A 57,671-nucleotide genomic window follows, 5' to 3' on the forward strand; every position below is an offset into this window, starting at 1 on the left:
CCCGCGGAGCGGGTCCCATCGCACTGCGCGCGATGCAAGCGAACACCCGCGCTGCGCGCGGGTGTTGCGCTTCCGCTTCGCGGAAGCGGCTGCTGACCGCTGCGCGATCAGCTCACCCGGGTTGCTGCGCAACCCGGGTGACGCTCCGTCCGCTGCGCTCCCGGAGCGAGGTGGCCTGCGCGCCCTCTGAGCCGGCCCCGCTGTGCGGAGCCTGAAACGGGCCTTCGGCCCGGGCGGCTGCAGGATGGGGTGGGTGTGGTCGGTTGGGCTTCTGGTCGTCGACTCGCTCGAAACGGCACCCGATGCTGTTGTCCGGGACCTGAAGGAGGATCAGTCGGCCATCACCCTGCAGCATCGTCAACGGCTCAAAGGTGTTGCCTCTCTTCACCTCGAAATACTGCTTGTCGTTCACGGTCTCCAGCGTCCAACTCCCCTGACCATCCTGTCTGCCGGTGATGCGCGCATCGCTCACGCTGTAGCCCGTCGCCCAGTGTTCCCACCGGGCTGAGCCACCCTTCTCCAGCACGAGAGAGGAGTCGCATGGCTCGCCGGCGTGCCAGTGGCCCACAAGGTCGGAGCGGCTGACGTCCTTCGCTTCCGGTTTTATGGAGCATCCGGTGATGAGGTAGAGAAGGACTGTGGCTGCCAGGCGATGGTTCCTTCCTGCCCCCGCCTTCGTGACTGTGGGCAGACGATATGCCGCGGTCGGGGTGCCTCGTGGAGGGGTGGCTAGGGCTGTGAGAGCTACCGGTAGACCGGTGGCGGCTGGACAGGCGGCGGTGGCGGAGCGGGGTTCGCCGGGGGCCAGAAGGGGTCGTTCCAAGGATCGGACGGCTGCGTTGTGCTTCCATGACTGACGGAGAAGTGGATCTTTGCCACGGCCCACAGAACACCCAGTGTGATCAAGGCGGCCGTCACGATCGCTGCTAAGTGGTAGAAAGCCCGTTTCAACGCTTCCTCACCTGCTCAATCAGGACACGTTCTGCTCTTGTCCACTCTAGGGTTCAGCCTCCGAGCCGTACACGGACTTTCCCTGGCCCGGGCATGCCGTGCGGGTGAGAGCGGGCCGGTGGGCGCGGAGGCGTACGGCTGCGGGTCTCCGTATCTCAACCGAACATTCTGCGCACCGATCGCGAGCAGGAGACGGCCCCCGACCGATCACGAGGCGAGCACCGGTCCGCACGGAAGACGCCTGATCAGCCGGTACCGCTGCCCTGTCCCGCATCGACGCGAGCGCCGGTAGGGCCGTTCCTTGCGTTCGGCATGCGCGGTCGGTCAGGCGTGGGCATGCTTTGGGCCTGGTCGTCCGGCGCGCTACGGCACGGTGCGCGGGGCCAGCCGAGGCCGCCGTCGACGCCTGGAGGCGGTGAAGCCACACGGTGGTGGTGAGCAGCAGGCCGGTGAAAGTGGCCAGGAGGAGGGCGGACACCCACATCTGCCGGGTTCCGGGGCTCTGCCAGCCGGTCCAGGCGGTCGATGCCGCTCAGACCATGACGCCACCAGATAGAAGGTGCGGACGCGGCGCAGTTGCCGCACGGCCCGCAGGGATGCGTTCAGTCATGGATGCCATGCCGGCCCGTGTACCCCCGCGCCTGCTGTTCAGCAGGCCGGGTTCAGTGCTGGATTCGCTCAGTCTTGCTCTTGCTGCTGGGGGCGGTCCTCGAAGTCACGGCGTATCGCGGCACCCTGATCCTCGATCAGGCCTGCACCGTCCGGGAGGTCCAGGGCGGCACCGCAGTGGCTGCACAGTTTCCCGTCTTCGGCCGGTGTGCCGCACGCCTTGCAGAACCGGTTGCCTTCACTGATTCCGGTCTTGTCTGTCATGACTCTCTCTCCTGTCGGGTGGACGGTGATGCATGCGGAGTACCCGAGGTATCCGGGTTGATTCTCTACTCGGTGCATCATTCTGTGTTTGCGATAGACTCTGGAATTGAGCGGCTTCGGTTCTGTGGGTCGTGTGGCCCGTTCGAGGGTGGCCGTCTGCGGGTCTCCATCCAGAGGCGGAGAGCCGTGGTCGGTGAGGGTGCCGTGACTTCTGCCCCAACGACCTTGTGGTGTTGGTTAGTTGGTGGCGGTTCGATTGTGGTAGTTGCCGTCCGGCTCGCTGAGAGAGAGGCATCGAAGTGGCTGTGAAGGAAGTCCGGCCTCATCAGCGGGAAGCCGTGGTCGCGGTACTCCGGGCACTCGAATTGCCTGCAAGATCTTCTATGCCCCAGCGGGGACTGCGGACGCAGGTGGTCATGGCGACCGGATCGGGCAAGACCCTCGTCGCCGTGCGCAGCGCGGAGGAGCTGCGGGCGGGCCGGGTGCTGGTGCTCGTGCCGTCGCTGGACCTGCTGGCGCAGACCGAGGCCGGCTGGCGTGAGGGCGGGCGTACGGGGCCGATGATCGGGGTCTCGTCCCTTCGGGGGTCGGAGGCGTCCTTCCCGAACACCACGGACGTGGACGAGCTGGTTGCCTGGGCGCGGCCGCTGGACAAGGTCACCGTGTTCGCCACGTACGCCTCCCTCGGGCTCGGCACGCTCGAGCGCGCCCACACCGCGGGTCTGCCGGGGTGGGACCTGCTCGTCGTGGACGAGGCGCACCGAACCTCCGGGCGGATCGGGAAGCCGTGGGCGGTGGTCCACGACAACGCCCGCATCCCCGCCCTGCGCCGGCTGTACATGACAGCCACGCCCCGGTTGTGGCAGCTGGACGATGACGTGGAGGCTGCCTCGGGCGTGCCGGGTGAGCTGGTGGCGTCGATGGAGGACGATCCGCAGGGCCCGTTCGGGTCGCGTTGCTACACCCTCACCCTGTCCGAAGCCATCGACCGGGGAATCTGCGCGCCCTACCAGGTGGTGTGCCTGGACATCACCGACACCCACCTCCAGGCCGCCCAGCTCCTGGGCGCCGAGGCCCGCTCGGATCAGGTCCGCGGGGCGCGGCTCGCCGCCCTGCAGACCGCGCTGATCAAGGCCTCCGCCGAGGAAGGCTTTAGCCGGACGCTGGTCTTTCACCACGTCGTCAAGGAGGCTGAGGCGTTCGCAGCCGGCCTCCCCGACGTCGCCGGCCGGCTGCATGCCGCGGATCCGGGGTTGTACCCGCGCGTGGTGTGGGCGGACTGGCTGTGCGGCGAGCACAAGCCACTTCACCGGCGCCGCGTCCTCGACGAGTTCGCCGCTGGCATCGCCACAGACGGCACCGTCGTGGAGAAAGGCTTCCTGGGCTCGGTGAGGGTGCTCGGCGAAGGCGTCGACACCCGGGAGTGCGATTCCGTCTACTTCGCCGACGTCCGCGGCTCCATGCCCGACCTCGTCCAAGCCGTCGGCCGCGCACTCCGCCTACACCCCGGCGACGGCAAAACCGCCTCCCTCGTCGTACCCGTCCTGCTCGGGCCCGGCGAGACCGCCGACAACATGCTCACCTCCCGGGCGTTCGGCGGGTTGGCCAAGCTTTTGGAAGCCCTCCGCGCCCATGACGCCCGTGTCGTGGAAGCACTCGCCGAGCCGCAGGCACGCAGCCGCGTGCGAGGCGTCCAGACCCGCTTGGGAGCCGCAGGCGAGGAAGCCGCAGGCGAGCGAAGCGATCACGTATCAACGCCGGCCCGGGAGCTGCTGAGGTTCTCCACTCCCCGCGATCCGGCGCAGCTGGCCGCGTTCATCAACCTGCGCGTCCTCAACCCCGAACACAAGCACTGGCGACGCGGCATCGAAGCCGCCGCCCTCTACCACCAGCGCCACGGCGACCTGCGCGTCCCCTTCACCTACCGGGTGCCTGGCGGCGAGGACCAGGCGGTGGAGGCCGAGGGGTGGCCGGCCGCACTCGCTGATTTCCCACTAGGGCAATGGATCGCCGACGCTAGGAGGTTCTACGCCCGCGGGGACATGGACGCCGACCGCGCCGCGCAGCTGGAGAGGCTCGGCATGGTCTGGTCACACTACGACGTCGCGTGGGAAGAAGGCCTCGCCGCCGCCCGCGGATGGGCCGCCGAAGCGAGCCACCTCCTGGCCCCCACGGACGCCACCTACAAGGGTTACCGCGTAGGGCTGTTTCTGAAGAACGCGCGGGCGGCCGCCCGCCGAGCGGCCGTGAACGAGCAGCGGCGAGCCGAAGGACTGCCCGTTCAATCCGCGGCCGGCGCACTGCCGGAGGAACGGCGCGAGCAGCTGGACGACATCGACCCCGCCTGGTGCCCCGCCTGGCCCATCGACTGGCAACGCGCCTTCCACCTCACCCGTCAGCACCTCGACGCCGGCGGCACACTGCCCACCGAGCCCGGCACGGTCGTGCGCCAGGGCGAGGACCTCGGACGGTGGGTACGAGCACAGCAGCTCGGCTTCGACAAGCTCACAGGCGCCCAGCAGTGGATGCTGGAGCACGTCCTCGGGATCACACCCGCAGCCGAGGACGAGAAGCCCAAGCCGCGGCGCAGCCAAGCCGACAAATGGGCGCTCAACATCGCCGCCGCCCAGCAGTACTACCAGCGCGAAGGGCACCTGCGCGTACCAAGGAAGCATGTAGAGACGATCGTCGGCGGCGGCAAGGACGGCGAGGACCAGGAGGTCCGAGAGCTCCGGCTAGGGGCATGGATCGGGAACCAACGGTCGCGAGCCGCGACGCTATCTCCGGAGCGGGTCGAGCAGCTCTCCGCCATCGGTATGCGCTGGACATAACTCAAACGTGTTGAGTACCCGCGGTGCCCGCAAAGCGTACGCATGGCGTACATATCGCGCACATGGCCCGCCTCCGTGCGCGGGTCGGGCGACGACAAACAGCACGGTCCGGATCTGCTCCCCTGCGAGGAGAGACGGCCGCATCGCTCATCCGCCGTGTGGATGCAAGCCGAAGGCAATGCGGCCCTGCTGGCTTCCGCCCACGTGAATGATCAATACAGGCCAGGCCCCCCGACTACTGCACTGGGCAAAGGCGCGTGCCGGCCGGCGGGACAGCAGAAGCGATCCGGCAGCGGCATTCCGTAACCGAGCTACGTCCATGGAGGGTTATGCGTACGGACGGACGAGAGAGATCAAGGGCCGGGGGAGGCTGAGCTGTTGGTGCTAAGCGCTGGCGTATGGCGGGTTGCGCCGGTACACGGCGAGATGACGCAGCCGTTCCTGGGCAGGTTGGCAGCCAGGTACGGCATGGAGATCAAAGAGCCGCTGCCGGCAGTAGCCGATGCCGGTGGGCTGTCGAATGTCATGGGTCGAGCACGGCCGGACAGCGAGGTCTACCTCGATCAGGAGGCCCGCGATCGCGTAGCAGTGCTGTGCCGTGTTACGCCCCACCACCTTCACAAGGCACTGCCTGCCTGGGCTCAGGAGGAGCCGCGTCGGCGGTGTGCCACAGGCCCGGCGGCGCAGTTCCATCACACGTCGGAGATGGTCCTGCCGTGGGGGCCGGCGTGCCCCGAATCAGCCCCGCCGCCTGCCACCGCCTCGCCGCCCTGGCCCGCATCCCACTCCCCCGCCTGACCCGTCTCGCCCGCAACGACGACGCTCACCACATCGCTGCCGCCGCACACTGGAAACGGCTCGAGGCCGCACAGCAGCCCGTCCGCGCCTGCACCCTGTGCACCCGCCACCGCAGCCACAATGCCACCGACACCGCCTGGGTCCACGGCCACCACACCGGCTGGTGTGCCCCCGGCATCAGCAAGCCACCCCCGACCCGCGGCTCACCTCCACCGTCCACACCCAAGGCGTGCCCGAACTCGCCGCCGCGCACCACACCCACCAGCGCCTGCGACGACACCCCCGCGCCCTCACTGTCTGGACCGCGGCGCGCGCCATCACCACCTGCTGGTACGACCACCAGCAACACCTCACCCACCGCTGGCACACCCGCCTCAACCAGCTGATCGCGGCCAACCCCCACCTGACTACCGCCGGTAGTGCCTCCCCCGCCCTGCTGACCCGCGACCTGGTCATCTACCCGGAAACCGTCGCCCTCGCCCGCACACTCGCCGCCCTCCACCAGCCACACCGCACTACCGATGACGCCCTCAGCCTCATCGCCCACCGACTCGGACTGCCCCGCCTGGCGAGCAACGCGAACGATCCCCTCCAGGCCTTCCTCACCCACACACGCCACTGACCAGCATCAACCGGAACCCAACCCCCTAGAGGCACCACTACATCGACAGGAAACCCAAGATCATTCCCACACGACTACCGGACCGCAGGCCAAGCACCCGAGCAACCAAACCGAACACACCCAAGGCCACGCCCACATGCCTAAACGCAGCCGCTCCAGCCATCCCGAGTCCCACCCCCAAAGACGGGACACCAGACCCGAAGGACCAAGCCCCTGAAGTCAATGCTCCGCCACACGAGCAGCTCTCCGCCACCGCCATGCGCTGGACCTGACGGCCACCAGAACCGAACCGCCCAGGCGCAGCGGCCGCACCGTGAAGCGTACATATGGCGTACGAAGAGCGTACGGATGCTGCCGGGCTGCTGTCTGTGCTGACGAGCCAGTGCAGGTAGTCCCCGCATTTTGCCGGGAACATCACGGCTCCAGGAACGCAGTGAAGTTCATCGCGCGTTCGATGCGCAAGCAGGGCCTCGCCGGACACGCCGTCGAGGGGATACTCGGATGCGACCAGGTCGAGTCGGACGATCATCCCGTCTCTCTGCAGCTCTCCAGCCACTCCTGACGCGGGAATCCGCCCGCCCAGATGTCCGAACACGATCAGATCCGCCCCGTCCCGGGCGACCTCCATGATCTCGAACCGCCAATGCGGGCTGCACTCCTCCAGGGAAAGTCGTCCGGGCCTGCCCAGAGGGAGGAGGTGGTCCTGTCGCGCACGGATCAACTCTGCCACCGCACAGCACAAGGCCGGAGTGGAGCCGTCCGCAGCGCCGACCCGGTTGAAGCCCTCGAAAGGGGCCGAGTCCAGCATGTTGGACAGCAGGCTCAGCGCTGCGTCACGTGCATGGACGTAATCCCTTTCGACGATCCCCAGCAGAAACGGGGCAGCGGTGACCGCGGCGGGGAAGACGGCTCCCATATGGCCCCAGAGGATCGAACTGCTCGTCAGGTAGGTCGCCGCCTCGGCCACCGCGGGGATGTCGGTGGCCGAGGCGAGGTCTCGAAGTCCCGGAGCCGGGCTGCGAAGATCAAACCACTCGGGGACATCGCGTCCGACCCGCGGCACATGGAGCCGAGGCGTGGGTATCGTAAGCCAGTCCACCGCGTTGATCTCGTCTGCCAGGTGGCGGAAGCGGCGCACGGAGCGCTCCCATCAGACCTAGATCAGCTCAGCCGAGGACAGTGCCGGGGCCAGCGGCGAGCCTTCGGACTGGCCCAGGTGGGTGAGCCCTGCCGCGAGGGGACCAGCCCTGGGAAAGAGCCGACGCGATCGCGGCGGCAACGTCCCTTGGTAGAACCGCGATACTCGGCGCGCCGAACCAAATGCTGGCATGAGGCTGATTCGTGGTGACGACCAGGGTCGTGCCAGGGCTCTCCGCATGCTGCACCGCGTACGTACACGGTCGATCACAGAGTGCCTGGCCGTAAGCGGGGCCCATCCGTCCAGGTTCTGCCCCAGGGGGTCCTGCGTTAGCGGCCAGTAATTCATTCCATCTCAACGTCGCTCACCAACTACGATGCTGAGCGCTCCAGGGCATTTGGAGCTCAGCTTAGCGATCGAGTGGACCTTCCATGAATTGCTCCAAGAACTCGCCAGGGTACGACTGCCGGTAGGCGCCATCAAGAAGGCCCACTGCGCGAGCCTCATCGATTTCGATTAGGCGGATCTCCCCAGTCGCTTTTTCGGCAGCACCAAACTCACCGAGGTCAATACCAGGCCACTGCAAGTCCGGCGCGTGATAGATCTCCGGTTCCGCAGGGAATAGGGACAGTAGGTTCTCGTCGTGGCCAACAACCCTCCAGGCTCCAGTCGCGACAAGCCGATCATCCGTGTAGATAGGGAATTGGTGCACCACCAAACGTTCCCCGCTTGCGGGCCTCGGAACGGCAAATCTCCCACGGACGAATCCAAGTGCAGTACCAAAGCGGTTTCGCGCCACGACCGAAGCCATACGATACCCGCCACCACTAACGGGAATGGCCAGGACGTCGCCGATCCTAGGCCTAATGGGCTTCTTTGCAGTGTCGACAGTCAGCTCCGTAACCTCTTCGCCGGCGACATCCTCCAGGGAGATCCTGGAACCCTTAAGAGTCAGCACCAGGGACGAGGCCAGCTCCGACGTCGACTGAAGCCGACCACTTGCCCCTTTCGCCATGGCGGACAGAAATGAAGCCGCGTCAACAAAGATTGAGTCATTCAGCTCACCTACAAGCGAACGGCCCAGACTTGAGTAACGCTTACCCCCTTTCAACTTCACGTTGAAAGCGAGCGGCGCCGGATAAATTCCATGGGATGCCCATCCGAGGAGTTCCAGAAGTTCTCCAAGGGTCGGCCTCTTGCCGACTTGCTCCTGGAACTCGGTTGCGAGCGCAGCAAGTTTGGGAGCCAAAGCATCGACGTCACCCACTAGCATCCTCCAAGCTTCTTGGCCTCGTAGCCCTTGTACTCCGCCAGCTTGCTTCCAGCAAGCGGATTTTGGCGATTGCCACGGTAGTTGCTACCGTCGCGGCCGATGTACGTACCGTACTGCTCGGAGAGTCGCTGTTCCATGAGGCGCGACTCGCCATACGTCCTCGTACCAGGCATCACTCTCATCGAGTCCCCGTTTGCGGCATTGAACCGATTGTTGTTGTTGCCGTGACGATACTGAACACCCGCCGGCGTATCGCCCGGACCAAACATTCCGGAGTAGTAAACGGTACCGCCGCGATCGACAAGTACGTAATTGCTGTATCCAGGGCGATCAAGGTGCCTGAACCTGGCATCTCCTCCGGAATTGTGGACGAGGACTGGTGTCGCCCCAGCGAGCACATAGTACGTGTGAAGGCCGTCGACGGTGAGGTTGTAGGTACGCGCGTGTTTGGTGAAGGGGCGGTTTCCAGTGACGATGACGGTGCGGCCGGTGTCGGTGCGCAGGGTCATGCCGGCTTCCAGTGAGCCTGCGGGGATCCAGTCGTGCTGAGACGGGGACCAGAATGGGTGCTCGTGTGTGGCGGTGAGTTTTCTTACGCCGTCCTTTGTGGCGATGGACAGTTCGTTGAAGTACTTGTCGCCATCGGTCCTGATGAGGTGGGTGACCGGCCGGGAAGCGGTTGTGCCGGTGTTGGGATCGGTGGCCAGGACCTTGTCACCGATTTCTATGTCCTCGATGTCCTTAGTGGAACCGTCGGCCATGAGGACGTCGGTGCCGGCGAGGAAACACTTGCAGCCGATTTTTATCCCCGAGGCGCTACCGGCTCTGTTTGGCCGGCCAGCGTACGAAGAGACGCTGTTGCTGTTCCCGAGCGATGCGCTGCCCATCAATGCATCGATCACGGCGGTGGGGGTCATCCACAGTGCACCACCGTGGCAGCTCTTGGGGCAGGCCCGTATCTTGACGGTCATACGTGTCTGGGCATTGACGTCGATGCCGTCGCGCGGAGCGGCGCAGTAGTAGTCGAAGCCGTCGCAGAGCTTCCCCATCTCGCTTCGGACTTCTGCTGCAATGGAGTCGATCTGCGGGTGATGGGCGGGCAGGTAAATGTCCGGGTAAAGGGTGAGGTACCACTCGTTTTTGATGCGTACGAGTTGGTTGGAGTCGCCGTGGGCGGCGGCGGGGAGGTCTCCTGTGTATCCAGCCCCGTTGGAGTGCTGAACGCCGACTCCGCCTGCGTGTTGGGGGGCGGTGGTGACGTATTGCTTGTCTCCGCCGTTAGAGCCGGTGCCGCCGATGGGGTATCCGATGCCGCAGATGTCTGCCATGCACAGGCCGGAGGGGTCCGAGTGTGCGACCGGGTTGTTGTCGGAGTAGGCATACCCGTTCATCTGGAGCGGGTCGGCGAGGTCGATGACCGGGTCGGCGGAGAGGAACCGGCCGCTGTTCTGGTCGTATTCGCGGGCGCCGAGATGGGTCAGGCCGGTGGCCGCGTCGTCGATGCCCGAGCCGAGGTAACTGCGCTTGTTAGGCCAGTTGGCTGGTTTGGCTCCGCGTGTCTCGCCGTACGGCTTGAAGGCTCTGCGCGTGATTGCCTGACCGGTCGTGAGGTCGACGGATGTGTTGGCCGTGCCGAGGGGGTCGGTGATCAGAACGTTGAGCTTGTGGCCTGTCGTCGCGCCGTTGGTGGTGGAGCGGACGACGGTGGGCGCGCCTGCTTGGCTGTAGGACCGTGAGGCGTTGGTGATCGTGCCGGATGCGTTGGTGGTCAGTTCGGTTTCGCCCAGGTACAGGGTTGAGCCGGAGGGTGAGTTCTCCAGGATCCGGTTGCCGGCGGCGTCGTAGACGTAAGTCGTCTTCTTACCGTCGTCGGTGATCGTGTCGAGCTTATTCTCGGATGTCCAGACCAGGTCTTGGGTGGTGTTGGGTAGGTCGCGGACGGTGGTGTTGCCGCTTTCGTCGTAGGTGTAGGCGCTGCCCTTGCCGGAGGGGTTGGAGCTGATCCAGGTGGCCGTGTGCGGCTGCGTTTTGTAGGTGGGGGTTGTTCCGTTGCCGGTGACGGTCTTGCCGTACCCGTAGGTGAACGTGACGTTCTTGGACGGGTCGGCCGTGTCGTACTCGGTGTGCGTCGCCCGGTTGCCGATCCAGTCGAAGGTGAAGGACTGGTGGTAGGCGGTGGTGCCGGTGGCGACGGTTGCAGTGTCGGGTGCCGCTGCCGCGAGGGTCGACGTCAGCGAGGTGTTCAGGCTGGTCGCGTCGGCTGCATTGGTGGGGGCTTCGGCTACCGGGCCCGACGAGGCTGCGTATGAGGTGCGGTAACCCCAGGCGGTGCCGTTTGCTGCCTTGCATCCGGTGCCGTTTCCATCCGGCGCGGTCTTCGATGTCCAGGCGTGCACCAACTCGCCCAGGGCGTCGTAGGTGTAGCACTGGTTGTCCCAGGTGCCGTCCGCCGGGTCGCCAAGCTGTCGGGCGTTGGAGGTGATGATGCCGGAGGTGTCGTAGGAGTAGTAGCTGTCGGTGATGCGGTGGGGGCCGGAGGTTTCCCGGTCCGCCACGGTGCGCTGGAGGCGGCCGGTGTGCGGGTCGACGAAGTTGGTCGTCCAGACACGGTTGGGCTGGGATCCGGAGACGGTGCGCAGCGGCTCGCCGTAGGGCGAGTAGGTGGCGTCGGCTGTGTACCAGGTCTTACCGGAGGTGGATTCCGGCAGTCCGTCGCTGGTGTATCGGCTGACGACGCGCTCGCTCGCCAGTCCGCCCGCTGCGGGCAGGGTGACCGACTGCTGCGCGCCGGTGGGGGTGTAGGTGTAGGCGTAGGCGTAGGTGCCGGCCAGTCCGGTGGTCATCGAGTTCGCGGGGATGACCGTCTCGGTGCCGGTGGCGCGGTATTCGGTGTCGTAGCCGGTGACGCGGTTGATGTAGTCGCCGTTGGCGGTGTGCCGGGTCGAGCTCACCGGCAGGCCGATCGCGCCCGGCAGGCTGTCGTAGGTGTACTCCTTGACGGGGACCGCGGTCGCAGAGCCCTGTCTCACCTTGAGGATGCGTCCCAGGACGTCGTATTCGGTGAAGGTGTCCTGCTGGCGTGCGTTGTGAACATGGTTGGGGCGGTCGGCGTCGTCGTACCAGGTGTCTGTGGTGCCGGTGTCGGGGTCAGTCGCATGGGTGACGCGGCCGCGGGCGTCGTATTCGTAGGACCAGACGTTGCCCGCCGGGTCGGTGACCCTGTTCTGATTGCCGCGCGCGTCGTACTCGTACGTCGTGGTGCGCCCAGTGCTCGCCGAAGAGTCGGTCGTGGTGTAGTGCTTGACGGATGTGACGCGTCCGAGTGCGTCGAAGGACGTCAGGGTCGTCGGGGTGGTCGACCCCGGCGGGTTCACCCAGGTGCTGGTGTCGTTGTAGTCGGTGTAGGTGGCGTACTTGAAGTCGGCGTCCTGGTAGACCGATGCGCGGACCTCGCGCTCGAGGCCGTCGTAGCGGTGCTTGGTCCAGCTGGGGATGGACGACTTCGACCTAGGGGTGAACAGATCGGTGGCCGGTTCCCCCTTGGCGAGGTAAGCGCTGGTCACCTCATCGACGAGGCCGTGGTCGTTGTAGGTGGTGTCCGTGATGACCCGGCCGGGGCCGTGGGCCTCGGCTTGGGTCTGGACCGGACGTGTCAGCCCGTCGTAGAGCGTGATCTGGCGCGAGTAGGAGCCGTCGTCCTGGAGCGACTTGACGGTGACCGAGGCCGGACGGTTCTCCTTGGATGTGGCGATCGCCGCCTGGTAGGAGATTTCGACGTTCGGGGACTTTCCGCCGGTGGAACGCGAGGGAGAGAAGCCCTTCACCAGACGTCCCAACGCGTCGTACTCGCGCCGTTCGACCCTGCCGTTGACGTCGGTGGTGGTCAGAGGAAGCCCTCGGCCCGGGTCGTAGGTGGTGACCGTCGCATGGTCCATGGCGTCGATGGACCTCACCGATGTGACAGGGCCTCCGGTGTCGGCGGGGGTGTACTGCTTCTCGGAGGTGCCCAGGCCGGGGGCTGTGACCGTGCGGACCCGGCCCAGCGGGTCGTAGGTCGTGGTCACGGCAGGGTCGTAGCCGGTTCCGGCAGCGTTGTTCTGTGCTGTCGAGGTCACCTGGCCCTTGGTCGGTGTCGCACCGTAGGCGAGATTGTCGTAGGAGGTTCGCTCTGCGCCCTGAAGCCGGGTGGCGGGGTCTGCGGTGTCGTAGCCGGCGCACGATGTGGCCATGGTGCGCTGTTCCTTGGGCAGGCCGATCAACCAGACCGAGGTGTTATGCACATAGGAGGTCTTGGTGCAGGACTGGTCGGAGAGGGTTTCGCCGCTCCCGTTGGGCTTGACGACGGAAGTCTCCACCTCGAGAGGCAGTCCGTAGGTGTCGTCGACGGTCGTCAGCGTGCGCACGCTGCGCCAGCTCGAGTCGACCATCTGAATTTCGTCGGTCCGCTTGATGCCGGTGCGGTAGGCGAGGAGCGGCTCTGCGGCTGTGCCGTCCTCGTTCTCCCGGGAGCGGGAGGCCGTCTGCTGTGACCAAGGGAAGTTCAACCCCTGCTTGAAGATCTTGCCGTCGGAGTCGCGGTAGGTGATGGTCTCCGCGGTCATGCCCGCGTACTGGGGCGCATCGTCAGCGAGCAGTGTGTAGGTTCCGGTGGAGTCCTTGACCGCGCCGCCCGTGCCCTGGAAGTAGCGGGTCACGGTGTACGACTGGGGCTGTCGGACACCCTCCTCGGAACTGATCTTGCTGCCCTTGACAACGGTGACCTGTCGGTAGCCGCGCCAGTCGCTGTAGGTGCGCAGGGCGGGGCGCGTGAACTCGTCGTCGCTCTTGGCCCAGGCCGCGTCCTTGTAGGTGTACTTGGTGAGGACCGGCCTTCCGTGCGAGGTGACCTTGTCGTTCTCGGTGACGGAGTCGACGACGTACTTGTTGAACCAGGCCTTGGCCGGGGTCTTCTCGTCCCCGTCGGGCGACCAGCGCACCGGGTAGCAGGTGCCGTTGGACTTGCCCTTGTCCTCCGCCGGCGTGGTCGCGCAGCCGCCGGTGTACTCGACTTCGATGTCCCCGCCGTTCTCGGTGGAGACCGTGCCGATGCGAGGGCGGGTGAAGCCGGGTCGGGGGTCGCTCTTGCCGTTGAGTACCAGGTTCGGCAGCTGCCTATCCTTCAGCCGGGTGTGCAGAGGGGAGTCGGCGCCGACGGTGTAGGGGGCGAAGCTGATGCCGTCCGCGGACTGCAGCGTGCCGGTGGTGTCACCGGGGGCGTATCCGGTGCGTGTGATCGAGTTGAGCCACAGGCCGGGGGCGGTGTCGTACCAGTCCTCGGGGAAGGACTGCCGCAGCGTGTACTTGTCGACGGGGCCGAGGCCACTCTGCCCGGCGCGTGCCGCCTTGGACGTCACGGTGTCCAGGCGCATCTGGGTCCAGAAGGACGGGAACGGCGCGCACAGCTTGGAGGTGGACTTGCAGTTGAGGTTGCCGGGGGTGTCCCACCAGGGCCGGTAGGCGCCCGGATCGTCGGTCTTGGCGAAGTTCGCAGCGTCGCAAGCCGTCTCGGACTTCAGGCAGCGTTGCTTGGCCCCGAAATCGATGGTGGCTGACGGCTTGGTCAGGTCCGAGCGCATGCCGTACTCGATCGTGGTTGGGTAGGCGTTGCGGTCGTACTGCTCAGGTGACTTGAACTTCTTCTTCACCGCGTAGTAGTTGGTCTCCTGCTTCCAGTTGACCACCATTGTGTTGCCGTGGACGTCGACGACCTTGTCCAGACCCCAGTACCAGGCCTGCTGCTTGCCTGCGCCGCACCGGGAGTCGGCGAAAGTGTCGGCGTGGCAGGGCTCGCCGGGGTGGTTGCCGAAGACGGGGACGGTGGAGACCGAGTGAGTGTCGGCGTGACCGCCGCCGACGCTGTTCTGGCCGTAGAAGTACTGGGTGCCGTCGGTGGTGGTGACGATCCAGTACTCGCCGTTGTTGTCGTCGTTGCTCGCGCCGACCCGGTGCTCCACACGGGTTCCGTCGTCCTGCTGAGGCCGATAGATCTCGGTATCCGTCTCCGGCTTACTGCCGGAGGCGGCGTCCCGGATCAGTTCGGTGGTCCGGCCCGCCAGCGACATTACGGCGTTGTACGACACCCAGCACAGGTCGGACGTCTTGTCCTTCTTCGCCGTGTTGTTGGGAGTTCCGGCGTCGAGGGCTTTGCGGTCGTCCTTGCAGGTGCGGTAGCGACGCTCGATGTGTCCGGGGTCGTAGGACCACCCTTCTCCGATCCACGATGCCTGGGGTGAGGAGACCGCGGTACGGCCGTCGACCGATTGGGAGCTGTATTCGAACGAGATCTTGGGTGCCGGTCCCGCCGGTGCCGGCGGCACTGCCAATGGGTAGGACCAGCTGAAGCCGCCTGATGAGCCTCCGGCCGCCCACTTGCCGTCGGAGGCGAGCGGTGTCGCCGTGAACGATCCGCCCGCACTGCTGCCGGAGTCGACGGCACCAACGACCGCCGTGGTGCCGGCGGCCGCCAGAGTTGCCGGGGAGGACGTCCGGTAGGCCGCCTGTGTCACACCGGAGCTTTTGGAGCTGGCCGATGGTGCAGAGGCCGGAGTTACGGTGTCCTCGGCCGCGGGATCGACGGTGGCCGTCAGGGACGTCGAGCTGGGGTCGTTGGCTGTCTCCAGCTCCTCATAGGTCTGGCACGCCTCGTCGTCCGGCGTGGTCAGGTAGCAGTCGGGGAACTGTACGAACCGCAGGCGCGACGCCCAGTCTGCGCCGTAGAGGCTCTTGAACTTGGAGTAGTCCAGCTTGACGGAGACAGGGACGGAGCCGGTGGCGGGGGCCTGGACGACCAGGACCGTGCCGTCCACCCCCTGGCTGACCGGGGCCGAGCGCTCGGGGATGGTGACCTGCCAGGTACCGCTGGGAGCGGGCTGGTCGGGGGCCTGACCAAGGCTAACGGGCAGGGTACCCACGGGCGACAGGGCGGCCGGGGCAACGGCTACGGCAGCGGTCCGTGCCGAGGCGGGCGACGTTGTGCTGCCGCCGAAGCTGACGGAGCCAGTGACGTTGGAGGGTGGAGTCACCGTTCCCGCAGGTGCGGCGAGCAGATCGTCGGGGACGTCGGCCCGCAACGTGTCGAGATGCCGGCTGAACGCCTTGCCAGGAATGGGCAGATCACGTTCGAGGTCTGCCAGGTCCAGTGTCTCGCGTCCGGTCTCCGCAGCCGCCGGATCCGGCGGCACTGCCAGCGACTGCGCAGGCAGCAGGCCGACTAGCAGCGCGGCGGCCGCAATGGGCACGGCCGTTCGCGCAAGGCGACGCTTACGAATACGTGGAAGTCCACCGAACACGGTGTGGTCCCCCCAAACCGTTGGAGCGGGACCAGTGACGGACCACGCGGATGATGCATCAGACAGCGGAGATTCTGTGATCACGCTGTGAGGAATGCCAGACATGTAAAGGTGATGTGAGCATGATCACGGGCGGTAACAGTGCTGCCACGCACGAACATGATCGAACGTGGAGAACCCGTCGAAAGGACACCTGACGGATGGTCAACGCCCTTAGGGCTTGATGGAGCGTTACCGGGGCAATTCACCGATAGATTGGGATGATTGGTGAGTTACTGTCTGCTTTGCGGGATGGCGATGTAGCAACTTCTCGTCGCCAGAACCGATCCCTGCTGCGCGTACGGAATCCGGATGACGGATCCGCCTGCTTCGCGCGTGAGCCCCGCACAGGATGACGACAGCTCCTTCATAGGTCATCATCGGCAGGCCCGGCAGCGCCCTGTCACGCGCCGGATTCCATTGGGGGAAAGGGAAGCCGTCCGATGACGCGCAACTGGCGCCGCCTACCCGGCCGCCGGACCAGTGCGGCACTGCTCGCCACCGCAGTCGCCACGACCGGCATCATCTACGCAGGGCTCCGGCTGGACATCGATACCCCGGACCGCGGGGCCACCGGAAACAGCCGGACCGCACGAACCGTCACAGAAGCCGAAGCCGCTGGCGAGGCGGCCCGGACTGGGAAGCCGGTCGAGGTCACCTCCGCGCGTACAACGCACTCCACCACCTGGGCCCGCCCCGACGGCCTCATGGCAAAACAGCTCTACTCGTCACCCATCCGTGCCAAGGTGGGTGGCGCATGGAAGAGGATCGACGCGAGCCTGCACCGCACCAAGGCTGGATGGGAACCGGTCGCCACCAACACCCGCATGGTGTTCTCGCCCGGCTCCGCCGCACCCCGCGAGCAGCGCGGGTCCCGTTCGGCCACGCACCGGATCTCGCTCCTCAAGGGCGCAGCCGCAGCCGACACCGGGACCCCGTTGGTCACCCTGCACGTCGGCGACGGCGACGGCACCACCTATGACATCCAGCTCACCTGGCCCGGCACCGTCCCCACCCCCATCATCGACGGCAACCGCGCCCTGTACCCGGACATCTTCCCCGGCGGCGACCTGGTGCTCACCGCCGACGACGACGGCTTCGGCCAGCTCGTCGTCCTGAAGAACCGCCAGGCAGCCTCCGACCCGCATGTCCAGCAGCTCGTCTACGGTCTGCACTCCGCCGAGCTCACCTTCCGCCTGGACCCGACCTCTGGGATCGTCAGCGCCGAGAACCCCTACGGCGAGGAAGTCGCGGTCTCACCCACCCCGCTGATGTGGGACAGCAGCGGAACGCCGGCCAACACCGACGGCGACGTCGGCGCCACCGCCCAGCCCACCGAGCCCGAGTCTCCAGACCCTTCGGACTCCGCCGTGCCCGACCCCAGCGAAACTCCGACCGCCACGGCAGACGAGCCCGTCGAATCCGACGAGCAGAGCGACACCGATATCGAGGACCTGCCCTCCGCGAGCGACGGTCCCGAACCGACTGTGGCGGAGTCCCCACTGCCGTCCGCCCCTCCGGAGCCGACCCCCGCACCGTCACAGACCGGCCCCGCTGCCACGCTGAGCCTGCCCTCCCTCGACGGCCCCTCACCCGACTCTCGCGGCGAACTATTGGAGACCGACCTTTCCGCAGGACAGTGGACGATCACTCCGGGGCAAGACTTCCTCACCGACCCGGACACCACCTACCCGGTGTTCATCGACCCCTCGGTCAAAAAGCACGTCCAGAACTGGACCACGGCCTACGACCGGCACCCCACGGCCACCTTCTACAACGGCAAGGGCTTCAACAGGGGAGGGACGCACGAGGCACGGGTCGGCTTCGAATCCGACACCTGGGGCACCTCCCGCTCGTTCTTCAACATCACCTTCGACAAGGACCTCAAGGGAACCAAGATCACCAGCGCGAAACTGCACCTGCTGGAGACCTACTCCTGGTCCTGCAGTGCCCGCTCAATGAGCGTGCACATCACCGGCGAGATCAACGCCCACACCAACTGGCGGAACGCGCCCAAGCTCCACGACGGCAACAAGCTCGCCACCAAGAGCTTCGCGCACGGCTGGAAGGCCTCCAGCTGCCGCGACGCCTACGAAGCGTTCGACGTGAAGAAGGGCGCCCAGAAGACCGCCGACGACGGCGACGACAACATCACCTTCGGACTGCGCGCCCGCGACGAGCATTCCCAATACGCGTGGAAGAAGTTCCAGGCCAACGGCGACTTCCCCCCGTACCTGGAGCTCGTCTACAACCGCAAGCCCACGATCGTCTCCAACTCCCTGGACCTGGGACCAGACGCCAAGTGCACCACCACCAAGCCCTACGTCCGCATGGGCTCTAGCCCCCTCACCTTCACCGCCAAGGCCACGGACAAGGACAAGAACCTCAACTACCTCGACTTCGACCTGTGGCCCATGGGTGAGTTGAACAGCACCGGTGACCTCCTCAAGACGACCGGCAAGGTATCCGTCGGCGGCGACACCGACACGGCCCTGAAGACCACGAACGGCTTCTCCACCAGCGGGCTGAAGAACGGCACCACGTACTCCTGGCGGGTCCGTGCCGTCGACGACGCCGGAAGCTCGTCGGCCTTCTACCCGAGCAAGACCGCCTGCCGCTTCGTCCTGGACACCGCCGCCCCCCGGCCGCCCGAGGTCACATCCGCCGACTTCCCCGACGCCGACGGCTCAGAGAACGGATTCGGCAGCGGTGCCGAGGACGCCATCTGGAGCACCAAGAAGTTCGGCACACCCGGCTCCTTCACCTTCCGCGCCCTGAACACCGATGTCGTGCGCTACGAATACGGCTTCAACTCCCCCAGCTACACAGGCCAGATCGCACGCACGGCCGGTACCGCCACGAGCGTCAAGGCCACCATCACCGACGCCAAACCGCCGACCGCCGGCCCCAACGTGCTCTACGTCCGCACCCTCGACAGCGCGGGCAACTACTCCGACCCGCAGAAGTACTTCTTCTACGTCACGCCTCGCGACCAGGCCGACGCCCCCGGCGACTTCACCGGCGACAAGCTGCCCGACCTCATGGTGGTCACGGAAGGCGGCAACCTCGCCCTCTACCCGTCGCAAGCCGACAAGGACCTGGTCAAGGGAACGGGCGACCTGGACTACTCCATGGCAGGCGCCTACCGGGCCAACCCCGATAAGGATCCCAACGGCGACGAACTGCCACCGTATGTCGCCGCGCCTTCCGGTCACTTCAAGGGCGCACTCATCGCTCACAACGGCGACATCATCGGCGGTGACGGCCTCCAGGACCTCGTCGTCCGCCTCGACGGCAAACTCTGGGTCTACCCCGGAGACGGCTACGGCGCCGTCGACATCGACAAACGGCGCGAGATCCTCCTGCCCGACGGCGCCCCCAGTCCAGATGCCTTCACCCAGATCGTCAGTGCCGGCGACGCCACTGGAGACGGACGCACTGACTTCTTCGCCACGGTCAAGGGCAGCAGCGACGACGAACTCTGGGCCTTCACCGGCTACCACGGTGCCACCATCGACCAGGCCGTCAAGCTGTCCGCCTCCGCCTGGAAGGACCGAGACCTCGTCACTGTTCAGGACATCACCGGCGACGGCGTCACCGACCTTCTCTACCGCACCGATGTGTCCGCCCGGCTGCTCCTGCGCAAGGGCATCGCGGCAAGCGGCGGCGGCGTCAACCTGAACTCGCTCGCATCCGCGGCGAACAGCTCCGGCGGCGTCGACCTCGAGTACGGTGCGTCCGGCTGGTCCAGCACAAGCCTCCCCTTCGTCATCGGCACTCCCAGCGCCGACGGGGACACCGTCCCCGACATCTGGACCATCCGGTCCGACGGATCCGTACGCTTCTACTCGGGCAGCAAGACCAGTCTGACCGGCTCCGGATCCGAGATCATCACTCCGCACGACTACTGGAAGACCCGTATCACCGTCGGCTGACGAACTCCCGTGATGTTGTTGTGCCCCACGACCCCTAAGCAGTGGGGCACAACAACATAAAGCCTCAACTGGCAGCCGTACGGGCCGGCGCCGTTCACCATGAACGCGGCTCCTCCCACGCCCCCTGTGCTCGCACGGGCCTCGAGGGTGGTCCCGACCCGCAACTCGCGGGCGAACGCAAAGTCGATGCCTGCGGTCCTGGACACAACTAGTGCCTGGATGAGAGTGCGACGGCAGCACCCCATCGCTGCTGAAGAAGTGCGGACCTGTCGATCGAATTGGACCAAGGACGTTCCGTACCGTCACGTCGCTCCCGGCGGGAGACCTACGCACAGCTACTGAAGCAGCGCGAGCATGCGCTGAGCACCGACGAAGCCAGGCAAAGACACGCGTACTGTTCCCAAATGATCAAGAACCCCTAGGGCAGCCATGTTCGCTCGAAGTGCTGTATCTACGGCCCTACTTGCCGTCGCTGTCGCAACCGCCGGATGCAGCAGTGCAGCCGACGGAGAGGCCGCGCAGCCCACCGAAAGCATCAGGACCGCGCCCGAGCTGTACGACACAGCCTGGCGCAAGGCATGCATAGACGCGTGGGCCGAGGTCATCCTCGCCCACCCTCACGACTGGGACCCAGGCGAAGAAGAAGCACCCGAGAAGTGCCGAGGCCAGATGTCGGCAAGCACCGAGATGGATCTTTACCTGTTCGGCAAAGAAAAGGCCGAGGACGAGAGGATGAAGCTCCCGCCCATCGACGATGGCGCCTCGCTCACAGCCGAAGCTCCCACCAAGAGCAATCAGCCCTGACCCTCACGACGATCACCGCAGCCTGTGGCCCCGTTCCTGGGCTGGGCCGCCGCTGCTTCGGGGTTGATCAATGCCTCCCTGCAGGCCGCCCTTCGGATGGCCTGGTCGCTAGCGCTGCTCGCCCGACCGAAACGGAGCGCGTCTCTACTACCAACTGGCCGATGACCGGCGAATCTCTCGCGCGCTGTGAAGCAGACGACCTCGAGCAACCACCACAGCGTCCGAGCGGCCTCCTCCCGGCCGGGCCAAGCGTCTGCAGCGGCATGCGCGCGGGGGCCACCGATCGCTTTCACCCCGCCGATCGGCTGATGGATGCGGTCCCTTCGTGCCTGAGTCAGGCGAAGCCATCAGCAAGCGCAGCGTTGAGGTCGTCCGCCGCTGTCTTCGAGGAAGTCGCCGAGTTCCAAGAACTCCTAGCCGAGGACGTCGTCTCACGGCGCGGGCTGCCACGGCCAGGGCTGGCTTTCCCGCTCCTTGGGCCGCGCCGCAGTCAAGGCTCTGGCGGAGAGCGAGGAGAGCATCGAGGGAGTGGAGCACTACCGGACTGCTCGCCCCGGTCGTGCTGACCAGCCACGCCCAGGAATTCACATTCGTCAACTGACCCCCACGCCCGCCTTCATGCCCGGCGCTCACCAGTACTTCTGACCGTCCCTGGCCGGGTTCGCCGAACCATCATCCAGTCCGGCGAACCCGGCCTCCGGCAACCAGACCCGGCCCGTCCCGGCCCCCGAGCCGCAGCCGCCGCGCTCGTCGCCACATCAGGCAATATCCCGGGCCTCTTTCTGGTCCTTGAGCTCCTGCGGCGTCATCGTCATGCCCTGAGCGTATGGACGCGGTCCAGCTGCATGGTCGCAGCGCGCGAGGCTGACGGTGGCCCGGGATCGTTCCGAAACGAGCAGCGGCCCCGGGCGAGGAAGCCGGGCCGCTGTCGAGCGGTGCAGAGCGTCTGGGTCAGGCAGAGCTCACGACGATGCCGTTGACGCACGTCGTCCTCATGATGGCGACGGGGTACTGGTGCAGGTAGGGAGCGGGCGTCGCGCTGCACCGCAACTGGGAAGGCCGCGCCCCAGCCTCGATCCATGGACACTGCCCTGTACTGGCTCAACCACCCCACCAACACCACAACCAGCGCATACGAACACTCAACGAACCTGATCACCATGCGGAGAAACTGACCACACATGGCCAAGACTCACTCCACCTGACAAAGCGTCAGCTCAGCACAGAGCCCAAGCCCTCATTCCCTCCGTCACCGAGCCGTAACAACCGGGGCATGAAGCGCTACCACCACCAGGCACCAAACTGATCAGCCCAGGCGAACCCACGAACTACTGGTCAGAAAAACCGCTCCTGGACAGCAACTCTCCGCCATCGGCATACGGTGGGCGTAGGTAGTCGGGGTGCCCTGGCGCCCCGGCCGTACCCGGTCCGCTCAGCGGGCCAGTTGCATGATCGTGCTGTAGCGACCGGGGAACTCGCGAGCGGCCGGCGCGCAGAAGCGCGCGATCTCGGTCCCGGCCCGGCCGGGGATACGTATTGTTCGGCGAAGGGCTCGACGGCCAGGGCAACCTCCGTGCCGTACGACCGCTCGGAGATCGTTCTGTATGGCGTGCTCGACGAGGCGGGCCTGCCCGTCGGACTGCAGGTCATCGCACCGCAATCACGACGACTTCTCCCTCATGGATCTCGCCCACGCCTGGGAACAGTGGACCGGCTTCGCCCGCGGCGCCCTGCCGGGGCTGCTCACCGCTTGATCCACGGGCCGGCCGCGGTTGCCCTGCGCCGGTTGGGCAACCGTTCGCGATCGGCGGGAGTCTAGCGAGCGGGGACCGTTCCCTCGGAGACACAGTCCGTTCACTCGCGCCCCCAGCAAAGGATTTCCCCGTGCCGACACCCTCACCAGCCCGTCGCGCTTTCTGGTCTTCTGTCGCCGCCTTCGGCGCAGCAGGTCTTCTGGCACTGGCCGGCACACCTGCGGCCCACGGCGAAGAGAACACCCCCGATCTGGTCGTCGGGGGCGTCGCGCCGGTCAGCGGGCTGAGGCCGGGAGACGGCATCGACGTTCCGGCCACCGTGGCGAACAAGGGCACGGTGAGGGCCGAGAAGGTGTGGGTCGCCTACTCCGTCACCCGAGGACTCGACTTCGCCCAGGTGCCCTCCAACTGCCAGGTGCAGCACGTGCGGCCCTACGACGAGATGCCCGAGCGGTGGACTGCGGTGTGCGCGTTCGACCAGGCGGTGGAACCCGGCGCCGTCTACACGACCGACAGGCCCTTGCGCGTCACGGCTCTGGACCGCGCGCTCAACGACGAACTGCGGCTGCGTGTCGAGAGTGCTGATCCGGGAGCTGATGACAACGGCAGTGACCCGGTGGCGGGAACCGCAGTGCCTGTGAGGCTCGTTGCGGCGGAGGCCGGGGGCGTGGGGTCGGCGCGCGTCGTCGACGTGCCCGTCACCACGGTGAACACGGCCGACTATCAGGTGACGGGTGCGGCGCTCAGGGGGAGCGTCGGGGACACGGTCACGATGAAGGTGACGTTCACCAACGCCGGGCCCGCCTGGGTGTGGCCCAGGGAAGGGGACGAGGCCGTCCGCGTGGTGATCACTCCTCCCGCCGGAACGTCGGTCGTCAAGCGGGGCACCTTCTGCCGGGTCGAGGACGGGGCGTACGTCTGCGGCATGCGGTCGCTCTACGAAGGCAGCGGGGAGACCTACGCCTTCGACTTGCGCATCGACAAGCGGGTGCCCGGCGCCAAGGGGTCCATAGCCCTGAGCACCGAGGCCCGGCCGTTCGATCCGGACAAGGCCAACGACCGGGCCGACATCACCCTGGACGTCGCGGGCGGTGGCTCCTCCGGCTCGGCAGGTGGCTCGGACGGGTCGGACGGGTCGGGTGGCTCCGACGGATCGGTGGGCGGATCGAACGGCTCGACGGGCACCTCGGCAGGCGGCTCGGACGGCGGATCGTCCTCCGCGGTCGCCGGCGGGACGGCGGACAGCGGGACGACGGGCGGCGGCAACCTCGCGGAGACCGGCTCCTCGGCGCTGCCGGCCGCCGGCGTGGCTGCTGCGGCGGTAGCGGTGGGAGCCGGCGTGCTGCTCGTCCAGCGCCGTCACCGCGCCCGGCGGCCCGACTGACCTCTTGTCGATCTGTCCGGGGGCACCTGGCCCGGTGCGGGTGCCCATGTCGGGGCATCGACCGTCCGCCGCGGGACGTCGTCACGGAGCCGGGGGGGGCGTGTGCAGGTGCTTGACCTGTGGTGCAGCGGCGAAGTGCGGTCGGGTCAGTGTGCGCCATCGGTGCAGCCCCTGTGAGGCACGGGAGGTGACGGTGTGGTGTTCGTCCGCCGTCCGCCGTCCGTCGTCCGTCGTCCGTCGGACCAGGAGCCGGTAGCGCGAGGGGTGTTCGGCACTGTGGTGCGGCTCGGCTGCGTGGCGGCTCCCGGCGGCGAGGAAGAGAAGAACGGCAGGGTCTGCGCGAAGGCCCCGTCGAAGTCCTGGTCCTGGACGGGGGGTATCTCGATCTGGGTGATCTCGGTGATCACGGTGTCCGGTTCTTTCGTGTGCTCGGGTCGTCGTGGACTCAGGCGCGGCATGCGGCGGTCTTGGCGTGTTCGGCGTCCGCGCGTGCGGTGACGCCGGTTTCGACGAGGGTGCCGGGGGGCGTCGGCGGTGGCGTGGATCCACAGGGTGCGCATCGGTTCGGTGGCGGGGGCGTTGCGGAAGCGGTGCGGGGTGCCGGGGGGCCTCCCACTGCACCGCGTCGCCCGGCCGGCACCCTCTCGAGTACGCCCTGACCGCCGCAGGGCTGATGGCGTCAGATGACGCGGATGTCAGGCGGGTGAGGCCGCGTCCGGCTCCCGCCTCGACGATCGGGGGCCGGAGGCGGGTACGAGGACATGGCGGGTGCCGGCGAACGCGTCGGCGAGTGAGGTCCCTTGGGTCGAGCCGCATCGCCGGCACCGACGCCCGGGGGGCACCAGGTCCGTGACTTCGGTGTGTGGGTGGTCGTGAGCAGGTTGCACAATCTGCTCGGCCCTTGCCCTTTGGCGGGCAGCCGCTGAGAGGGGAACACCGTGGGCGCCGTTTCGGGGCGGTCGCGTGCGAGTCCGACACGTCGGTCAGCTGTGGTGGTTCGCCGACTTCTCCAGTCGCTCGACCAGTTCGGCGGCCATGGCCTTTATGGTTTCCAGTCCCTGGCGTCCCCATGGCTGTGGGTCCTGGTCGACCACGCAGATCGTGCCCAGTACCACGCCGGTGCTGTCTATCAGTGGTGCGCCAAGGTAGGAGTGAACGCCGATCGCGTCGACCACCGGGTTGCCGGCGAACCGGGGGAAGTCCCGGATGTCCTCCAGTACCAGCGCCCGGCGGCGCTTGACCACGTGCGGGCAGATGCCCATGTCGATGTCGCGGGGCATGATGCGGCCGGGCACCGGTTCCTCGAGCAACGGCGGCCCCACGTGAGCCGTGGTTTCCTGCGCGGCGCTGTACAGGCCTGCGAAGTACTGGCGGTCGGCGTCGAGGAAGAAGTTGACTCCGGCGTAGCAGCCGCCGGTACGGTGTGCCAGCTCCCGTGCGAAGGCGTCGAGTTCGGCATCCGGGCGAGCGGAGACGCCCAGCTCGCGCAGCCGCTCGGATCGGGTACGCACCTGTGGATCCTCGGGGGGGAGGAGCAGGTGGCGCAGGGCGATCCCGGACTCAGGCCCGGACGGTGGGTTGGTCGGTGTGGCTGCCATGGGAACTCCTTGTCGTGATCAGATGCTGAACCAGATCGAGCAGTACGCGTATGCCCGAGTTCTGGACGCGGGCGTCGCACAGCAGCACCGGCACCTCTTGCCGGAGGTCGAGCGCGGTCCGCACCTCCTCCCCGCGGTAGCGGTGAGCGCCGTCGAACTCGTTGACGGCGACGACGAAGGGGATGCCGCGCCGCTCGAAGAAGTCCACTGCCGCGAAGGAGTGCTCCAGCCTGCGGGTGTCGGCGAGGACCACCGCCCCGAGCGCTCCTTCGGAGAGTTCGTCCCACAGGAACCAGAAGCGCTCCTGCCCGGGTGTGCCGAACAGGTAGAGGATGTGGGACGGACTGAGCGTGATCCGGCCGAAGTCCAGGGCCACCGTGGTGGTGGCTTTGTTCTCCACTCCGTCCAGCCGGTCGGTGGCCGCGCTGACGGCGGTCAGCATCTCCTCGGTGCTCAGCGGCTCGATCTCGCTGAGCGCGTTGACGAAGGTGGTCTTTCCGACGCCGAACCCGCCGGCGATCAGTACCTTGAGGCCTGCTGGCAGGGGTTCGGCGGGCAGCGGGTCACAGTCGTTTGAGGAGGCCATCGCGTATCGCTTCCAGGAGGTCTCGATCAGGTCGTGCGGAGTGGCCCGTGGGTGTCGGGTGCGTATCGCCCGTGACCACCGCGCCTCCCTCGGCGAGATCGGACAGCAGTACTTTGACCACGGCGGCGGGCACCCGCATCCGGGCCGCTACCTCGGCAACGCTGACGGGCTGTTCGCACAGTGTCAGCACTTGCGCATGCTCCAGGCCGAACGTGCCCTGGGTCTGGGCGCCGGTGGCCCGCACCGTGGTGACCAGCGTGAAGTGGGACGTGGCCCTGGTCCGGCCGTCGCTCACGGTGTAGGGGCGGACCAGCCGGCCGGCCGCTTCGTCGAGTTGCGGTCCGTCTGGGAGGACCGGCGTCATCGTTCACCCCACCGGGTGCCGGGGCGGTGTGGCCAGGTGCGGGCGCACGCTCTTCACCATCATCCCCATCTCGTAGCCCAGTACCGCGGCGTCCGCATCGCGTCCGGCCAGTACTGCCAGCACCGCGCCGTGTCCGGCGGAGGAGACGAACAGCAGTGAGGTGCTGAGCTCCGTCACGATCTGTCGCACGTCACCGCCGTCGTCGAAGTGCCGGCCCGCGCTGCGTGCCAACGAGTACAGCCCACTGGCGAGCGCGGCCAACTGGTCCGCGGCGTCCTTCTCGAGTCCCTCCGCTGCCTTCACCAGCCCGTCCGAGGACAGCAACAACGCGCTTCGGGTGTGCGGCACCCGGTTCACCAGACCCGTCAACAGCCAGGAAAGGTCTTCGCTCGCCACGATCGTGTACTCCTCTTCGGCAGAAGGAAACGTTGTGCTGCACGGGCCTTGGGTCTTCGGGGCGGCCTCGGCCATCAGGGCGCCTCGGTTTCCTCGGCCCTGCGTAGTCCGGTCCGGAATGCGGCCATCAGGCCGGGGTCGTGTGCGGTGTCCTCGGCAGCGCCGACGTCACGGACCGGCTGCGGTGCTTCGGCGGCGTGGTCCTGGCGGCGGCGCTGAGGCAGCCGCGGGCGGTCGTCCTCGCCGTCGGTGGGGAGCGGGGCGGGTTCGGGTCCGGGATCGGGCGCGGTCGGATCCGCGGCGGCGGTCGTCTCTGTCGCTTGGGAATCCACCGCTTCGGTCTTTGCTGGGTCGTGCGACTGCGTGGCCGGGGCCGGGACGGTGTGCAGGGTCGGCGCGGGAGCTGTCGGCTGCGGGCCGAGCAGTGCCTGGGGCAGCACCATGACGGCCTGGGTGCCGCCGTAGACGTTGCTCTGCAGCTGCACGGCGATGTCGTGCCGCTGCGCCAGGACGGAGACCACGTACAGGCCGATGCGGCCGTCTTGCAGGAGTTCGCCGAGCGCGACCTTGTCGGGTGCGCTCAGTACGGTGTTCATCTGGCCGCGCTCGGCCGGGGACATGCCCAGGCCCCGGTCCTCGACCTCGATCGCCACTCCCGCGGCGACGGGCTCGACCCGGACGTGGACGGTGGTCTGGGGCGGTGAGAAGACCGTCGCGTTCTCCAGCAGTTCGGCCAGCAGGTGGACGACGTCGACCACGGCGTGGCCGCTGACCGATCCCTCGACGGGCGGGACCAGCTTGACGCGGGCGTACTGGTCGATCTCGGCGACGGCGGAGCGCAGCACGTCGGTCAGGCTGACGGGGCGGGTCCACTGGCGGTGGGTGTTCGCGCCGCCGAGCACGGCCAGGTTCTCGGCGTAGCGGCGGATGCGGGTGGACAGGTGGTCCACCTGGAACAGTCCCTTGAGCAGGTCGGGGTCCTCGACCTCGTTCTCCAGGTCGTCGAGCAGGCCGATCTCGCGGTGCACCAGGGACTCCAGGCGGCGCGCCAGGTTGGCGAATACCTCGAACTGCTCCAGCCGGGAGTAGTGTTCCGCACCGATCGCGGAGGTGGCGGTCTCCAGCAGGGCTGTCTGCGCCTCGTGTCGGGCCACTGCGATCTCGAATCGGAGGCGGGAGAGTTCGTCCGGGCCGGTCTGCGGCGGGAGTTCCGGCCGGCGCCGTACAGGCCGTTCCCCGGCCCGCAACCGTCGGCACAGCGACTCCAGTTCGGCCCTGCCCTCGGCTGTGGTGCGGGTCAGCTCGGCCAGCTCGGCACGGTTTCGGTCGGCTGCGCGGGACAGCTCCGCCCAGTGCTTGGTGACTGCTCGTGCCTGTGCCGAAGACCGGATGCCCGCGATCGCGGCCGCCATGGTGCCGATGAGCAGCACGGCGCCGAACACCGCGCCCTGGTACGCCTGGTCCAGGTGGCCGCCGTGGACCGGTGCGGTGGCCACCGCACCGGTCACGGCGGCCACGCCCGCCGGCAGCACGGACGACAGCACCAGGCGCCGCCTCAAGGATCCGGCCGGCGGCTCGCCCGTCACACGGGGCGTCACGGGTGACGCCGGCCGGTCGTCCGGCGGCATGGAAGGATCAGGCATAACAGTCCCCGGACAGTACGATGATCGGGCCGAGCGCGCACGGTATCGCGCACCAGGACCCCGGTGTCAGCCCTGGCGCGTACAGAGATCGAACCGTTGCACTTTGAATGCTTTTTGTGGCGGCCGTCCCGGACCTGGGAGTGGAGACTCCGGGTGAGGTCTTTTGCTCTGATCGTCGAGGCGCGCAGGTGGAGGCTGGCGAGGTGGCTGTCTGGGGTCTTGTCGTACCAGGCGGAGATGCCTTGCGGGCCTCGAGCTTGTTGATCAGACCCTCGACCGTGTTCCTCTCTCTACAAGTTCCTCTAGGGCGGCGGCACACCCGTTCCCCCGGACACGGAGGTGGTACGCATGACCGTGATGGTGTTGAGGTTGCGGAGAGCCGCAAGGGTGGAGCCGGGCCGAAGACCCGCTGCCTTTGTGCGCCGTCCAGATGGCCTTGAGGCCCTGCAGCGTCAGCCGACTCCGCGAGAACGACGTCGAGGACCCCCTGCGCTCTTCTTCATTCACGCCGAGGGTGACGTGCCCCCTGCCCAGCGGGTCAGCATGCCGATGGCCTCCGCGCGGTCGGCGGGGGACAGTTCCGCGATGGCGGTGCTGTGGTTGGCGTCGGGCGCCCACAGGAGGCGGGAGTCCCTGACGCCGGGCCGGAAGGACTCGGCGACCGAGGGGTCCTGGGCGCCGTTGACGAACAGCAGCCGGCTGCCGTGGCGGTGGACCCAGCGGTCGATGTCCGGCATGGCGTCACGATCGAAACGCATCGGGATGTCGCGCGGGACGAACGTACGGGGCTCGCCGGCGTCCGGGTAGCGCAGGAGTCCGGCCAGGTGCCGGGTGGGGGAACTGACATACCCCAGCTGGGTGCCGAGTTGGTGGAAGTAGGGGATGTAGCGCTGCAGCGCCGTGTCGGCGTAGAGGGCCAGGCCCGTGATGTCGTCCAGCCACCCGTACGCTGCCAGAACATGAACGGAGCTCGCAGGACGGCGATTTCGAGGGCCTTGTCGGCGCCGCCGACGACGCGGAACGAGGTGTTGTTCGCGGCGGCCCAGGACTCGTAGCGGGCGACCAGGTCGCAGCGGCGGAGCAGAGCCTGCTGCTGCACGGTCCGCAGGGCTTCGCGGCACTCCGGATCTGCAAAGACTTCGGCCGCGCGACCACCGGTGCGAACCCCACCGAGCTGGGGCGGGCCGTCCTCGCCGCGTACCTCGCCGGCCGGGACAGCCGGGGTGAGACGTTCCGTGTCGTCGTGCGCGCCGACGACGGCAGCCAGTCCGTCATCACTCCCGGCCACCTCACCGACCCCGGCTGGAAAGCGGATCCAGCCATCTGCCAGATACTGCCCGCCTACTTGCGCAACGCCCTCCCCTGACCTCGGCGGAGCCACCAGCAGGGCCGGAAGTCCCCCGGAAGGCGGACGGGCCGAGGAGGCGGACCGCTGCGCGGACGTGAGCGTCCGGGTCCGGCACACCTGCCGCATCGAGGCTCGAGGGAGCCACACGAAGATCGGTGCTAAAAGACTGGTGCATGTGGGTTCAGCGAGTGATCGAGCTGACCGGGTGGGAGCCGCTCGGGATCTCCGTCGACTGGGCGGCGATCGAGGCAGAGCCGGGGGGGTCCGCTGCCGGCGGACTACAAGGAGCTCTACGAGGTGTTCGGTGGCGGCGTCTTCGGTGATTCCGTCTATTTCCTGGGGCGCGACGAGGGTCTCGGGACGTTCGACTTCCTGAGACAGTGGCGGGTCCACCTGTCCGTCGACCAGGACAGCAGGTTCGCAGGCGTCTCCGCCGTCGAGCCGTATGCGAATCTACGCGCCGGACGGCCAGGGGCTGGTCGGGTGGGGCTCCACCCAATGGGCCGACGAGTACTTCTGGCTGATCGATGCCGAGCGGCCGGGCGAGTGTCCTGTTCTCGCGCGGTCCAATGACGTCGACGGATGGGATCGGTATGGCATGTCCACCTCTGAGTTCCTCTACCGAGTCCTTGCCGATGTCGATTTTCAGCCGTTCGGAATCGCGCGGTACGACCTCGGCACGAGGTTCGAGTCCGGTTCCGGCGCCCCCTTGGAGGGGTGGCCGCGCTGACGAGGCCGGCCGCCTCACGTTCGTGGACACGACAGTGCCGCCGTGTCTGGTCGAGATCGGCGGGCGTCGGCACCCGGGGTCTGAAGTCCCCGGGTGCCGAGCCTGAAGCCGCCCGTCTGCCCCCCTCCCCCGGCCGAGTCCTCCAGCACGGGGTGGGCGGGTCGGCGGCGAGGTAGCCCACCGCCCGCGACCAGGCAGGTCCCGTCCCCGTCAGACGGCACACCTCGGCCGGGTCGAGACGGAGTGAACGCCGCGCCGGCGTGTCAGGAGGGCCGGGATCGCAGGCGGCGCACCATGCGGGCGTCCTCGAAGCCCACCTGCCGGGCCGCGGACTCGATGGTGGAGCCTTGGCTGATCAGGTGTTCGGCTCGCTCCAGGCGCAGGGTCTGCTGGTAGCGCAGCGGGGTGAGGCCGCCGGTGGCCCGGGAGAACTGGCGGGTGAGCGTGCGGGCGCTGACGCCGGCGTGGGCGGCCAGGCGGGTGAGGGGCAGCGGCTCGGCGTAGTGGGTGTCGATCAGGTCCTGGATGCGGTGCACGGTGTCGTCGACGTGGCTGCGGTGGCGGAGCATGGCGCTGGCTTGGGGTTCGTTGCCGTTGCGGCGGGTGTAGATGACCATCTCGCGTGCCACGCGGGCGGCGAGGGCGGGGCCGTGGCGTGTGGCCAGCAGGTGCAGGGCGAGGTCGATGCCGCTGGCGATGCCGGCGGAGGTGACGATCCGGTCGTCGGTGGAGAACAGGACGTCGCGGACCACCGTCGCCCGTGGGTGGCGGGCGGCCAGTTCGTCCTGGAGCTGGTGGTGGGTGGTGCAGCGGCGGCCGTCGAGGAGCCCGGCCTGCCCCAGGGCCTCCGCTCCGGCGCAGACGCTGGCGACGGTGCCGCCCGCGGCGTGGTGCGCGCGCAGCCGCCCGGCGGTCTCACGGCTGATGCGGGGCCCGCCGCTGAGGGTGGGCGCGCTCCATCCGGGGACCACGAGAAGGTCGCCTGGGCCGAGTTCGGGCCAGGTGGTGCGGGCGGTCAGCGGCAGGCCCTGGGCGCTGCGTATCCGGGGTTCCTCGGCGACGTAGTCGAGGTCGTACGGCTGCCCGAAGGCCACTGCGGTGGAGAATGCCTGGGCCGGGCCGGCCAGGTCGAGCAGGTGGACTGCGGGCAGCAGGACGAAGACGACACGGCTCATACCGGTGATGCTGCCAGCTCATCCACCGTGGCGATCCGGGCGAAGCGGTCCCGCAGGACGGCCAGGGTGCGTTCGGTGATCGCCTCGGCGCTGAGGTCGCCGATCGGGTTGGTCGTGGTCGCATCGGCGACGAACACGACCTCGTATCCCAGGTCGCTGCCGATCCGGGCGGTGGTCTCGACACACTGCTCGGTACGGATGCCGCAGACCCACAGCTCGCCGACCCCGGCCTCGGTGAGCCGCTGCTGCAGGTCGGTGGTGGTGAACGCGTTGTGCGAGGTCTTGTACAGCACGGGCTCTCCCGGCCTCGGCTGCTCCAGCTCCTTCAGTAGCCGGACGTGTCCCCGTTCCGGGTCGAACACGTCACCGCTGCCGGGCTCGGTGTGCAGCACCCAGACCAGCAGATCATTGTTGTTCCGCGCGGTGCGCACCAGCCGGTTCACCGGCTCGGCGATATCGGGGTTGGCGATCTGCTCCCACAGGGGGCGGGCGCGGAAGGATTCCTGGACATCGATCACGATCAAGGCTCGTCTCATGTCCACCAGTCTGGCCTGGGCAGACTCGGGGCCGACAGGCATGATCGGGGCCGAGACCGGAACGATCCGGTCACCTGCCAGGAGGCCGCTGAAAGCGGCTCGCCTTCGCAGCCGACATCTCCTGTCTCACCTGGCTCACCCGTATGCCTGCCCGGTCCTGGTGCAGGCCTTGTGAGTGGCGCGGCCGATACCGATGGGGACGCGGACGGTGGAGCCGCCGTCCAGGCGGACGGGGTGGAAGGCGCAGGTGGGGCCGTCCTCGTCACGCGTGGTCCAGCCGTTTCAGGTTCACCGATCGGCGGACGGGAGTTACCTGACACCCTTACGTCGATCGGCCGGCCCGGATTCGACAGCCCTCCTCGGAGTTTCTTCGACCGGCACGCCGCGATGTGACGATCACCCGAGCAGACGCGCAGGCCGTTGCCGCCGGCGGATCCAACCTCGGATCCCACCTCACAAGAGGGCACAGCGAGGACCTTGTGGATCGGGCCGCGTACTCTCGGCTTTGTGCCCCGCAAGTTGAAGAGGCCGCGTCGGCTGGTTGCCGACGGGTGCACGTATCTGTGGACGCTCCGCCACCGTCATAGCCGGAGTGTGGTGGACGGCAGCCGGTCCTGCTGCGAGGCCCTCATGCTGTACCCGCAGCCTGCCGGCACGGGTGCCCCACTGCGCATCGTCTTCTTCGAAGGCCCGGGCCGGTACGTTCCGGGCGGGGCTCCCCTGGGCTCTGGAGACGTGGGTTACGTCCGGGGTGCCTGCCTGAACCTGCACGAGCCCGGCGCCGTGAGAGCCCTGCTCGACGCGGCGTCGACCCGCGGGTGGCAGCCGGGGGCGCGGCGGGCGGTGGAGATCGACGGCTGGTCCCTGCTGGAGGCGGCAGCCGCCGCGCGGGCCGGAGCCACCGGCCCAGCCGCACACGACAACGCGTCGGTCGGTTCGAGCAGTTCATCGCCGCGAGCGGACGGACGGGTCGTGAACTCGCCCTGCAGGCGGGATGGTTGAGCGAACGCCTCCTCGGAGATGCCGTGGTGCGGCGGGCTCACCCGCACGGCCTTCGTGGTGATCGCGTGTGTCTTGGGGAGCCACGTGATCCCTACGAAGGCCGCCTGACGGCCGGGACGTTGCCCTCGTGAGTGATCGGGTTCGTGAGCGTTGTTCTGACGCCCCCGGCCTGCTGGGGTTACCGCGTGGTGAAGGCGCCGCCGTTGACGTGGATGGTCTGGCCGGTGATGTGACGGGCTCCTGGGGAGGCGAGGAAGTAGGCCGTTTGGGCGATGTCGTCGACCGTGCCGGGTCGCTTGTTGTGGGTCTCTTCCACCAGAGCGCGGTGGCGTTCGTCGCTCAGTTGGCCGTGGAAGAAGTTGGTGTCGGTGATGTAGCCCGCGGAGATGACGTTGCAGGTGACGCCCTGGGGAGCGAGTTCGGCGGACAGTGAGGCGTTCCATGCGCCCAGGGCGGCTTTGGCCGCTCCGTAGGAGCCGCCTCGGCGTTCGGCGCCGATCGAGCCGATGCTGATGATGGAGCTGGCGCTGGTGAGCTTGTCCTGGACCGAGGTCGTGGTCAGCACCGCGGTGAGGAGGTTCTGCGCCAGGTTGGCATGCCACTGGGCGAGCAGCACCTCCAGTGCCGATCCTTCGCCGGAGGTCGTCTGAGGCAGGCCGCCGGCGGCGTTGACCAGGACGTCCAGCTCGTTGAGCCGGGCGGCGAACGCTTCGACCTGCCCGGGGTCGGACGCGTCGCAGACGACGCCGTGCACGCCCAGTTCTTTGGCGGTCTGTTCGACGGTGTCGGGGGTGCGGCCGGTGATGAAGACCTCTGCCCGGTCGGCGGCGAACCTTCGGGCGATGGCACGGCCGATGCCGTTGGTGCCTCCGGTGATGAGCACGGTGCGGGTCAAGGATCCTCCTGCTCACTGCTACGTTTAGACCTAAACATAGCTGACGATGACAGGGGATCGCACCGTGTCCGACGCCGCCATCGCCTCGGGGGACCCCGCGCCTGCCCACTCCGCCGCCGCCGAGATCGCCGCGGCCTGGCGGCGGGAACGACCGGGCACCCCGACCGGATCGATCGAGATCGTCACCCCCGTCCGGCAGCTGGCCAAGCTCTTCGCCGACGACCGCAACCGAGTGCTGCGCGAGGCGAGGATCGACGCGGCCACCCTCGACCTGCTGTCCGTCATCCGCCGATCCGGGCCGCCCTACACCCTCAGCACCCGAGAGATCGCAACCAGGACGCTGGTGACCGCGGGAGCGATTTCTCAGCGCGTCGCCCGAGCCGAACGCGACGGCCTCGTCCAGCGAGCACCTGGGACCACCGGCCGCCGGACCGTCCTGGTGAACCTCACGGCCGAAGGCCACGCGCTCATCGAACGATCCGTCGACGCCGTACTCGGCCGGGAGGCCGCACTCGTCAGCTGCCTGTCGGCACGTGAACGCACCGCGTTCATCGAACTGCTGGACAAACTGATGACCGACGTCCGCCGGCGCACGGCCCCCGCAGAGCGCTGAACCGGCCCGCCCGATTCACCTGCTCATCAGCCACCCGCCGTCCGGTCGGACACGGGACCGGCTTCTGCTGCGGATCGAGGCCCGGCGGCTGCTGCCCTGACCTGTTGGCGTGGAGGAGGCAACGCCGCTCATTCTGGAGTGGCTCGGCGAGCAGGGTGTGGCAGCCATGATCCGGGTCGATGCGGAACGCCCGCGAGAAGGGCGGCCCGCGTGGACCTTCGCCGCCGGCGGCGGCCCGTTGGCCGGCGGCTTGAGAGCGGACGGGGCCTCGGTCGCCGAGTGCATGGACAACGGCCCCTGCTGCGCCTGCGCGAGGCCGGACTGACCGTCCCCTGCTGAGCGTGAACGACGCACCCGACCCCGATCCACGCCGGCGCTGATCGCTCGTACCGGAACTCCGGGGACGACGCGGACGCGGCCTCCACTCGTGGTGGCGCACTGCGGCGCGGGCACCCCCGTCGAGGACACCGTGCCGGCAGTTTGACGCCGGTGCCGTCGCCCGCGCACTTTTGTGCCCGTCAACGGGTGCACGGGGCCGCAAGGGCGACGCGCTCCTCTGAAGCTCCTCAAGTCACTTGGTCTGCCGCGGACATGACCGTCACGCTGATGTGCATGACGGGATTCATGGGACTGGGCAAGAAGAACAACGTCGTGCTGACGGTACGGGACGCGGACGTGGTCGCGGCGGCCCTGCGACAGGCGCTGGAACAAGCCTCACCCCAGGAGCGCCCGGGTCTGGAACATGCCGCCGCTCTCGTGGAGGCCACCGCCGCCGCGACCGAGAGCCAACTGCGCGCCCGCTGGGTCCGCTTGCGGCTGGCCGCCGTCGGCTTCACCGGTGACATCGCCTCGGTCACGGCGGTGAAGGCACTGCGCCAGGCGGAGCCGGAACTGAGCCTGCTCGCGGCGGTGCACCTGCAGAAAGAGGCAGTGGCCCACCCGGAGTGAACCGGCAGCCTGCGCAGCGCCCAGTGCCCGTGCCCCTACCGGCATGAGCGACGAGAGGCGGGCACGGCGTTCTTGACGGCCGGCACGGATCGCCACTCCCCCGGTGCGCCGAAAGCTCGCCGCAGTGGCAGCGGCTCACACCATGAAGTGCAAAGGACCCCGCTACAGGCATCCCGGCGCCAGGCTCGCCGTCGGCTGCGAACCGTCTCAGGGAGCGCTCCAGCAGCCGGCGAAACCGCCGCAGGTCATCAGGCCACCCGGTCGAACTCGGGTCCGTCCAGCGATGGCGCTCACGGACTTCCCGGTCTTCCTCGGCGGCGGGCCCCGCCTCTTCGACGGCCTGCCGGCAGGGCAGCGGACACTCGTCAGCCAGGCCGCGGGCGAGCACGGCACGCCGGCCCTCGTCCACGACCGGGTCCGCTGAGCCGCCCGATCAGCTCCGCGGGCGAGATTCCCGCTCGGGCGCCGGTGCTCCGCCATGTGCAGCCTCATACCGCTTGCTGTGCAGTGGTGTCTGCCGGGCGACGCATCTCGATCTTGGTGACGGGCAGGCGAAGATTGCTCCCCCGCCTACGGAGGTCCGATGCCCATGACCGGCCCCATCGCCTACAAAGGGCTCGAGTTGATGCCCACATGGTTCGTCGTCCTGGTCGCGGTACTGGCTGTGATCGGGATCGTCCTGGCGGTGTGCCGACGGGGACGCTGACGGCCGGTCGAGGTGTCGCCGGCAGCACCGAGCGTCCGTCCTGGGATCTGCACACCGCTCTCCCCCTCGTCCTTACGCTCACGGGGGGGGTGGGCGGCGTCGGTCGACCCGCTCGAGGCCCCGGCCTGTCAGCCGTTGACCTTCGACGTCGGTCGGCACCGTTCGCGCTGGTCGATGGCAGACACTGATGTCAGCCCGCCTGGGGCCGTGACAACCGACCCGGGGCTCCAGCCGTGTCGTGCGGCGCCCCGCCGAAAGTGGCGGGGCTGCGCACGGGCCGCGGCACCCGGCAGGATTTATGTCATGAACTATCGACATGCCGTTGCGGCCGATGCCCCGGCGATGGCCGAGCTTTTCGCGGCCCACCACCATGACGCGCTCACGGAGCAGGAGCGTGAGCAGCAGGGCTTCGTGCAGGGCGGCTTTGATGCCGGCACCCTGCGCGCGATGGCTGAGGAGGGGAGCCTGCTCGTCGCGGACGACGACGGGCACCTGGCCGGCCTGCTGGGGCTGGTCTCCCCGGAGAACACCTACGGTGCGCCCCCGCCGGTCCAGGCACTGCTGGACGCGCAGGATTCACTCCAGTGGCAGCAACGCCCGCTGCGTTCCACTTCCTTCCTGCTCTACGGGCCCGTGGTGGTCGCCGCCGCCTACCGTGGGAAGGGAGTGGCGAGGGGACTGTTCACGGCGGCACTCCGGGCAGCCTCACCACGAGCCGAGGTGATGGTCGCCTTCATCGAACTGGCCAACCAGGTGTCGTGGCACGTCCACGTGGACGGTTTCGGCATGGTCCCCCTGGGAGGGTTCACCCTGGGCGACCGTGCCTACGGCGTCGTCGGCGCATCCACCAGGCCGGCAGCGAGGGCCGGCAGCTGAGCGATCCGACGGGCTGTCTGCCGGCCGGGCAAGATCATCTCGTCATCGCGAAGCGACCAGAGCGGCTGCTGTGGGGACGGCGGTCCGGCAGGGGCCCGCAACTGCTGCGGCCGGTATGCGTCGCGCGCGTCCTCGACACTGAACCCCGCCGAGGCCGACACCGCGGCCATCGCCTGCATCATCGCGGCCCCGACCGCACGGGAATGCCACAGAACCGGCTCGTCCCATTGCTTCAGCCTGAACGCGCGGCTCGCGCAGGCCCGCAGGCGAGGGCTTGCCTGCCGGGCCACGAACACGCCGCCTTCCGCGTCGACACCGTCGAGGCGGGCGTGCGCGGTGGCGCAGGCTCAGCCGCGCTCTTGCACGAGCTTCACTCGGTGCCCTTCGGGGTCACGCAGCCAGGCATATCGAAGGCGGCCGTCCGGGGAGTCGGTGGGAGTCGTCAGTGGCTCGCCTCCCGCGTCGAGTGCCGCCCGGTGCAGGCTGTCGACGTCGTCGCACCACCGGTTCACCTGGACAGCGTCGAACCTCGCCATGCCCCCACGCTACGGCAGTGCCCGCACACGTCACCCGACTGCCTGCCTCTCTCCCCCGCTGCCCTCCCGTGCGCCGATCGGCCAGCCCGTGGAGCGGAGCGGGGCGTGGGAGCGCGCCGCTTCGCGAACGGCCCGGAGGGCGGGGCGACGTGGGCGGGCCGCCGCCCGCGGTCAGGGGCGCTGACCGCGGGCGGCTCGGACGTGGTGTGGACTCAAAGACCGTCAGTCGCAGTCCCAGTTGGAGCCACGGTGGTGGTTGCCGTACCGGTACTGGCCCCAGTCGTCCCAGCGGTCGTAGCGGCAGTGGTTGCGGTGATGCCGGCGGTCGAACCGGCCGTAGCCGTCGTAGCGGTCGTCGTCGCAGCCCCGCCGCCAGTCATCGACGTGGCGGTAGCCGTACGCGTGGTGGTTGCCCGGGTGGAACGAGGGCGCCACTGCCGTCGTGTGGACCGCCGCCGGGGCCGCGGATGCCTCCATCGAGAGAGGCGCCATGACAGCGCCGGCCGCAATAAGCGTGCCTGCTACCGCCTTAGCAATGGTCTTCACCTGATCTCCTTTCAAACACCAGGGCTGGTTTAACCCTGCCGCTGATCCAGACGCTACACAAATGCCTCGCCCTTCGTTGCGGACTGAGTTCCCATCAATTTCGTCGGGCATGGGGCCGTGATGTCGAGAACGGCAGCTCAGTGGCGCCGCCCTGCCCTTTTCGGGAATCTGTGCCCTGCTCGGCGAAGGCGTCCGACCAGGTGAACTCCCCGACCGCATAAGCCGGTTCGTAAGAGTGCGACACGTTGAGACTGATGGTGTTGATACACCGTCAGGAATTGCCTCGGTTTTTCGGAGTCATGCGATGAGAAAGTGTGCGGCGGCCCGCAGAGAAACCGATGAGGCGGGTTTCGGTACTGCCCTGACTTTCGTGGAGTGCATTTCTCGCTGAAAGATGCCTGCCGGCCCCCCGCAGAGGGAAGGACACGCAGAGCCTGGCGTGTCGCCGTCCGGCCGCCGCACGGCGGCCACGCAGGAGGAGGGCCACCAGGAGACCTCCGGCGCGGCGCGGCGTCGAGCAGACAGGGGGATGACCGTCCAGGGGCCCGGCCGGGGCTCCAGGAGGGGGACGTCGACGGTGGTGCACCTCGGGCCATGCCCTCGAACGGCGGGAGCCTGGGCCCGCCGCCGGCCTCACGGCGCTGCTGCGACTGGCTGCGGCTGGCTGCGACTGCTGATTCCGGGACGGGGGCGTCTCGATGCTGCGGCAGGGGTGGCGGGCGGGCCCGGCCGGTGCCGCCCTCATGCCCGCACGCCGTCGGCCGGCAGGAGCGGCGACCCCAACGCGCCACGGAGGGCGGGTGGTTGAGGTGTCGAGGCGAGGAAGGGAACAGGCACACGCTTTTGAACGTATGTCGCATATAAGCGGTTTGCGTTGAGCGTTCCCCTTCCGCTACCGTCCACGCTCTCCGGACGAATCGTCCGGAGGCTCCGGACGGCGGGGTTGCGCATGGCCCTGCCGTCCGCAGCGACAGTTCCCGTACGGGATCCGTGCGACGCCATCGCGCCCGGTCCGCGGCTTCTGCAGTGGCCGGCAGACCCGGGGCCGGTGGCGCCGGACGGGGGTGGAGCGCAGTCGGCGGCGGGCAGTTGGTGTGTTCGCCGTCTGGCCCGGCTCCTGATTTCGCGTACATCCCCTCCTTCATTGAAAGGCTTCCTCATGAACAACGACCTGCTTGAGGCCGAGACCGCCGAACTGCTCCCCGGCCGCGAGGCGCTGGGCAAGTTCTCGTTCAGCTTCACGAAGATGACGACCGTCTCGAAGAAGATCGCGCACGTGGACGCCCACAACGAGTCGGCGGCGGTGAACCAGTACTCGCCGTTCGCGGTCGCCCAGTCCCAGGCCTCCCAGGCCATCAGCGTCCGGCAGTAGCACGGCCCCTGACGCAGCCGCGGGGGCACGCCCGTCAGGGCGTGTCCCTGTGGCGCGGAGCCGCGGGGATCGAGGCACACGGCCTGCCGGGTGGTGGACACGGCCGGTGCCGGTGCCGGACGGAGACTGCCTGCCGCCGGTGCCAGGGTCCCTGCGGCGCCCGCCCGTTGAGCGAAGGACGCACCGCGGGGTGCGTCGGACTTCGCACGTCGGGCGGGCGCCGGGGCCCGTCGGCGTCCCTCGGGCAGGCGCCAGGCAGACGTCGGGCAGGCCTCAGGCAGACGTCAGGCAGGCGCCAGGCAGGCGCCAGGCAGACGTCAGGCAGACGTCAGGCAGGCCTCAGGCAGGCCTCAGGCAGGCGCCAGGCAGTGAACCGTTTCCCGGGGCAAGGTCCTCATCACCCGTCCTTCGGCGGCGGCATGAACGAGTGGGATCCAGATCCAGTGAGCAGTCCTCACCCCCCAGCACTGCGCGCCCGCGCAGAGCAACTGGCCTTGGAGGGGCGTCCGGTGAAGGAAGTGGCGCGGCAACTGGGCATCTCTGCGCAGACCGTGTACCGCTGGCGGCGCTCCGCTTCGTCGGGGGCGGACCTGGCACGGGCCCGCACCCGCATCGGCGAGTTGGAGAAGGAAATCCTGTTGTGCCGCGAAGTCATCGCCACGTTGCGGCAGATGATGCCCCCAAAAGACGCTACGAGGTGATCCACGGCCTGGCGTCGTACGGATTCACCGCACGCCACCTCGCCGCACTCATGGACGTCTCGGAGTCCGGATACTACGCCTGGCGCGCCCGCACCCCCTTCCCCCGCGCGCTGCGCCGGGCGTGGCTGACCCGTCTGATCCTGGACATCCATTCGGAGTCCGGCTCCGCCTACGGATACCGCAGGGTGATGCAGGAACTCGGCCGCCGCTACGGCATCGACGTCGGCCACACCACCGTGGAGGCCGTCATGAAGGGGGCCGGGATCCGCGGCCAGGCAGGAAGGCCGCGCGAACAGATCCCGCCCGAAGGCGCCCGTACGCCCGGCCGGCGCTGGGTTGCCGACGTGCTGGCCGTCACCACGCTTCAGGGCCCCCTGTACACGGCCGTCGTCCTCGACACCGGCTCGCGCCGCCTGATCGGCTGGAGCACCGCCGCGGCAGCCCACCGCACGCTCGTGCACCGCGCTCTCATGGCCGCCGTCACCCGCGCCGACCACGCCGAACCCGCCGCCCGGGCCGGGTGCGAGAGCCTGCCGGGCTGCTCCTTCACCGAGCGGGCCGGCTCACTGCAGTGCGCGCCCGTCCACGCAACCGTCGGGGACTGGTACGACCATGCGGTCGTCGGCGCCTTCTGGGAAGGCGTCCACCGCGACCTGCACGGCCCGTCCCCCTGGCCGGACCGGCAGTCGGCCGAGGGCCGGTTCAGCGAGATCTTCGACCGCTTCGCCGGGCAGGCCCCGGCTGCCCCTCCAGCGCCACCTCCCACCCCGTAAGGCGGATCCTTTGGAAACGACAGCATCTGGGACAGCCGCCGGCGGTCCCAGGCCCGACATCCACCCCGGGCAGGACACCTCCACCGCCCACGCCCACCGGCTGCGCCTGTACGGTGCGCTGGACCGGGTGTGTGTTCCCCTCGCTGCCGCGGACGTCCAGGCCGTGTTCAAACTGGCCGAACTCGACTGCGTCACCGTGCACGCCGTCATCGACTGGATCACCACGGCACACACGCTCGAACCTCTTGCGCACCCGTCGTGACGCGTGGCGGGCCCCGGGCGGTGGGACCGGAACGCATCCCTTCCTACGGGGTGCCGTTCGCGTGCAGCAGCGACTCGACGAGGACGGCCACATGACGGCGGTCCGTCGGGCTCAGCTTGTGCACGCTCGCGATGAGGATCGCCACCTCCGGATCCGCGGCCTCGGGGGCGTCCTCGAGATACAGGTGGACGCCCGCGGCCTCGGCGGCGGCCCGCTGCACCGGCGCCACCGGGATGCCCAGTCCCTTGGCCAAGCCCTCCAGAGTGGTCTGCTGCGGCATCTGCGCCAGCCGCGCCGACGTCGCCAGATGGTGGACCGTCGAACGGGAGATGCCACCGCGGCGCGCTACATCGCTGTAGGACCAGCCGTTCTGGTCCAACTTGTGCTTGATCATTTCCTGCAGTGTGTTGGGCACGCCGGTTCTTCCTGTGGAGAGGGAGTGACCGCCTGTCGATGAGTCTAACGGCCCTGCCGCCGGGGCGTTCTGCACCTTCTTTTCCACCGCCGCCCTGCGCTACGCTGCCCGCCGACTTCTCGTCATGATCGACCGTGTGCGGGCCGGCCCGGCCGGCGTCGTGCCGGGGGTGGTCCGCCATGATGCGGCGACCAGCGGCAGCCGGTCCTTCACCGGCAGGTTCCGGGGTCTTCCCGTGCGTTCTCGATCCGTCCGGGCGGCCGGTCCGCCGGGCGGCCGGGCGGCCGTAGCGACGCGGGCCTCAGCCCGAGGACGGCATGGGACGATGACGGCCGTGTCAGGTCAGGGCCGAGGCCGAACGCTCCGCCTTCAGCCGGCCTTACGAGTGGGACGACACCCACGACTGGTTCCGCACGACCCGGGACGTCATCAGGTTGTGGGGCGCGGAACGGCTCCTCCGCATCCAGTTCCCCCTGGCCGTGCACGACGCGGCACGCGCGTACGTCCTCGACCTCAACGGAACGGTGCGGGAAGGCCCGCCGGACGGGGAGAGCGTGCGGGACTACCTGGAGGACAACCGGCTCGCGTTCCTGGACGCAGCCCGCGCGGTCATGGAGGAGCGCACCGCCGGCCCCGGAGATCGTTCACGGGACCGCTGTCGGCCGAGCTTCGTCGCCCGGCGCTGCACCCGTCTGATCGGCTCCGCATCCGCTGCACCGGCGCGGGGGGCACGAATTCAGGGCCGGCTCGCACCGCACGCTCCTGCCGGCGTGCGGCGGCGGGGCGGGGCTTCGTGGACCAGGTTGCCGCTGGCGGAGGCCGGCCACGGGCCCCGCTCGCGCTCAGGCCGGGAGGAAGCCCGGCCACCAGGGCGGGACGCCGTCCGGGCACGACGGGGCGGGGTAGGAGTCCGGCATGCCGAGCCATGTGACGAGGAACCAGGCGAACCACAGAGTGAGGACCAGCCAGCCGGCCAGCGCCGCCCCACGATGACGCCTGCCGAGGGTGCGGTGCAGCACCACCCACGACACCGCAGCGGCGATCCAGATGAGAGGCGCAAGAAGCAACAGCGTCAGACCATTGGCCGCCGGGCTGCTGCCGATGTCACAGGCAGCCCATGCCCTCCCGATCACGGCAACGGTCACCACCGCGGTCAGCGAACCGAGGACAGCGCCCGAGCCGACCCCTCCCCACCAGCGGCTCGGGGAACCCGACGGCTGCGCCCCCACGATCGTCTCCCCCCTCAACTCGCCGTAGAGGCGGACCGTATCAACATCACCGCATCGCAGCTGCCCCGGACGGTCGGCCGTTCTTCCCGTCCCCCGTGAGGGACGACTGGCGGGCGGCCATCGCCGCCAAGACGTTCCAGAACGCCTCCTTCAGCCTGGGCGTCATCGGCTTCGAGGTCTGCGGATGCACCGACGCATCCACGCTTTCAGGAACGCTGCCGCCGACGCGGCACATCCGATACCTGCTGCCACACGGCGGCCTCCTGCACCACGGCCCCGCCCACACCCGAGTCTGCAGGTGCGGTACCGGTGGGGCACGACCCTGACAGCGGATCAGGATGCAGGCGACGCTCGTGAAGGCGAGAACGTGTTCCGCCGTGAAATCGTGGCTCGCCACAGACATCGGCCGCCGGCGAGCCAGGCCCTGGTGCCTTCCACGGTCCAGCGACGACGGCCGCCTCGCACCGACGTCTCAAGGCCCTTGCCGGGGTGCGGTGCGTGCTGCCCCGCCCACGTCACCCTCACCGCACAAGGAGGGGTCGTAGCCCTTGCCGGGGTGGAGCTGGCCCGGCCGACGTCGTCGCCGTCGTGCGCGGCAGGAGGGAACCGGTGGTGTGCGCACAAAAACGCGGCCGGCACTTCCCGGGCCCCGTGCCTGCGTCGGCCACCGCCCTGCGGCCGGGGCGGCGGCGCCTGGGGTGCCACCCGCCGGAACAGCGCGCCACACCGCCGAGGGTCGAGGGATGCGTCAACCGCCCAGAGCAGTGGCGCGGCATCGCCACCCGCTACGAGGAGACCGGACACGGCGGTGGTGCGAGCCCGGGGGTCCGGTTCAGCGGACGACGTCGAACACGTTCTTCTGCAGGCCGTTGGCGTAGACGTCGTGCTCGACCAGCTTCAGCTTCTGGGCATCCTTGTCCGTGGTGGAAAAGAGCCGCTTGCCCGCTCCGAGCAGGAGCGGGAAGACGAGCAGGTGGTAGCGGTCGATGAGATCGGCGTCCGCGAGGGCCTGGTTCAGAAAGGCGCTGCCGTGGATGATGATCGGGCCGCCTTCGGTCCTCTTCAGCGCGGCGACCTCGTCGAGTGAGCGCAGGATCGCCGTCTCACCCCAGTTCGTCACCAGATCATCCTCCATCAAGGTGGTCGAGACGACGTACTTCGGCATCACCTTGTAGTCGGCGAAGTCCGCCATGTCGGGCCACACCGGGCTGAACGACTGATAGCTCGTCCGGCCCATCAGCATCGCGGTGGCTTCCTTCTGCTCACGGCCCTTGAGGTCGAACGCCTCGGGGAGGAACTCGACGTCCTTGAAGGTCCACCCGGAGTTCCGGTAACCGGGCTCGCCGCCCGGGGCCTCCACGACACCGTCGAGCGAGATGAAGGCGGTACTGATCAAAGTGCGCATCATGGTTCCTCGGTGTCTCGTGTCCAATTTGCGAGCCGACTCGGTCGGCGCGTGCTTCGACCGCTCTCGCGGCCGCCGCGCACCCACCGTGATCTTTGACTGTCGATCATGAAGGAACTCATCGGCCGCCACCGCCCCTTTCACCAGACCCGGCAGAGCGCGCACCAAGGAGAGGCATCCGCACGCCCCTCGACCGCGCGACGTATCAACGGCGCAGAGCAGAGGGCCTGCCTCACCAGGCGGCGCGGCATCCGATGCGGTCGGGCTCACTGATCCAGACGAAGCGGCCCAGCCCGGCGACACCGCCGGCCGATGCCCTCTTCGCGATGCTCCGCGACGAAGACCTTCTACGAACCCCGACCCGCCGCAACCGGGTGAGGGTTCGCACCAGCGCCCGGTTCGGTCCCTATGCCCGAAGCCGGCGGCGAGCGGCGTCACGCCGCTGGTCGTCGTCAGACGCGAACACTCATCGGACACCCCTCCCCCTCCCCTGGCAGACGGGCTAGTGCGCGGGCCGGGCGGCCCGGCCATCGACTGCCGTGCGGCGCTCCCGCGTCGAGGCCCCGGGGCCGCACAGGGACGGCCGGCGGTGCGGGGTGTGGTCAGCCCGTCTCGTGGCGGTCGGGGTTCACGGCGGCGGGGGTGAGGGGCCCGTTCGCCACCACGATCGAGGTCAGCGGGTAGGGCGGGCCGCTGGTCCCGTCCAGGGTGAGAAGGGGGGTGTCGTCCTCCTGACGCAGGCCGTCGTAGAGCCACATCTGACCGAGGCGGTCGGTGTGGTTGAGGGCGAGGTCGTAGACGCGGCCCCCCAGAACGAAAGGGTCGGCTGCCCGCTGCGCCGCCTCCTGAAGAAGACGGGGCACGGCCTCCGCGGTGAGATGAACCTCCACCCCGTCGAGGTCCGCGGTGGCGGTCTGGACCCATCCACTGCGGTGGGTCGGCGCGTTCAACGGTGCACCGATCGCGGCCAGCCAGTACTCCCAGTCGCTCAGCGACACGGCGTGGATACGGACGTCGACGCGGTCATGCTCTGCGGTGATCCCGGTGACCTCGAGCCGGGCCGCGTTCTCCGCCCGCAGCCTGGCCGCCGTGACCGCGGCCGACGGCCGCGCCCCGTCCTCGCCGGGCCTGCGCGACTCCTGGACGCCGGTGTGCCGGACCGGTTCGGGTGCGACTGCGGTCGGCTGCTGGACGAGAGCCGGTTCGAGCCCCTCGGCCTGCTGGACAGAGACCGGTTCGAGCCCCTCGGCCTGCTGGACAGAGGGCGGAGGCTGGGCCTGGCCGCCGTCGGCCGTGCGCGGCCCCTGGGCGCCGGTGTTCTGTCCGGTGACCGGTCCGAGCGCGACCGGCCGCCGGGTGGCAGCCAGGGCGGGCACGGCGGCCTGCCGGGCGGAGGCCGGAGCGGGCACGGCGGCCTGCCGGGCCAGGGGTTGGGGCTGGGTCTGGCTCTCGTCGGTGGTGCGCGGCTCCTGGACACCGGTGCCGTGTCCGGTGACCGGTCCGGGCGCGGACGGCTGCTGGACGAGGGCCGGTTCGAGCGCCGGGGCCGGGACGTCGCGGGATTCGGGCATGGTCAGGCCCGCGGGGCACGGCTCGGACGCGCCGAGGATACGCAGCGGGCGGCGCGTTGCGGGCGGGCCGGGGGTGTCCTCACCCAAGCGGGGCGCTGTGACCGCCTCCCACAGGGTCGGCGCGCCCGGTACGGAATGCGCCTGGATCTCGGTGACCTCGCCTGCGGGGTCGCCGGGTTCCGCGTCGGGCGCGGGGGGCGGTGTGGGGTGCTGTTGTCTGAGGCGTCTGAGGGTGTCGGCGCCACCGGTTTCCACCAGACGGCCCTGTGCGTTGAGATCGGCGATGAAGGCGTGGGCGAGTTCGCTGAGCCGCGCGGTCAGTTCCCGCTCGAGGTCGCCGTCCTTGTTGTAGGCGATGGTCATGCCACAGCTCCCGGGTAGGCCTTGCGGAGGGAATCGAGCGCGCGCCACTGGAGTGTTTTCACGGCGCCGTCGGTGGTGCCCATGGTGCGGGCGGTCTCGCGGACGGACATCTCCCCCAGGAACCGCAGCCGGATGACGACCTGCTGACGGGGGGTGATCTCCGACAGGGCGTGATGCAGGTCGTCGAGCGCGAGGGAGAACAGAACGGTTTCTTCTGGGTCGCTCACCGAGGGGGCCCAGGCGTCTCCCACCTGGGTGATCTGGTCGACGAAGGTGAGATGGCGGGTCGTGGCGGTCTTGAAGTGGTCGGCGACCGCGTGACGGGCGATGGTGCACAGCCAGGCACGGATCGACGTACCCGTCCAGGTGAAAGTCTTGATCTTGATCCATGCCTTCATGAAGACGTCCGCGGTGAGGTCCTCGGCCAGCGCGGAGTTCGAGTCAACGCGCCGGCCGATGAGTGTGGCGATGACACCGTGGTGCATCCGGTACAGCTCGGCGAACGCCTCGCGATCGCCTTGCTGGGCACGGCTGATGAGGGCCAATTCCCCCGTGGTGCCGCCGTCGACGGCAGCGTCGTGGGCCTGAGTGGTCAAAGGATTGCTCCCGGTCGTAGGGACAGAAGGTGAGGTGGGCTGCCGGCAGAACGTGAGGCGGGGGTCGCGAAGACCGCCCTGCAGGCCCGCGGGCCCCGGGGACGAAGGGAATCAGGCCCGCCCGCGGCTCGGCCCCGCGCCGGCCGAGGCCCCGGGCGTGCCGAGGATCGGACCGGTTCCCCGGACGGCCCCCCGCGCCGGCCGAGGATCCGGGCGGGCCGGCCGAGGGCCCGGGCCGGCCGAGGATCGGGCCTGCCGAGGATCGGGCCTGCCGAGGATCGGGCCTGCCGAGGATCCGGGCCGGTTCCCCAGGCGGCCCCCGCGCCGACCGAGCCCCCGGACCGGCCGAGGATCCGGGCCTGCTGAGGATCCGGGCCGGTGTTCAATCGGCCGCGGGCCGGCAGGCGGCCCCGTGCCGCAGGCGGTGCCGCTCCCGGGCGGGCACCCGCCGGCGCTGCGGAAGGCTGCGCTGCATCGTGTGCGGGTCGTCGTAGACGAGCGCGTCGAGCCGGACACTGTAGGCGTCCCGCAGCGTCCAGAGCGTGGCCAGGCTCGGCTGTTTCGTTCCACTCGCGAGCCGGTGGAACGTCGACCTGCTGATCCCGGTGCGCTGCGCCATGTCCGCGACGCTTTCGTCACCCAGCTCCCCGGCCTTGAGCAGGAGCGTGGCCATATGGAGGCGAAGCATGGTCAAAAGACCCCCTCAGCAACGTGCAGCCGTGCGGCTTACCCACACGCGCGCAACATATGCAAGTTGCCGGAAATGAGTGACGCAAGGGTATTTTGATTCGCACACCAATACGAGAATCGGGATGTGGCCTGCACAAATGCCGATCTAGGTTTTGACCTGCAAAGGTGCACGCGTGCAACCAGCATGTGACAACATGCCTGCGCGCTACCCTCCGACCATGCGGAGTGCGAAGGATTCCCCCCATGAGAGCCGGACCCAACGACAGGCTCAGGCGCAGCGGATCGGCGCGTATCTCACCCAGGCCGCGACGGCAGCTGGATACGACGTCCGCCGGCGCCACGGCGGCCGGGCACAACTGGCGGCCGCGACCGGTCTGAGCCTGACCACCATCAGCCGGACGCTGGACGGCAAAACACTGCCGCTGTCCTCCCAATTGAGCACGTGGGCGACCGTCCTCAACCTCGATCACCGCAGGGTTCTAGTGGAAAGCGGCCTCATTCCCGAGCAGCGCGGACCCGAATCACAGAGGCGGGGACCGAACCCGGCAACGCTTTCTCCGGACGAGGCCATGACCGCCTGGAGAATCACCGACCCGATCATCCGCAGAACACTGAACGGGAGCATCCTCCACGCGATCGCACTCCAAGCGGAAATCGACGCGGCCACACGATCCCGGGCCACACACGAAGACAACACCACGTGGCGCACCCGCAGATGACCCCGCTCCCGCCACGTTCCCCCACCTCGTGGAACACCCCACACCGAACCGTCACGACATGAACCGACCGCCCCCGCAGGGGACGTGACACACACCAGCCGATACCACCACGCGAGCACGGCCCCCTGCCGCCAGACACACGGACCCGGCATCACCCAACACGCGCGCCGGTATCACCAAACGCGGGTTTGTGTCGCCCAGCACGCAGGGGGTATCGCCCAGCACGCGGGTCTATGTCGCCAGATGTGCGGGCCTGTGTCGCCCAGTGCGCGGGCCGGTATCACCAGACGCACGGGTTCGGTATCGCCCAGCGCGCGCCGATGTCGCCCAGCCCGCGCGCCGGTGTCGCCAGATGTGCGGGCCGGTATCGCCCAGCGCGCGGGGCCGGTGGGCGTCATCCGTCGCGGCCCTGGGGCGGCGGCCCGACGCCACCCCCGGCCGGCGCGACGACCCGGCCGGACCCGGTCCGAAACACCGCGCACCCCGATCACCGGCAGCACCACGCCCGCAGCCGCACCGAAATCGAGCACATGCCCGCCCGCCGGGTCCGCCCCTCTCGGCCATGACTCTCCCGCTAAGCTCGGCGGAATCTTCCCGGAAACCAGCGCCTTCACCACAGCTCACGGTCACCGGAAGAGCGGGGAATATCCTCCTGCCGCGCCACATCCAGCGGGTCGAAAAAGGGCCACGCCGAGAGGGGTATCAGGTGCTTGTCGTACACGGAGCCCCCACGACCGCCGTCGTGCGCAGCAGCACCGGCGAAGCCGTGGTCCTGCTTTCCGGCGACTCACTGCGCCAGGCCCCCGAGAAGACGTTCACCGAAATGATCAAAGCCGCCACCGCCGTCCTCAGCGCCGCAGAACTCAAGACCGTCAACAACGCCTATCCCACACTCGGCACCACACCCCCCGACTTCCACGCCCACGTCGACGGAAACAAGCTCACCGTCTACCGACTGAGGGTGAACTGAGCTGCTCCTGCGGCCGCCGAACACGACGCATTCCCCTGCCTTTTCGCTGTGCGGCAGCCGGTCCTTCGCGGCGAAGCCCGCCCCGGGGCGACGTAAGGTTTCCCGGGAAAGGATCTCGTGGAACGGCCCGGCCCCCAGGGGGATGTCGCTAGCCGTGATGAGTTTCGCGGCGCCAAGCGGTCCTACGGTCGAACCGGTGTCACGGAGGAGGACTTTGGATGCGCAGCGTGACCTATTCGATGGGCGTCTCACTCGACGGCTACATCGTCGGACCCGACGGTGAATTCGGCTGGACGGCCCCCGACAAGGACGTCTTCCGTTTCTGGATCGAGGAGATCCGCGAGGTCGGCGTCCACCTGATGGGACGACGCCTGTACGAGACGATGCTGTACTGGGAGAGCGCCGACCAGGACCCCACGCTCGGCGCCGCCGAACGCGAGTGGACCGCGCTGTGGAAGCCGCTTCCCAAAGTGGTGTTCTCCACCACGCTGGAGACAGTGCAGGGCCAGGCCCGCCTCGCCTCCGGCACCCTGGCGCGCGAGATCAAACGCTTGCGAGCCGAACCGGGCCAGGGCGACATCGCGATCGGCGGTGCGACCCTCGCCGCCGAAGCCGCCGCGTCCGATCTGATCGACGAATACCGGACCGTGGTCTACCCCGTACTCGTCGGCGGCGGCACCCCGTTCTTCCCCCGACACGAACGCCGGGTCAACCTCGAACTCGCCGAGACCCGCACCTTCCACTCGAACATCGTCTACCTCCGCTACCGCGTCACACGGTAGAACCTCACCCGCGACCAGCACGGCACCCCCCTAGCCGTAGCCGTGGCCGTGGCACCACGACACCACCGGGCCACGACCACGGGGCCACAGCTATAGAGAGTCTCCCCCTCTCCTCAGAAACCGCTTCCTTGATGCCGGGGCCGGTTCACGGGGCCTCTGCGGGTGCGCGACGCCATCCACTGAGGGGGCTTCCAGACGGGCTGTGGGGCAGGTGGTCGCAGGACGCCGGTCCCGGGCACGACGGCACGACGAGCACGACGAGCGCGGGCAGCGGTCGAGGGCCGCACCCCGGCACCCGGGTGCGGCCCTCGGCGTCTGTGCATACGCGGGCCAGCCGCCGTAGGGCACGGTGATGAGTTCCATAGCGTGGCCGGCCGGGTCCATGAAGTAGACGCCGCGGCCCCCGTCGTTGTGGTTGACCGTGCCGAGCTGCTGCCGGCGCGGATCGGCGTGCTGCTCGATGCCGCACTGGGTGATCTGGGCGTATGCCGCGTCGAACTCTTCTTCGGAGATCAAGAACGCGTAGTGCTGAGGAGCGATCTTGTCGGCGGGGATCGCGGCGAAGTCCAGCGTGACGCCGTTGCTCAAACCGACCCCGATGAACGGGCCCCACTCGGCGGTGATCTCAAGGCCCAGCAGGCCGACGAGGAACTCTGCCGACTCCCGGTTGTCCCGGGCGTGGACGATCGTGTGGTTCAACTGCACTGTCAAGGAATGCCTCCGAGGGCATCTCCTGACCCTCCATGCCTCACCCAGCCGGTGACCGACACGCGATATCACGGCAGATGCTAGTCGCCGCTGCCGATCGACGTGAGCCGGTGACCGACACGAGCGGCGACCGTACCGGCGAAGGCAGCAAAGAGTTCGGCCCTTGTGTGCGTAGCGGTGACGCACGCTCCGGCATCCGGCCAAGCCCCGTGCATACCGGTCCGGTATTTCGTCGTGTCCGGCCTCTTTACCCGGGCCCAGGGCCGTGACGGCACCGTCCGGGCTGCGGAACTCACGATCCGGAGCGCAGCCCCAGCACACTGTGCTGCACCGCACCCGAGGGAAGATCACTCTTTCCCGAAGCCCTGGCAGTCAACTCCACCAAACTGGAACGGAGTTCCGCGGCGGGCTCCCCCAGGACGATCACGCTGATGATCAGCTCCATCATCAGACAGTCGTACGCGTCGCCCATGTTCCGGTAGCGCTTGGCGTCGCCCTCGACCACGGCGGAGACGATCCTCCTGCCACGGCCGGCCGCGGGGGTGAAGGACACCTCGTAGACGCCGTGACCGGTCCAACTCCAGTGCATGAACAGAACATCGCCCTCAGCGAAGACGTTCCACTTCTCATCCATGCCCGCGGCGCGATAGCCGCGCTGGATCCGATCCCACTCCTCCTCCGTCCAGACTCGGTCCGGCACCTGGGACACCGGCCGGAGCACGCTGATCGGGTGCAGGCGCCGGAACGACTCTCCGATGAGCGGGGCATCGGCCATCATGACCCAATCCTAGGGAAGCACCACTCCCCCACGACAGCCGATGACCTCCCCGAGCCCGCAACTCCGGCGCAGGGCCGCCCACCCCGACCCAGACGCGACTGCGGGGTGGCGGCGTGCAGCAGCCGTGCGGGGTGCCGGCCGCACTCCCTGACGCCGCAACGGGCCAGGTCCCGCACGCCGGCCGGCACGCCCGGCGAGCGGTCCGCCTCCCCGCCTGCCCGCCTGCCCGCCTGCCCGCCTGCCCGCCTGCCCGCCTGCCCGCCTGCCCGCCTGCCCGCCTGCCCGCCTGCCCGCCACGGTGCCGTGCAGGCACGGCCGGATCCGATAAGGACGCGGGCCGGACAGCACAGCCGGTCTCGCTGATGCCATACGGAGGAACAGCCGTCCGACTTTGAACCAATGTCGCATTAGGATTGTTTGCGTTTTTCCTTCGGCTTCGGTTAGTGTCCAGGCCCTCCGAACGAATCGTTCGGAGACTTCGGACGGTTGGGCGGCTTCTCCCCCGATTCCGCCATGCCCCGACAAGAGCAGCCGGGTTTCCGCATAACCCGGCACCGACAGGTCACGCACCTCGCGCCGTCCCTCGAACCTCCCCGCGCGGACCGTGCGGACGGCCTGCTACTCGCTCACCGTCAGCCGGAACGCGCCAGCAGGTTCGAAAAAGGCGAGGACCGAAGACGCGGCCCGACACCACGTCGGGCCGCGCTCACACCGGAACTCTCTTTGTTCACAGACCACTTGAAGGGTGAAAGGACTCATTTTCATGAACCTGGACCAGCTCGAGACCGAAACCGCGGAACTGCTGCCAGGACGCGAGGCACTCGGCAAGTTCTCGTTCAACTTCGCCAAGATGACCACCGTCACCAAGAAGGTGGCCCACGCGGACGCACACAACGAGCCAGCCGCACTCAACCAGTGCTCGCCCTACGCGGTCGCCCAGACCAAGGCCACCCAGAGCATCAGCATCCAGCAATAACACACCAGAGCCGCGCAGGACCGGGCCAATGGACGAACCCAGCCCTACCCGGCACCCCCGGCCCCACGCAACCCGCGCGGCGACGAGCGCGCCACTGGTCGTCGCGACCGCTGCTGACGAGCGTTCAGGCAGAAGAGGCCGGGCAGGGCGGCGATACCACGCGCAACTCCCATGTCCCCCACCGGTGCACCACGCAACGTCACGGCCGACGGGGCATCAAACAGACTCAGTACCGACGCAGTGGACCAGAGCACCGCCCGTACACGCACCACCGCACCGGCCCTCAACGGTCGGACCCGCCGCGCCGGGACCGCTCCCCCGCACCCCACCACACCACGCGCCCGCCGCCGCCCGGTGACCGCGACTGTGCGGGCGTTACCCTCGTGGGCGGCCGCCCAGCGCGAACTCTCCCACCGGCCCGCGCCGCAACACCCGCACCCATGAGCCGAACCGTCAACTGCGCCCAGAAGAGGCCCATGCCGACGTCCGACGACCACACCAGCCGCACCACCCTGCAGGCCCACCCCCCTCACCACGGACACGTCCCCGGGCAGCCAGCCGGCCCCCACACGCCCACACGCCCGGCGAACCGGCGCACCCGGCGCCCTTCATGACCGCCCCCCCCCCGGAAACTGGGGCGTCGCGCCGGTCCCGCAGGCGGCTGCCGGTGTCCGTCTCGCGCAGCCGGTAGACGCCCGGCGGCAGGTCGTCGAAGGCCAGGGTGCCGTCGGCGCCGGTGGTGCCATCGGCGACGACGCGGCCGCTGGGGGTTCGGTGAGCTGGAAGGCGGCGGCGGCCAGGCGATCGCCGCCCGGGTCCCGCTTGTGGATGGTCACACCCCCTGGGGCTGCGGTGACCTTGACGGCGGCGCCCGCGCACGCGGTGGTGTCACCGGCCAGCAGCATCCGCTGCGCCCTGCTGTCGCGGGGGGTGAGGATCTTCAGACCGGAGCCGGCCAGGTCCTTGGCGGTGGCGCGGACGGTGGCCGTGCCCTTGGTATCGGCGGTGAACTCCCACTCGGCGGTGCCGCCCGGACCGGTGGTGACCTGCCCCTGCTCACCGTGCTCGCCGTGGGTGCCCGCTTCAGCGAGGGCGACCTGGCTGTGCACCCGCACGACCGCTGTCCCGGACTGGCTCGCCCGCCTCGAGCAGCTCGAGCACCTGACCACCGTCCAGTTCAAGCAGACAGCTCGTCCAAGCGCCGCCGCATACGAACGACCACCGAATCTGAACCCTGCGCAGCGCAGATGACACGACCTGATCACCCAACCAGCCAACTGACAAATCCGCAGTCCAGACCCCTGCTCCAGCAAGCGCCCACAATCACTTCAGCCACTGGCACTCCCTCACCCGCCGCCGCACCACAAACTGATCAGTGCAGGCCAGGCCACCAGCCACTGATCAGAAAAACCGCTCCTGGACAACAGCTGGCCGCCATCTTCCTGCGCTGGACCTGAGGAGCTGAATCAGTGCGCGAAGATCATGAAGAGGATGGCGGTCGCTACCGCGCTGATGAGCAGGGAACCGAGACAGCCGATCCGGTTGCTGAAGAAGATCATGGTGCCCGTATACCCGGAAACCGCCGATGCCGCATCGACAGGTTCCATGGTGGAGAGCTGCCCAGCAGATGGCGGCCGACGTGCGGTGAGCGTGCCGGCTCCTGCGGGAGGGGTCAGTCAGTGCCGATGTCGAAGGTTTGCTTGCTGCCGTAGTTGTAGGTGTTGAAAACGCCGCTGGTAGCACCGACGATCAGGTCAACACTGTCACCGGCGGAGCGGCTACCCTCAATGTTGATCTGGACAGGCGCGTCGGTGCACCAGTAGCTCTTGTACTGCCAGCCGTTCTTCGAAGGCCCGTAGCCGAAGGTGATGGACTGGCCGGTGATCGTGCTGTCGTGGCAGTAGGCGTCCAGCACCCCCTGAATCACGTACCGGGTCGGACCGTCGGACCGGACCGTGCCGTTGAAGCGCACGTCGTACTTGATGTTCCCCAGTCCGTCCCGCTGGATGTACGAGACGTGCGCCTCCTGAGTCGTGGCGCTGGCGGGAGCAGCCGACACCACGGGCAGGACAGCAGCCGCGACGGCGGCCCCGACGCAAGCCAGAGGCCGTACGCGACCAGCCGAAAGAAGAGCCATCGAGCGTTTCCCTTCAAGAGGCAGCACTTGCTTCGTCCAGACCGAGTGTTACCAGCCCACGGCCTCTCACCAGCCGGTTCGGCCCCGGAACACCATTTCGAGCGACCATGGCATATGCCATTTGCATCTGTTGGCCGGACAGTCATTCAGCCGAGCACCGATGGCCTGCAACGGCGGCGACTTGCGGAAGTGACCCCCAGCGCCCAGAGGCAGCCAGGTAGACGCGGGCGTTACGCAGGCGCGGTGACGGCAGCCGGGCAGGCGATGACCGCCGACCGGGCTGCGAGGGCATGTTACGGCGGACACCGGTGGTGGTTCCGTCGGCGCCGCTGGGCCTGGCGAGGTCTTCCGCCGTCCAGCCGCCCCACCCGGCGCCCGCTCCGAAGCAGCCACTGATCGGATGCAGCATTGCCGGCCTGAGCTTCGGCGGTGCACCGGGCCCGGACACCGGCCGAGCAAGGCGCGCTGGCGACGTAGCTTCCCTGCCACCGGGTAGGGGGATGGTGGCCAGGGCCGTTGATGGGCGTTGGGGGCTGCCGGCGCAGTGGCGAGGTGGGCGGAAGGCGGGTGGCGCGGTCGGCGGCGGTGCGGACCCGGATCTGTTCCAGGCGGTGTTGGACGCGGACCGTAGAGGTCGATGGCGTCGGTGAGGACGTCCCATTCGCCGCCGTCGAGGCCTTGAGGGCGCGAGCCGAGTATGTCGGGGCCAGCACGGTAGTGGCGGCGTCGATGGTCGCCGATGGCGGTCCGAGCTTGATTGTCGTCCTGTGCGTCTTCGTCGTCCTTCCGGGCGCGGTGATCTCCTTCAAGGGACCTCCCGCTGTTTGGTTTTGCTGGTCTGGCAGCCACCCCTTCGAACCTGCTCGAATCCTTGCACGGAACGTCGCGGCAACATGCCTGGCTGACTCAATCTGGTGGTGGGCGGAACACCAACGCACACGATCCGCATACCTGACCTTTGCATACGCCAGGCCCCCCATGTGGCACTCGACAGGAGATCTCGTTGCGAAGACTCAGACTCAATCTCGCCGCCACTGTTACGGCTGCGGTCGTAACCATGTTGCTGCCCCTCATAGGCACGGGCTCAGCAGCCGCCAGCGACTCATGCACGCCCAGCGTCACCTGGGACTACTACTCGTACACCGATATCGCTGGCAATCACTACGGGCACAAGGTCTACGTCCACTGGAACCCGTGCAACCGGCCGACGCGAGCCCGAGCGCACTGCCAGAACTTCCCGTATGGCACGTACTACGCGTACGGCAACACCATCAACTCCACGGGAACCAGCGTTGTCGCCTGCGGCGGGGGTAACCCGCGGTATGGCAGCCAGGGCTGGCAGGAGTACTACGGCGGCTCCTGGCACTACCACCAGCTCTTCGCCGTCTGAGACCCGGGCGACAGTGAGGGTCCGCACCCCGGGGTGCGGACCCTCACCGCGTTGATCAACGGCGGCCGGGCCTGTTATGCAGTCAGTGGGCCTGGGCGCGCGCCTCGTAGACCAGCTCCGCGAAGCCACCGTGTACCCGGCAGCCGACCGGAGCCGCACCTGACGCGCCTGATCAAACACCCTGCGAACGGGCACTTCGCCCGCGCGCTGAGGCATGGCATGCGTGCGAAGGAACCTTGCCCCGACCGTAAGCACGCCGACTGCGCAACGCCCTCACGTGTGACCGGTCAACAGTGGGTGTCTGCTTCACCCTGGAGGCGGGTCTCGCGGTCGTCGGCGAAGCACTGGACTGGAACACCCACTACTGGCCGGTGTCGCGCGGCCTGCGCTTCACACGGCCCTCCGTACACGCCGCCTCGAGCCAGCGCCCCGCGAGTGCCGGACCGGCAGGCGCTGTGCGGGATCCTGTTCGTCCTGCACACGGGCATCCAATGGGAGTACCTGCCGCAGGAACTGGACTTCGGCTCAGGCATGACCTGCTGGCGGCGCCTGGCCGCCTGGAACGAGGCCGGCGTGTGGGACGAACTGCACCTGGTGCTCCTGAAGAAGCTGCGGGCGGCGAAGAAGCCGGACTGGTCCCGGGCGGTGATCGACTCATCCCACGTCCGGGCCGCTCGACGGGGCCCAAAAGCGGTCCCAGCCCGGTCGACCGCGCACGGCCGGGCAGCAAGCACCACGTCCTCACCGACGGCCAAGGCATCCCGCTCGCAGTGCCGCTGACCGGCGGAAACCGCAACGACGTCACCCAACTCCTGCCCCTGCTCGACAAGATCCCGGCGGTCACCGGCGTCGTCGGCCGCCCCAGACATCGACCCGACGCCCTACTTGCCGACCGCGGCTACGACCACGACAAATACCGCCGCCTACTGTGGCAGCGCAGCATCCGCCCGGTCATCGCCGAACGAGGCGTGGAACACGGCTCTGGCCTGGGCATCTTCCGCAGGGTCGTCGAGCGCACCATCGCCTGGCTGCACGGCCTTCGCCGCCTGCGGATCCGCTGGGAGCGACGCGACGACATCCACGAGGCCTTCCTCGGCCTCGCCACCTGCCTGATCACTCACCGACACATCCAACGCCTGCGTTGGGACCTCTTATCATGCACCGTTGACGTCAGGCAGTGGTGGGGCTCTTACTGCCGCGCCGAGACCGCTATTCGCATACGGCCTCTGTGTCGCTCCGGTGGGTTTCGGGCGCTGGCGATCCTCGACCTACAGGTTGCCGTCACCGGTCTGGCGCTGTCGGCGATGTCGGATGCTGGGAATGTCGTCCGGGCTGCCGCATGACACCGCGTGAGACGTGTACCGAAACGGGTCGGACTGCTGTACGTGGCACTGGTCACGGCATTACTGGCGTACGCCATCGCACGCGGCCACCCAGTCGGCGACGTGGGTACCGTCGTCTCCACATTCACCAGCCTGCTCGCGCTACCCGCCGCAGTGATCGCCGTGCTCCGCCCCGGCAAGAGCGGGTCGGCGCCCGTTCGGCTGGAGGACATGGCCGACCACCTCGCCCAGGGGATGCGCCAGCAGTGGGAGGCCGAGGCGCA

At 68.5% G+C, this 57,671-nt stretch carries 44 protein-coding genes and 5 pseudogenes (1 of these 49 running past the window's edge); 23 read left to right on the forward strand and 26 right to left on the reverse strand.

Annotated elements, in window-relative coordinates:
* Positions 1-112 precede the first annotated feature (112 nt).
* Both ACZ6B1_RS33610 and ACZ6B1_RS33615 read right to left on the reverse strand, forming a co-directional pair.
* Positions 113-412 carry a hypothetical protein gene (locus tag ACZ6B1_RS33610; protein WP_468784553.1) on the reverse strand — a complete coding sequence of 100 codons (300 nt, stop codon included), beginning with the start codon at positions 410-412 and terminating at the stop codon, positions 113-115.
* Between the two features lie 1,217 nt (positions 413-1,629).
* Entirely contained in the window at positions 1,630-1,824 is a 195-nt protein-coding gene (locus ACZ6B1_RS33615; RefSeq protein WP_468784554.1) for a hypothetical protein, read from the reverse strand.
* Positions 1,825-2,123: 299 nt separating this feature from the next.
* On the opposite strand from ACZ6B1_RS33615, the gene ACZ6B1_RS33620 reads away from it, so the two are divergent.
* Positions 2,124-4,655, forward strand: a complete 2,532-nt coding sequence (locus ACZ6B1_RS33620) for a helicase associated domain-containing protein (protein WP_468784555.1) — start codon at positions 2,124-2,126, stop codon at positions 4,653-4,655.
* 1,027 nt (positions 4,656-5,682) lie between these two features.
* On the forward strand, positions 5,683-6,075 hold the full coding sequence (locus tag ACZ6B1_RS33625) for a hypothetical protein (protein ID WP_468784556.1): 393 nt from the start codon (positions 5,683-5,685) through the stop codon (positions 6,073-6,075).
* Between the two features lie 37 nt (positions 6,076-6,112).
* Here the strand turns inward: ACZ6B1_RS33625 and ACZ6B1_RS33630 are convergent, their stop codons facing one another.
* The 3 genes from ACZ6B1_RS33630 to ACZ6B1_RS33640 form a co-directional block, all read right to left on the reverse strand.
* Entirely contained in the window at positions 6,113-7,213 is a 1,101-nt protein-coding gene (locus ACZ6B1_RS33630; protein WP_468784557.1) for a hypothetical protein, read from the reverse strand.
* A gap of 409 nt (positions 7,214-7,622) precedes the next feature.
* Positions 7,623-8,480 (reverse strand): hypothetical protein, encoded by an 858-nt coding sequence (locus ACZ6B1_RS33635; RefSeq protein ID WP_468784558.1) that lies wholly within the window; start codon positions 8,478-8,480, stop codon positions 7,623-7,625.
* Positions 8,480-15,763, reverse strand: coding sequence for a polymorphic toxin-type HINT domain-containing protein (locus tag ACZ6B1_RS33640; RefSeq protein ID WP_468784596.1), 7,284 nt, complete (start codon positions 15,761-15,763; stop codon positions 8,480-8,482). The genes ACZ6B1_RS33635 and ACZ6B1_RS33640 overlap by 1 nt, the downstream gene beginning before the upstream one ends.
* Before the next feature lie 533 nt (positions 15,764-16,296).
* Between ACZ6B1_RS33640 and ACZ6B1_RS33645 the strand changes: the two genes are divergently transcribed.
* The 3 genes from ACZ6B1_RS33645 (at position 16,297) to ACZ6B1_RS33655 (ending at position 23,730) form a co-directional block, all read left to right on the forward strand.
* Positions 16,297-19,788, forward strand: a complete 3,492-nt coding sequence (locus ACZ6B1_RS33645; protein WP_468784559.1) for a DNRLRE domain-containing protein — start codon at positions 16,297-16,299, stop codon at positions 19,786-19,788.
* 429 nt (positions 19,789-20,217) lie between these two features.
* Entirely contained in the window at positions 20,218-20,592 is a 375-nt protein-coding gene (locus tag ACZ6B1_RS33650; protein ID WP_468784560.1) for a hypothetical protein, read from the forward strand.
* Between the two features lie 1,884 nt (positions 20,593-22,476).
* Entirely contained in the window at positions 22,477-23,730 is a 1,254-nt protein-coding gene (locus ACZ6B1_RS33655) for a hypothetical protein (RefSeq protein ID WP_468784561.1), read from the forward strand.
* Between the two features lie 983 nt (positions 23,731-24,713).
* Here ACZ6B1_RS33655 and ACZ6B1_RS33660 read toward each other — a convergent pair.
* From ACZ6B1_RS33660 to ACZ6B1_RS33685, 6 genes and pseudogenes are all read right to left on the reverse strand, one after another.
* Entirely contained in the window at positions 24,714-25,328 is a 615-nt protein-coding gene (locus tag ACZ6B1_RS33660; protein WP_468784562.1) for a GAF domain-containing protein, read from the reverse strand.
* On the reverse strand, positions 25,291-25,914 hold the full coding sequence (locus tag ACZ6B1_RS33665; protein WP_468784563.1) for a GTP-binding protein: 624 nt from the start codon (positions 25,912-25,914) through the stop codon (positions 25,291-25,293). The genes ACZ6B1_RS33660 and ACZ6B1_RS33665 overlap by 38 nt, the downstream gene beginning before the upstream one ends.
* Entirely contained in the window at positions 25,892-26,278 is a 387-nt protein-coding gene (locus ACZ6B1_RS33670; protein WP_468784564.1) for a DUF742 domain-containing protein, read from the reverse strand. The genes ACZ6B1_RS33665 and ACZ6B1_RS33670 overlap by 23 nt, the downstream gene beginning before the upstream one ends.
* A 3-nt stretch (positions 26,279-26,281) precedes the next feature.
* The gene (locus tag ACZ6B1_RS33675; RefSeq protein WP_468784597.1) at positions 26,282-26,674 is read right to left on the reverse strand and encodes a roadblock/LC7 domain-containing protein; all 393 of its coding nucleotides are present in this window, start codon (positions 26,672-26,674) and stop codon (positions 26,282-26,284) included.
* 74 nt (positions 26,675-26,748) lie between these two features.
* Positions 26,749-28,218 carry a sensor histidine kinase gene (locus ACZ6B1_RS33680; RefSeq protein WP_468784565.1) on the reverse strand — a complete coding sequence of 490 codons (1,470 nt, stop codon included), beginning with the start codon at positions 28,216-28,218 and terminating at the stop codon, positions 26,749-26,751.
* Positions 28,219-28,820: 602 nt separating this feature from the next.
* A pseudogene (locus ACZ6B1_RS33685) lies at positions 28,821-29,791 on the reverse strand (hypothetical protein).
* Between the two features lie 319 nt (positions 29,792-30,110).
* On the opposite strand from ACZ6B1_RS33685, the gene ACZ6B1_RS33690 reads away from it, so the two are divergent.
* Complete coding sequence (locus ACZ6B1_RS33690; protein WP_468784566.1) at positions 30,111-30,395, forward strand: hypothetical protein; 285 nt, start codon at positions 30,111-30,113, stop codon at positions 30,393-30,395.
* Positions 30,396-30,658: 263 nt separating this feature from the next.
* Here ACZ6B1_RS33690 and ACZ6B1_RS33695 read toward each other — a convergent pair whose 3' ends face one another.
* Positions 30,659-31,570, reverse strand: coding sequence for a GlxA family transcriptional regulator (locus ACZ6B1_RS33695; RefSeq protein ID WP_468784567.1), 912 nt, complete (start codon positions 31,568-31,570; stop codon positions 30,659-30,661).
* Positions 31,567-32,106, reverse strand: a complete 540-nt coding sequence (locus ACZ6B1_RS33700) for a cysteine hydrolase family protein (protein ID WP_468784568.1) — start codon at positions 32,104-32,106, stop codon at positions 31,567-31,569. The genes ACZ6B1_RS33695 and ACZ6B1_RS33700 overlap by 4 nt, the downstream gene beginning before the upstream one ends.
* Positions 32,107-32,613: 507 nt before the next feature.
* On the opposite strand from ACZ6B1_RS33700, the pseudogene ACZ6B1_RS33705 reads away from it, so the two are divergent.
* Positions 32,614-33,015: pseudogene (locus tag ACZ6B1_RS33705) on the forward strand (hypothetical protein); the annotation flags it as partial.
* A gap of 271 nt (positions 33,016-33,286) precedes the next feature.
* Here ACZ6B1_RS33705 and ACZ6B1_RS33710 read toward each other — a convergent pair.
* Positions 33,287-34,003: an SDR family NAD(P)-dependent oxidoreductase gene (locus tag ACZ6B1_RS33710; protein ID WP_468784569.1), complete on the reverse strand. Its 717-nt coding sequence runs from the start codon at positions 34,001-34,003 to the stop codon at positions 33,287-33,289.
* Positions 34,004-34,049: 46 nt separating this feature from the next.
* Between ACZ6B1_RS33710 and ACZ6B1_RS33715 the strand changes: the two genes are divergently transcribed.
* The 4 genes from ACZ6B1_RS33715 (at position 34,050) to ACZ6B1_RS33730 (ending at position 37,146) form a co-directional block, all read left to right on the forward strand.
* Positions 34,050-34,616, forward strand: coding sequence for a MarR family winged helix-turn-helix transcriptional regulator (locus ACZ6B1_RS33715; RefSeq protein ID WP_468784570.1), 567 nt, complete (start codon positions 34,050-34,052; stop codon positions 34,614-34,616).
* Between the two features lie 612 nt (positions 34,617-35,228).
* A complete protein-coding gene (locus tag ACZ6B1_RS33720; RefSeq protein ID WP_468784571.1) occupies positions 35,229-35,564 on the forward strand; it encodes a hypothetical protein in 336 nt (111 codons plus the stop codon).
* Positions 35,565-35,847: 283 nt separating this feature from the next.
* Entirely contained in the window at positions 35,848-35,988 is a 141-nt protein-coding gene (locus tag ACZ6B1_RS33725; protein WP_468784572.1) for a hypothetical protein, read from the forward strand.
* Positions 35,989-36,573: 585 nt separating this feature from the next.
* Complete coding sequence (locus ACZ6B1_RS33730) at positions 36,574-37,146, forward strand: GNAT family N-acetyltransferase (protein WP_468784573.1); 573 nt, start codon at positions 36,574-36,576, stop codon at positions 37,144-37,146.
* A 347-nt stretch (positions 37,147-37,493) separates the two neighbouring features.
* Here ACZ6B1_RS33730 and ACZ6B1_RS33735 read toward each other — a convergent pair whose 3' ends face one another.
* Positions 37,494-37,682: a VOC family protein gene (locus ACZ6B1_RS33735; RefSeq protein WP_468784574.1), complete on the reverse strand. Its 189-nt coding sequence runs from the start codon at positions 37,680-37,682 to the stop codon at positions 37,494-37,496.
* A 222-nt stretch (positions 37,683-37,904) separates the two neighbouring features.
* Positions 37,905-38,159, reverse strand: coding sequence for a hypothetical protein (locus ACZ6B1_RS33740; protein ID WP_468784575.1), 255 nt, complete (start codon positions 38,157-38,159; stop codon positions 37,905-37,907).
* A 1,228-nt stretch (positions 38,160-39,387) separates the two neighbouring features.
* Here ACZ6B1_RS33740 and ACZ6B1_RS33745 point away from each other — a divergent pair.
* From ACZ6B1_RS33745 to ACZ6B1_RS33760, 4 genes are all read left to right on the forward strand, one after another.
* Complete coding sequence (locus ACZ6B1_RS33745) at positions 39,388-39,600, forward strand: hypothetical protein (RefSeq protein WP_468784576.1); 213 nt, start codon at positions 39,388-39,390, stop codon at positions 39,598-39,600.
* A gap of 419 nt (positions 39,601-40,019) precedes the next feature.
* Complete coding sequence (locus tag ACZ6B1_RS33750) at positions 40,020-40,301, forward strand: transposase (protein WP_468784577.1); 282 nt, start codon at positions 40,020-40,022, stop codon at positions 40,299-40,301.
* On the forward strand, positions 40,298-41,074 hold the full coding sequence (locus tag ACZ6B1_RS33755) for an IS3 family transposase (RefSeq protein ID WP_468784578.1): 777 nt from the start codon (positions 40,298-40,300) through the stop codon (positions 41,072-41,074). The genes ACZ6B1_RS33750 and ACZ6B1_RS33755 overlap by 4 nt, the downstream gene beginning before the upstream one ends.
* Positions 41,075-41,084: 10 nt before the next feature.
* Positions 41,085-41,336, forward strand: coding sequence for a hypothetical protein (locus tag ACZ6B1_RS33760; RefSeq protein ID WP_468784579.1), 252 nt, complete (start codon positions 41,085-41,087; stop codon positions 41,334-41,336).
* A gap of 43 nt (positions 41,337-41,379) precedes the next feature.
* Here the strand turns inward: ACZ6B1_RS33760 and ACZ6B1_RS33765 are convergent, their stop codons facing one another.
* Positions 41,380-41,730 carry a helix-turn-helix domain-containing protein gene (locus ACZ6B1_RS33765; RefSeq protein WP_468784580.1) on the reverse strand — a complete coding sequence of 117 codons (351 nt, stop codon included), beginning with the start codon at positions 41,728-41,730 and terminating at the stop codon, positions 41,380-41,382.
* 359 nt (positions 41,731-42,089) lie between these two features.
* Between ACZ6B1_RS33765 and ACZ6B1_RS33770 the strand changes: the two are divergent.
* A pseudogene (locus ACZ6B1_RS33770) lies at positions 42,090-42,365 on the forward strand (hypothetical protein); the annotation flags it as partial.
* A 228-nt stretch (positions 42,366-42,593) separates the two neighbouring features.
* Here the strand turns inward: ACZ6B1_RS33770 and ACZ6B1_RS33775 are convergent.
* The 5 genes from ACZ6B1_RS33775 to ACZ6B1_RS33795 form a co-directional block, all read right to left on the reverse strand.
* Positions 42,594-42,818 (reverse strand): hypothetical protein, encoded by a 225-nt coding sequence (locus ACZ6B1_RS33775; RefSeq protein ID WP_468784581.1) that lies wholly within the window; start codon positions 42,816-42,818, stop codon positions 42,594-42,596.
* Between the two features lie 994 nt (positions 42,819-43,812).
* Positions 43,813-44,385, reverse strand: coding sequence for a dihydrofolate reductase family protein (locus tag ACZ6B1_RS33780; protein WP_468784582.1), 573 nt, complete (start codon positions 44,383-44,385; stop codon positions 43,813-43,815).
* Positions 44,386-44,987: 602 nt separating this feature from the next.
* Entirely contained in the window at positions 44,988-46,319 is a 1,332-nt protein-coding gene (locus ACZ6B1_RS33785; protein ID WP_468784583.1) for a BN159_2729 family protein, read from the reverse strand.
* Positions 46,316-46,915 carry an RNA polymerase sigma factor gene (locus ACZ6B1_RS33790; protein ID WP_468784584.1) on the reverse strand — a complete coding sequence of 200 codons (600 nt, stop codon included), beginning with the start codon at positions 46,913-46,915 and terminating at the stop codon, positions 46,316-46,318. Before ACZ6B1_RS33790 ends, ACZ6B1_RS33785 begins: the two co-directional genes overlap by 4 nt.
* Positions 46,916-47,297: 382 nt before the next feature.
* Entirely contained in the window at positions 47,298-47,603 is a 306-nt protein-coding gene (locus tag ACZ6B1_RS33795; protein WP_468784585.1) for a helix-turn-helix domain-containing protein, read from the reverse strand.
* A 220-nt stretch (positions 47,604-47,823) separates the two neighbouring features.
* Here ACZ6B1_RS33795 and ACZ6B1_RS33800 point away from each other — a divergent pair, with 220 nt between their 5' ends.
* From ACZ6B1_RS33800 to ACZ6B1_RS33810, 3 genes are all read left to right on the forward strand, one after another.
* Positions 47,824-48,324: a transcriptional regulator gene (locus tag ACZ6B1_RS33800; RefSeq protein ID WP_468784586.1), complete on the forward strand. Its 501-nt coding sequence runs from the start codon at positions 47,824-47,826 to the stop codon at positions 48,322-48,324.
* Between the two features lie 742 nt (positions 48,325-49,066).
* Positions 49,067-49,294: a hypothetical protein gene (locus tag ACZ6B1_RS33805; protein WP_468784587.1), complete on the forward strand. Its 228-nt coding sequence runs from the start codon at positions 49,067-49,069 to the stop codon at positions 49,292-49,294.
* A gap of 218 nt (positions 49,295-49,512) precedes the next feature.
* Positions 49,513-50,076 carry a dihydrofolate reductase family protein gene (locus ACZ6B1_RS33810; protein ID WP_468784588.1) on the forward strand — a complete coding sequence of 188 codons (564 nt, stop codon included), beginning with the start codon at positions 49,513-49,515 and terminating at the stop codon, positions 50,074-50,076.
* Between the two features lie 324 nt (positions 50,077-50,400).
* Here ACZ6B1_RS33810 and ACZ6B1_RS33815 read toward each other — a convergent pair.
* A pseudogene (locus ACZ6B1_RS33815) lies at positions 50,401-50,787 on the reverse strand (VOC family protein); the annotation flags it as partial.
* A 289-nt stretch (positions 50,788-51,076) separates the two neighbouring features.
* The gene (locus ACZ6B1_RS33820) at positions 51,077-51,559 is read right to left on the reverse strand and encodes a hypothetical protein (RefSeq protein WP_468784589.1); all 483 of its coding nucleotides are present in this window, start codon (positions 51,557-51,559) and stop codon (positions 51,077-51,079) included.
* A 766-nt stretch (positions 51,560-52,325) separates the two neighbouring features.
* Between ACZ6B1_RS33820 and ACZ6B1_RS33825 the strand changes: the two genes are divergently transcribed.
* On the forward strand, positions 52,326-52,538 hold the full coding sequence (locus ACZ6B1_RS33825; protein ID WP_468784598.1) for a hypothetical protein: 213 nt from the start codon (positions 52,326-52,328) through the stop codon (positions 52,536-52,538).
* A gap of 608 nt (positions 52,539-53,146) precedes the next feature.
* On the opposite strand, the gene ACZ6B1_RS33830 is transcribed toward ACZ6B1_RS33825, so the two are convergent.
* The gene (locus ACZ6B1_RS33830) at positions 53,147-53,653 is read right to left on the reverse strand and encodes a hypothetical protein (protein WP_468784590.1); all 507 of its coding nucleotides are present in this window, start codon (positions 53,651-53,653) and stop codon (positions 53,147-53,149) included.
* Between the two features lie 557 nt (positions 53,654-54,210).
* Positions 54,211-54,675, reverse strand: coding sequence for a hypothetical protein (locus ACZ6B1_RS33835; protein ID WP_468784591.1), 465 nt, complete (start codon positions 54,673-54,675; stop codon positions 54,211-54,213).
* Between the two features lie 1,060 nt (positions 54,676-55,735).
* Between ACZ6B1_RS33835 and ACZ6B1_RS33840 the strand changes: the two genes are divergently transcribed.
* From ACZ6B1_RS33840 to ACZ6B1_RS33850, 3 genes and pseudogenes are all read left to right on the forward strand, one after another.
* A complete protein-coding gene (locus tag ACZ6B1_RS33840) occupies positions 55,736-56,065 on the forward strand; it encodes a hypothetical protein (RefSeq protein WP_468784592.1) in 330 nt (109 codons plus the stop codon).
* 399 nt (positions 56,066-56,464) lie between these two features.
* Positions 56,465-57,189, forward strand: a pseudogene (locus ACZ6B1_RS33845) (IS5 family transposase); the annotation flags it as partial.
* Positions 57,190-57,450: 261 nt separating this feature from the next.
* Positions 57,451-57,671, forward strand: the 5' end (the start) of a protein-coding gene (locus ACZ6B1_RS33850) for a CPCC family cysteine-rich protein (RefSeq protein WP_468784593.1). Its footprint extends 934 nt past the window's final position; the window shows 221 of its 1,155 coding nt (coding positions 1-221); its start codon is at positions 57,451-57,453; its stop codon lies beyond the right edge, outside the window.

The sequence above is a fragment of the Streptomyces sp. NPDC041129 genome (assembly GCF_055592265.1).

What these genes read in the sequence shown, in the direction of transcription:
- ACZ6B1_RS33615 (WP_468784554.1), bottom strand. Translation starts at nt 1,824, where the DNA reads ATGACAGACAAGACCGGAATCAGTGAAGGCAACCGGTTCTGCAAGGCG.
- ACZ6B1_RS33645 (WP_468784559.1), top strand. Translation starts at nt 16,297, where the DNA reads ATGACGCGCAACTGGCGCCGCCTACCCGGCCGCCGGACCAGTGCGGCA.
- ACZ6B1_RS33650 (WP_468784560.1), top strand. Translation starts at nt 20,218, where the DNA reads ATGTTCGCTCGAAGTGCTGTATCTACGGCCCTACTTGCCGTCGCTGTC.
- ACZ6B1_RS33660 (WP_468784562.1), bottom strand. Translation starts at nt 25,328, where the DNA reads ATGGCAGCCACACCGACCAACCCACCGTCCGGGCCTGAGTCCGGGATC.
- ACZ6B1_RS33665 (WP_468784563.1), bottom strand. Translation starts at nt 25,914, where the DNA reads ATGGCCTCCTCAAACGACTGTGACCCGCTGCCCGCCGAACCCCTGCCA.
- ACZ6B1_RS33670 (WP_468784564.1), bottom strand. Translation starts at nt 26,278, where the DNA reads ATGACGCCGGTCCTCCCAGACGGACCGCAACTCGACGAAGCGGCCGGC.
- ACZ6B1_RS33690 (WP_468784566.1), top strand. Translation starts at nt 30,111, where the DNA reads ATGCGAATCTACGCGCCGGACGGCCAGGGGCTGGTCGGGTGGGGCTCC.
- ACZ6B1_RS33695 (WP_468784567.1), bottom strand. Translation starts at nt 31,570, where the DNA reads ATGAGCCGTGTCGTCTTCGTCCTGCTGCCCGCAGTCCACCTGCTCGAC.
- ACZ6B1_RS33700 (WP_468784568.1), bottom strand. Translation starts at nt 32,106, where the DNA reads ATGAGACGAGCCTTGATCGTGATCGATGTCCAGGAATCCTTCCGCGCC.
- ACZ6B1_RS33715 (WP_468784570.1), top strand. Translation starts at nt 34,050, where the DNA reads ATGACAGGGGATCGCACCGTGTCCGACGCCGCCATCGCCTCGGGGGAC.
- ACZ6B1_RS33720 (WP_468784571.1), top strand. Translation starts at nt 35,229, where the DNA reads ATGACGGGATTCATGGGACTGGGCAAGAAGAACAACGTCGTGCTGACG.
- ACZ6B1_RS33725 (WP_468784572.1), top strand. Translation starts at nt 35,848, where the DNA reads ATGGCGCTCACGGACTTCCCGGTCTTCCTCGGCGGCGGGCCCCGCCTC.
- ACZ6B1_RS33730 (WP_468784573.1), top strand. Translation starts at nt 36,574, where the DNA reads ATGAACTATCGACATGCCGTTGCGGCCGATGCCCCGGCGATGGCCGAG.
- ACZ6B1_RS33735 (WP_468784574.1), bottom strand. Translation starts at nt 37,682, where the DNA reads ATGGCGAGGTTCGACGCTGTCCAGGTGAACCGGTGGTGCGACGACGTC.
- ACZ6B1_RS33740 (WP_468784575.1), bottom strand. Translation starts at nt 38,159, where the DNA reads ATGGAGGCATCCGCGGCCCCGGCGGCGGTCCACACGACGGCAGTGGCG.
- ACZ6B1_RS33745 (WP_468784576.1), top strand. Translation starts at nt 39,388, where the DNA reads ATGAACAACGACCTGCTTGAGGCCGAGACCGCCGAACTGCTCCCCGGC.
- ACZ6B1_RS33750 (WP_468784577.1), top strand. Translation starts at nt 40,020, where the DNA reads ATGAACGAGTGGGATCCAGATCCAGTGAGCAGTCCTCACCCCCCAGCA.
- ACZ6B1_RS33765 (WP_468784580.1), bottom strand. Translation starts at nt 41,730, where the DNA reads ATGATCAAGCACAAGTTGGACCAGAACGGCTGGTCCTACAGCGATGTA.
- ACZ6B1_RS33780 (WP_468784582.1), bottom strand. Translation starts at nt 44,385, where the DNA reads ATGCGCACTTTGATCAGTACCGCCTTCATCTCGCTCGACGGTGTCGTG.
- ACZ6B1_RS33785 (WP_468784583.1), bottom strand. Translation starts at nt 46,319, where the DNA reads ATGACCATCGCCTACAACAAGGACGGCGACCTCGAGCGGGAACTGACC.
- ACZ6B1_RS33795 (WP_468784585.1), bottom strand. Translation starts at nt 47,603, where the DNA reads ATGCTTCGCCTCCATATGGCCACGCTCCTGCTCAAGGCCGGGGAGCTG.
- ACZ6B1_RS33800 (WP_468784586.1), top strand. Translation starts at nt 47,824, where the DNA reads ATGCGGAGTGCGAAGGATTCCCCCCATGAGAGCCGGACCCAACGACAG.
- ACZ6B1_RS33810 (WP_468784588.1), top strand. Translation starts at nt 49,513, where the DNA reads ATGCGCAGCGTGACCTATTCGATGGGCGTCTCACTCGACGGCTACATC.
- ACZ6B1_RS33820 (WP_468784589.1), bottom strand. Translation starts at nt 51,559, where the DNA reads ATGGCCGATGCCCCGCTCATCGGAGAGTCGTTCCGGCGCCTGCACCCG.
- ACZ6B1_RS33825 (WP_468784598.1), top strand. Translation starts at nt 52,326, where the DNA reads ATGAACCTGGACCAGCTCGAGACCGAAACCGCGGAACTGCTGCCAGGA.
- ACZ6B1_RS33835 (WP_468784591.1), bottom strand. Translation starts at nt 54,675, where the DNA reads ATGGCTCTTCTTTCGGCTGGTCGCGTACGGCCTCTGGCTTGCGTCGGG.